Origin of the sequence: Pseudohongiella sp. O18, assembly GCF_021729085.1 — a bacterium.
GTDB lineage: Bacteria > Pseudomonadota > Gammaproteobacteria > Pseudomonadales > Pseudohongiellaceae > Pseudohongiella.
This window is the reverse complement of record NZ_JAJSAR010000002.1, coordinates 346029-403699: the sequence shown is the minus strand read 5'-3', so window position 1 is coordinate 403699 and position 57671 is coordinate 346029. Positions and strand designations below refer to the sequence as shown.

The 57671-nt window shown below is 56.5% G+C and carries 51 protein-coding genes and 2 tRNA genes (1 of these 53 only partly in view); 17 read left to right on the top strand and 36 right to left on the bottom strand.

What is annotated here, in order from left to right; all coding sequences use genetic code 11:
• Positions 1–69 precede the first annotated feature (69 nt).
• A complete protein-coding gene (locus LVD14_RS09020; protein ID WP_237133756.1) occupies positions 70–1212 on the top strand; it encodes a tyrosine-type recombinase/integrase in 1143 nt (380 codons plus the stop codon).
• A 31-nt stretch (positions 1213–1243) separates the two neighbouring features.
• On the opposite strand, the gene LVD14_RS09015 is transcribed toward LVD14_RS09020, so the two are convergent.
• A tRNA-Arg gene (locus tag LVD14_RS09015) sits at positions 1244–1320 on the bottom strand.
• Positions 1321–1462: 142 nt separating this feature from the next.
• Here LVD14_RS09015 and LVD14_RS09010 point away from each other — a divergent pair.
• The 3 genes from LVD14_RS09010 (at position 1463) to LVD14_RS09000 (ending at position 3249) form a co-directional block, all read left to right on the top strand.
• On the top strand, positions 1463–1891 hold the full coding sequence (locus LVD14_RS09010; protein ID WP_237133755.1) for a hypothetical protein: 429 nt from the start codon (positions 1463–1465) through the stop codon (positions 1889–1891).
• A gap of 88 nt (positions 1892–1979) precedes the next feature.
• Positions 1980–2525 (top strand): tetratricopeptide repeat protein, encoded by a 546-nt coding sequence (locus LVD14_RS09005; protein ID WP_237133754.1) that lies wholly within the window; start codon positions 1980–1982, stop codon positions 2523–2525.
• 37 nt (positions 2526–2562) lie between these two features.
• Positions 2563–3249: a tetratricopeptide repeat protein gene (locus LVD14_RS09000; protein ID WP_237133753.1), complete on the top strand. Its 687-nt coding sequence runs from the start codon at positions 2563–2565 to the stop codon at positions 3247–3249.
• A 39-nt stretch (positions 3250–3288) separates the two neighbouring features.
• Here LVD14_RS09000 and LVD14_RS08995 read toward each other — a convergent pair whose 3' ends face one another.
• The 8 genes from LVD14_RS08995 to ppnN form a co-directional block, all read right to left on the bottom strand.
• Positions 3289–3729: a SufE family protein gene (locus LVD14_RS08995; protein WP_237133752.1), complete on the bottom strand. Its 441-nt coding sequence runs from the start codon at positions 3727–3729 to the stop codon at positions 3289–3291.
• The gene (gene sufT, locus LVD14_RS08990; RefSeq protein ID WP_237133751.1) at positions 3729–4262 is read right to left on the bottom strand and encodes a putative Fe-S cluster assembly protein SufT; all 534 of its coding nucleotides are present in this window, start codon (positions 4260–4262) and stop codon (positions 3729–3731) included. Before sufT ends, LVD14_RS08995 begins: the two co-directional genes overlap by 1 nt.
• Before the next feature lie 38 nt (positions 4263–4300).
• Positions 4301–4672, bottom strand: a complete 372-nt coding sequence (locus LVD14_RS08985) for a HesB/IscA family protein (RefSeq protein ID WP_237133750.1) — start codon at positions 4670–4672, stop codon at positions 4301–4303.
• A 10-nt stretch (positions 4673–4682) separates the two neighbouring features.
• Positions 4683–5939: a cysteine desulfurase gene (locus tag LVD14_RS08980; protein ID WP_317622709.1), complete on the bottom strand. Its 1257-nt coding sequence runs from the start codon at positions 5937–5939 to the stop codon at positions 4683–4685.
• A gap of 1 nt (position 5940) precedes the next feature.
• Positions 5941–7254: a Fe-S cluster assembly protein SufD gene (gene sufD, locus LVD14_RS08975; RefSeq protein ID WP_237133749.1), complete on the bottom strand. Its 1314-nt coding sequence runs from the start codon at positions 7252–7254 to the stop codon at positions 5941–5943.
• Between the two features lie 2 nt (positions 7255–7256).
• Positions 7257–8006 carry a Fe-S cluster assembly ATPase SufC gene (gene sufC / locus LVD14_RS08970; RefSeq protein WP_237133748.1) on the bottom strand — a complete coding sequence of 250 codons (750 nt, stop codon included), beginning with the start codon at positions 8004–8006 and terminating at the stop codon, positions 7257–7259.
• Positions 8007–8055: 49 nt separating this feature from the next.
• On the bottom strand, positions 8056–9492 hold the full coding sequence (sufB, locus tag LVD14_RS08965; RefSeq protein ID WP_237133747.1) for a Fe-S cluster assembly protein SufB: 1437 nt from the start codon (positions 9490–9492) through the stop codon (positions 8056–8058).
• Between the two features lie 81 nt (positions 9493–9573).
• Positions 9574–11025, bottom strand: a complete 1452-nt coding sequence (gene ppnN, locus LVD14_RS08960) for a nucleotide 5'-monophosphate nucleosidase PpnN (RefSeq protein ID WP_237133746.1) — start codon at positions 11023–11025, stop codon at positions 9574–9576.
• A 110-nt stretch (positions 11026–11135) separates the two neighbouring features.
• Between ppnN and LVD14_RS08955 the strand changes: the two genes are divergently transcribed.
• The gene (locus tag LVD14_RS08955) at positions 11136–11501 is read left to right on the top strand and encodes a DUF2750 domain-containing protein (RefSeq protein ID WP_237133745.1); all 366 of its coding nucleotides are present in this window, start codon (positions 11136–11138) and stop codon (positions 11499–11501) included.
• A gap of 15 nt (positions 11502–11516) precedes the next feature.
• On the opposite strand, the gene LVD14_RS08950 is transcribed toward LVD14_RS08955, so the two are convergent.
• Positions 11517–12392, bottom strand: coding sequence for a 3-hydroxyacyl-CoA dehydrogenase family protein (locus LVD14_RS08950; RefSeq protein ID WP_237133744.1), 876 nt, complete (start codon positions 12390–12392; stop codon positions 11517–11519).
• A gap of 138 nt (positions 12393–12530) precedes the next feature.
• Positions 12531–14894 (bottom strand): DUF6351 family protein, encoded by a 2364-nt coding sequence (locus LVD14_RS08945; protein ID WP_237133743.1) that lies wholly within the window; start codon positions 14892–14894, stop codon positions 12531–12533.
• Positions 14895–15257: 363 nt separating this feature from the next.
• Here LVD14_RS08945 and LVD14_RS08940 point away from each other — a divergent pair, with 363 nt between their 5' ends.
• Positions 15258–15638 (top strand): energy transducer TonB, encoded by a 381-nt coding sequence (locus LVD14_RS08940; protein WP_237133742.1) that lies wholly within the window; start codon positions 15258–15260, stop codon positions 15636–15638.
• Positions 15639–15947: 309 nt separating this feature from the next.
• Here the strand turns inward: LVD14_RS08940 and LVD14_RS08935 are convergent, their stop codons facing one another.
• The 17 genes from LVD14_RS08935 to ffh all read right to left on the bottom strand — a co-directional run bounded on the left by LVD14_RS08935 (position 15948) and on the right by ffh (position 36438).
• Positions 15948–16667: an SDR family NAD(P)-dependent oxidoreductase gene (locus LVD14_RS08935; protein ID WP_237133741.1), complete on the bottom strand. Its 720-nt coding sequence runs from the start codon at positions 16665–16667 to the stop codon at positions 15948–15950.
• A 71-nt stretch (positions 16668–16738) separates the two neighbouring features.
• Entirely contained in the window at positions 16739–18874 is a 2136-nt protein-coding gene (locus LVD14_RS08930) for a TonB-dependent siderophore receptor (RefSeq protein ID WP_317622708.1), read from the bottom strand.
• Positions 18875–19347: 473 nt separating this feature from the next.
• Positions 19348–19438 (bottom strand) — tRNA-Ser (locus tag LVD14_RS08925).
• Positions 19439–19497: 59 nt separating this feature from the next.
• Positions 19498–19701, bottom strand: coding sequence for a carbon storage regulator CsrA (csrA, locus tag LVD14_RS08920; RefSeq protein ID WP_237133740.1), 204 nt, complete (start codon positions 19699–19701; stop codon positions 19498–19500).
• 188 nt (positions 19702–19889) lie between these two features.
• Positions 19890–21125: an aspartate kinase gene (locus tag LVD14_RS08915; RefSeq protein ID WP_237133739.1), complete on the bottom strand. Its 1236-nt coding sequence runs from the start codon at positions 21123–21125 to the stop codon at positions 19890–19892.
• Positions 21126–21201: 76 nt separating this feature from the next.
• The gene (gene alaS, locus LVD14_RS08910; RefSeq protein WP_237133738.1) at positions 21202–23811 is read right to left on the bottom strand and encodes an alanine--tRNA ligase; all 2610 of its coding nucleotides are present in this window, start codon (positions 23809–23811) and stop codon (positions 21202–21204) included.
• Positions 23812–23891: 80 nt separating this feature from the next.
• Positions 23892–24980 carry an AI-2E family transporter gene (locus tag LVD14_RS08905; RefSeq protein ID WP_237133737.1) on the bottom strand — a complete coding sequence of 363 codons (1089 nt, stop codon included), beginning with the start codon at positions 24978–24980 and terminating at the stop codon, positions 23892–23894.
• Positions 24981–25049: 69 nt separating this feature from the next.
• Positions 25050–27224: a protein-disulfide reductase DsbD family protein gene (locus tag LVD14_RS08900; RefSeq protein WP_237133736.1), complete on the bottom strand. Its 2175-nt coding sequence runs from the start codon at positions 27222–27224 to the stop codon at positions 25050–25052.
• A 127-nt stretch (positions 27225–27351) separates the two neighbouring features.
• Positions 27352–29079, bottom strand: coding sequence for a single-stranded-DNA-specific exonuclease RecJ (recJ, locus tag LVD14_RS08895; protein ID WP_237133735.1), 1728 nt, complete (start codon positions 29077–29079; stop codon positions 27352–27354).
• Positions 29080–29128: 49 nt separating this feature from the next.
• Positions 29129–30520: a threonine synthase gene (gene thrC, locus LVD14_RS08890; RefSeq protein ID WP_237133734.1), complete on the bottom strand. Its 1392-nt coding sequence runs from the start codon at positions 30518–30520 to the stop codon at positions 29129–29131.
• Position 30521: 1 nt separating this feature from the next.
• Positions 30522–31838 carry a homoserine dehydrogenase gene (locus LVD14_RS08885; RefSeq protein ID WP_272907300.1) on the bottom strand — a complete coding sequence of 439 codons (1317 nt, stop codon included), beginning with the start codon at positions 31836–31838 and terminating at the stop codon, positions 30522–30524.
• 121 nt (positions 31839–31959) lie between these two features.
• A complete protein-coding gene (locus tag LVD14_RS08880) occupies positions 31960–32736 on the bottom strand; it encodes a DsbC family protein (RefSeq protein WP_237133732.1) in 777 nt (258 codons plus the stop codon).
• A 170-nt stretch (positions 32737–32906) separates the two neighbouring features.
• Complete coding sequence (gene rplS / locus LVD14_RS08875) at positions 32907–33272, bottom strand: 50S ribosomal protein L19 (RefSeq protein WP_237133731.1); 366 nt, start codon at positions 33270–33272, stop codon at positions 32907–32909.
• 42 nt (positions 33273–33314) lie between these two features.
• Positions 33315–34070: a tRNA (guanosine(37)-N1)-methyltransferase TrmD gene (gene trmD / locus LVD14_RS08870; RefSeq protein ID WP_237133730.1), complete on the bottom strand. Its 756-nt coding sequence runs from the start codon at positions 34068–34070 to the stop codon at positions 33315–33317.
• Positions 34071–34094: 24 nt separating this feature from the next.
• Complete coding sequence (gene rimM, locus LVD14_RS08865) at positions 34095–34631, bottom strand: ribosome maturation factor RimM (RefSeq protein WP_237133729.1); 537 nt, start codon at positions 34629–34631, stop codon at positions 34095–34097.
• Between the two features lie 14 nt (positions 34632–34645).
• Positions 34646–34906 carry a 30S ribosomal protein S16 gene (gene rpsP, locus LVD14_RS08860; RefSeq protein WP_237133728.1) on the bottom strand — a complete coding sequence of 87 codons (261 nt, stop codon included), beginning with the start codon at positions 34904–34906 and terminating at the stop codon, positions 34646–34648.
• Positions 34907–35055: 149 nt separating this feature from the next.
• Positions 35056–36438, bottom strand: coding sequence for a signal recognition particle protein (gene ffh, locus LVD14_RS08855; RefSeq protein WP_237133727.1), 1383 nt, complete (start codon positions 36436–36438; stop codon positions 35056–35058).
• 228 nt (positions 36439–36666) lie between these two features.
• On the opposite strand from ffh, the gene LVD14_RS08850 reads away from it, so the two are divergent.
• Both LVD14_RS08850 and LVD14_RS08845 read left to right on the top strand, forming a co-directional pair.
• Positions 36667–37473, top strand: coding sequence for an inner membrane protein YpjD (locus LVD14_RS08850; protein ID WP_237133726.1), 807 nt, complete (start codon positions 36667–36669; stop codon positions 37471–37473).
• A 6-nt stretch (positions 37474–37479) separates the two neighbouring features.
• Positions 37480–38769 carry an HlyC/CorC family transporter gene (locus LVD14_RS08845; protein ID WP_237133725.1) on the top strand — a complete coding sequence of 430 codons (1290 nt, stop codon included), beginning with the start codon at positions 37480–37482 and terminating at the stop codon, positions 38767–38769.
• A gap of 11 nt (positions 38770–38780) precedes the next feature.
• Here the strand turns inward: LVD14_RS08845 and LVD14_RS08840 are convergent, their stop codons facing one another.
• Complete coding sequence (locus LVD14_RS08840; protein WP_237133724.1) at positions 38781–39563, bottom strand: 4'-phosphopantetheinyl transferase family protein; 783 nt, start codon at positions 39561–39563, stop codon at positions 38781–38783.
• 50 nt (positions 39564–39613) lie between these two features.
• Complete coding sequence (pspF, locus tag LVD14_RS08835; protein ID WP_317622707.1) at positions 39614–40669, bottom strand: phage shock protein operon transcriptional activator; 1056 nt, start codon at positions 40667–40669, stop codon at positions 39614–39616.
• Between the two features lie 249 nt (positions 40670–40918).
• On the opposite strand from pspF, the gene pspA reads away from it, so the two are divergent.
• From pspA to LVD14_RS08810, 5 genes are read left to right on the top strand one after another with little or no spacing between them, the layout of a single operon-like run.
• Positions 40919–41578, top strand: coding sequence for a phage shock protein PspA (gene pspA / locus LVD14_RS08830; protein WP_237133723.1), 660 nt, complete (start codon positions 40919–40921; stop codon positions 41576–41578).
• 12 nt (positions 41579–41590) lie between these two features.
• Entirely contained in the window at positions 41591–41827 is a 237-nt protein-coding gene (gene pspB / locus LVD14_RS08825) for an envelope stress response membrane protein PspB (RefSeq protein ID WP_237133722.1), read from the top strand.
• Entirely contained in the window at positions 41811–42557 is a 747-nt protein-coding gene (locus LVD14_RS08820) for a PspC domain-containing protein (protein WP_237133721.1), read from the top strand. The genes pspB and LVD14_RS08820 overlap by 17 nt, the downstream gene beginning before the upstream one ends.
• A gap of 6 nt (positions 42558–42563) precedes the next feature.
• A complete protein-coding gene (locus LVD14_RS08815) occupies positions 42564–42929 on the top strand; it encodes a DUF3135 domain-containing protein (protein ID WP_237133720.1) in 366 nt (121 codons plus the stop codon).
• Between the two features lie 43 nt (positions 42930–42972).
• Positions 42973–43551 (top strand): NUDIX hydrolase, encoded by a 579-nt coding sequence (locus LVD14_RS08810; RefSeq protein WP_237133719.1) that lies wholly within the window; start codon positions 42973–42975, stop codon positions 43549–43551.
• 306 nt (positions 43552–43857) lie between these two features.
• On the opposite strand, the gene LVD14_RS08805 is transcribed toward LVD14_RS08810, so the two are convergent.
• From LVD14_RS08805 to LVD14_RS08790, 4 genes are all read right to left on the bottom strand, one after another.
• Positions 43858–44169, bottom strand: coding sequence for a YqfO family protein (locus LVD14_RS08805; RefSeq protein WP_237133718.1), 312 nt, complete (start codon positions 44167–44169; stop codon positions 43858–43860).
• Positions 44169–48089, bottom strand: coding sequence for a phosphoribosylformylglycinamidine synthase (purL, locus tag LVD14_RS08800; RefSeq protein WP_237133717.1), 3921 nt, complete (start codon positions 48087–48089; stop codon positions 44169–44171). The genes LVD14_RS08805 and purL overlap by 1 nt, the downstream gene beginning before the upstream one ends.
• A gap of 153 nt (positions 48090–48242) precedes the next feature.
• The gene (gene tadA, locus LVD14_RS08795; RefSeq protein WP_272907267.1) at positions 48243–48752 is read right to left on the bottom strand and encodes a tRNA adenosine(34) deaminase TadA; all 510 of its coding nucleotides are present in this window, start codon (positions 48750–48752) and stop codon (positions 48243–48245) included.
• 30 nt (positions 48753–48782) lie between these two features.
• Positions 48783–50102, bottom strand: a complete 1320-nt coding sequence (locus tag LVD14_RS08790) for a DUF2254 domain-containing protein (RefSeq protein WP_237133716.1) — start codon at positions 50100–50102, stop codon at positions 48783–48785.
• A gap of 130 nt (positions 50103–50232) precedes the next feature.
• On the opposite strand from LVD14_RS08790, the gene LVD14_RS08785 reads away from it, so the two are divergent.
• On the top strand, positions 50233–51000 hold the full coding sequence (locus tag LVD14_RS08785) for a MauE/DoxX family redox-associated membrane protein (protein ID WP_237133715.1): 768 nt from the start codon (positions 50233–50235) through the stop codon (positions 50998–51000).
• Between the two features lie 87 nt (positions 51001–51087).
• Here the strand turns inward: LVD14_RS08785 and LVD14_RS08780 are convergent, their stop codons facing one another.
• Both LVD14_RS08780 and ilvD read right to left on the bottom strand, forming a co-directional pair.
• Complete coding sequence (locus LVD14_RS08780) at positions 51088–51906, bottom strand: class I SAM-dependent methyltransferase (RefSeq protein WP_237133714.1); 819 nt, start codon at positions 51904–51906, stop codon at positions 51088–51090.
• Positions 51907–51982: 76 nt separating this feature from the next.
• A complete protein-coding gene (ilvD, locus tag LVD14_RS08775) occupies positions 51983–53839 on the bottom strand; it encodes a dihydroxy-acid dehydratase (protein WP_237133713.1) in 1857 nt (618 codons plus the stop codon).
• A gap of 184 nt (positions 53840–54023) precedes the next feature.
• Here ilvD and LVD14_RS08770 point away from each other — a divergent pair, with 184 nt between their 5' ends.
• The 3 genes from LVD14_RS08770 to LVD14_RS08760 form a co-directional block, all read left to right on the top strand.
• Positions 54024–54341: a DUF3817 domain-containing protein gene (locus LVD14_RS08770; RefSeq protein WP_237133712.1), complete on the top strand. Its 318-nt coding sequence runs from the start codon at positions 54024–54026 to the stop codon at positions 54339–54341.
• A 149-nt stretch (positions 54342–54490) separates the two neighbouring features.
• Entirely contained in the window at positions 54491–55714 is a 1224-nt protein-coding gene (locus LVD14_RS08765) for a carboxylate--amine ligase (protein ID WP_237133711.1), read from the top strand.
• Positions 55715–55756: 42 nt separating this feature from the next.
• Positions 55757–57671, top strand: the 5' portion of a protein-coding gene (locus LVD14_RS08760) for a hypothetical protein (RefSeq protein WP_237134635.1). Its footprint extends 65 nt past the window's final position; the window shows 1915 of its 1980 coding nt (coding positions 1–1915); its start codon is at positions 55757–55759; its stop codon lies beyond the right edge, outside the window.

Here is a 57671-nt window from a genome sequence, read left to right as displayed (position 1 = left end):
CGACGCCATTGCCGACGATATTAAGCGTCGCAACGGGCGTCCTCCTGCAACACTTAGTGGGGATTCTCTATGGGTACGAAAAGAATGCCAGGACTCACCTTCCGGAAGGGTACCTGGCACATCGATAAGAAAGTCAAAGACTACGGACGCCTTTGTGAAAGCACTGGCTACAGTAGCATCGAAGCGGCAAACCAGTACCTCGCGGACCGGTTAGCTGAGATCAGGCAGGCGCAACTATCTGGGCGGCCACCCGTCATCTGGCGGCAAGCTGCAACGAAATACCTGCTTGATTACCAGGACAAGGCATCGATCTCGGATGATGCAAGGCATTTGGCGGCACTGGATTCCTATATTGGAGACTTGCGGCTAGAGCACATCCATGACGACGCGCTGCGTTCTTTCATTGATGCCAGACGCACGGATGGCATCAGAACAGCCTCTATCAACCGTGCACTGGCTGTCGTTCGACGGGTGCTCAATCTGTGTGCTCGATCATGGCGGCATCCATCGGGCAAGACCTGGTTGGAAACTGCACCACTGATCACGATGCAGAAGCCACCCCAAGGGCGCAGTGATTCAAGAAAGCCCTACCCTCTGGACTGGGACGAACAGGAACGGCTCATCAAGGCCCAGCACCCGAAGCTGGCCCGCATGACGCTCTATGCTGTGAACACCGGCTGCCGGGAGGCTGAGGTTTGCGGACTGCGCTGGAGGTGGGAATGGAAAACCGACAATGAAGCGCTGAAAGGTCGGGTTTTCATCATCCCGGGTGATGCGGATCTGGTGGATGGTACCGGCGTTAAGAATCGCCAGGACAAACTGGTGGTGCTCAATGACGTCGCTCACTCGGTAGTTGAAAGCTGCCGCGGCGAGCATCCTGAATTCGTGTTTACGAACCAGGCAGGCAACCCGGTTAAAAAGATGCACACGACCGCATGGAAGTTTTCATGGATTCGTGCGGGACTGCCAGATGATGGTGTGTATCTGAAGGGAGTGCACAACCTGCGTCATACGTGCGGCCAGAGGCTTCGCGCTGCAGGTGTATCAAACGAGACGCGCAAGACGATCCTTGGCCATAAGAACGGCGACATCACGAGTCACTATTCTGAAGCAGGGATTTTGGAGCTACTGGAAGCGGTAAACCGGCTCTGCAACGCGTCCCGCAAAACTCCCGCACTGACGTTGGTGAAGCTAAGTGCGGGGGGATCGTAACAGGTAAAAGGCTGAATGTACTGCGAAAAAATGGCGCACCCGGCATGATTCGAACATGCGACCACCTGATTCGTAGTCAGGTACTCTATCCAGCTGAGCTACGGGTGCGTTGAGGGTGCGTATTATATATAACTGGCAGTATTTTCAAAGCCCTTTTTGATATTTTCTGTAGAAATTTCCAGGGTCGGGGTGGTCGTGCTAAGATCGGGAATCTTTTGTTTCGCTCTACATATTGTCTAAGGGTCGCATTATGCCTATATCAATAAAACAAACGCTGGGCGCCGTTGGAATGGCTGGCCTGTTGATGGTCTCTGGGGCCGTGCTGGCTGATTTTGAGGCTGGGGTTCGGGCTTATGAGTCGGGGAATTACCGGGCTGCGATGATGGAGTTCACGCAGGAGGCCAATCAGGGGCATGTGCAGGCTCAGCGCCGCCTGGGGGAGATGTATCGTACGGGTCAGGGGGCTTCGGCGCCGGATCTGGTGCAGGCGGTTAAGTGGTTGACGCTGGCCTATGTGAATGGGGAGCGGGATCTGGCGCCTACGCTGGAGATGATTCGGGAGAGTCTGAGTGAGTCGGATGTGGTTCGGGGTGAGCAACTGGCGCTGGAGTGGCTGGAGGATGCCAACCGTGTGGTGTTTGCTGACGATGATACGGACAGTCTGTACGAGCAGTTCTGAGCGGTTTCGTTTGAATTCTTTTCGCTGGATGAGTTCTGCCCTGCCGGTGCGTGCCTTTAGGCGCGTGGCCTGCGGGGCAGTTTGCGTTTTGGGGTTGTGCTTTTGGGCGGCCGGGGCATTCGCTCAGTCGTCGGATGGGCTGGCTGCATTACAGGCTCGCGCAGAGGCTGGTGAGTCGGCGGCGCAGTTTGCGCTGGGCACTCGGTATCTGAATGGCGAGGGCGTGGCGGCGGATAATTTTGAGGCGCTGCGGTGGTTTACGCTGGCGGCGGATCAGGATAATGCCAATGCGCAGTACAACATTGCCGTGATGTATCTGAATGGCCTGGGTGTGATTCGGGATGAGGCTGAGGCGCTGGAGTGGTTTTTGAAGGCCGCGAATAATGGTGACCGGCAGTCGCAGTTCACGCTGGGTGTGGTGATGTTTAATGGCCGGATGGGTGCGCCGCAGAATACGGCGGAGGCCTATCGCTGGTTTACGCTGGCCGGTGCCGGTGGGCATCAGAGTGCGGCGGCCAATGCGGTGCTGATCCAGGAATTGCTGCCCCCTGCCGAGGTGGAGCGTGTTCAGCGGGAAGTGCAGCAGTGGATTGAAGAGTTCAACAGCCAGCAGGCGGGCTCGCCCCCATCTTAAGAAAGGTCTTGAGTACGGTCTTGAGGAAGGTTTTTTGGTGATTTTTTCCTGTCGTTTTGTCTCGTGTCTGATGCTGGCCGCAGCCCTGCTCTGGCCGGCTGCTGCGCTGCAGGCGCAGGTTCAGGTGGTGGATGAGGATACCGAGCTGCCGGACTACAGCGTCTATTACGAGGGCGTTGAGGCGCGGGATGCGGGAGACATGGCCACGGCGGTCGCGCTTTTTACCGAGGCGGCGGAGAATGGGCTGGCGATTGCGCAGCACAATCTGGGGGTGCTGTATTTCAGTGGTGAGGGTGTGCCGCAGGACTATGAGCAGGCCTTTTTGTGGACGCAGCGGGCGGCTGAGCAGGGTTATGTGCGGTCGATGGTGAATCTGGGCGTGCTGTATTACAACCAGTTGGGGGTACAGCCGTCGTGGATGAGTGTCTGGCCGCTGTCGCTGATCAATCGTGGCGCGCACTACGAACAGGCGGCGCGCTGGTACGGTGAGGCAGCGGGCTATGATGATGGCGAGGCGCAGTACTACCTGGCGACCATGTACCATCAGGGCCTCGGCGTGGACCGGGATCTGGCGCAGGCCTATATGTGGGCGCGGCTGGCACAGGATAATGAGGTGGCGCTGGCTACCCAGTTTCTGAACACGCTGGAGACTGAGATGAGTGCCGCGCAGCGTTCGCAGGGGCAGCGTGATTATGCCAACTGGGTGCTGGAGAATCGCAGCTGACGCGCGGGCCTCAGCTTATACTAAGGCCTGGACTCAGGATCAGGCTGCCTGTGAGGCGATCTGCTGGATGCGGGCCACCATGGCCTGCAGGCCACTGCCCCGTGTGGGGCTGAGGTGGCGCATCAGGTCGATGGATTCGAAGTAGGCCTGGATATTAAAGGCCAGAATCTCGTCGGCGGTTTTGCCGTTGTAGGCGGCCATGACGATGGCCAGCAGGCCTTTCACAATAAACGCGTCGCTGTCGACGTCGAAATACAGTTTGCCGTCCTGGCTGCCCTGCTGCTCCTCACGCGTGACCAGCCAGACCTGGCTCTGACAGCCGCGGATCAGGTTGTCTTCCACCTTGTGTTCGTCGGCCATGGGTGGCAGTTCGCGGCCCAGGTCGATGATGTATTTGTAGCGATCGTCCCAGCTGTCAAAAAATGCCAGGGTGTCGACGATGTCGTCGCTGGTGATGTCGACGCCGAATTGCTTAGCCATCAGAAAAACATCCCCGTTTCCAGTTGGGCTTCCTCGCTCATCATCTCGCGGCTCCAGGGCGGATCAAACACCAGATCGACGTTGACCTTTTTGACGTTGGGCACCTTGCGCACGCGGTATTCCACATCACCGACCAGCACCGGACCCATGCCGCAGCCGGGAGCCGTCAGGGTCATGTCGATATCAACGGTTTTGGCGTCCTGGTCCACGTCCACTTTATAGATCAGCCCGAGGTTCACCAGATCGACCGGGATCTCCGGATCAAACACGGTACCCAGCGCTTCCCAGACCTGCGACTCCTGAATCTGGTCGTCAGTGGCAGGCGGAAACGTCAGCGTCTCCGGCTTCAGACCGAGCGCGCCCGCATCCGTGCCATCCACCCGCAGCATCTGCCCCTGGTGCACCACTGTGTAGTTGCCACCCAGCGCCTGCGTAATGCTGACAAAACTGTCCCTGGGAATGGTGACAGGCGTCCCATCCGGCACCCGCCGCGCCGGACAATCCTGCTGCGCCACCACCATCTTGCGTTCCATATCCGATTCCTAAATCAAATAATCCAATCGAGGCTCAGTCAGTCCTTCGCAATCGAAAAACTCTCACCACAACCGCATTGGTCGACAACGTTTGGGTTCTGGAAACGAAGTTGTCTGTTTACTCCTTCCGTAACCAGATCAATCTTCGTCCCCTTAACAACCCCCAGACTGCCACTGTCAATCAGCAGCTCCAGGCCGTCTTCCAGCTGCTGGTGCAGGTCTTCGGCCTGGCCTTCCTGGACCAGGTCGACCACATACATAAAACCGGTGCAGCCGCTTTCCTTGACGCTCAGGCGCACGGCCCTGGCGTTAGTGTCTTTTTGCAGCTGCCTGCGAAAATGCGCCACCGCCGCCGGAGTGACCGACACCGGGGTGGAGGCAGCTTGCGGATCGAATGTCTCTACCGTCATTTCTGTTACCTCACGTTAATAACTGCCGCGCCTTGTCCAGGGCGGCGAATAATCTGTCTACATCGTCAAATGTATTATAAAAGCTGAAGCTGGCCCGCACCGTACCAGGTATCCCGTACTGCTGCATCAGTGGCTGCGCGCAGTGGTGGCCGGTTCGCACGGCCACACCCTGCTGGTCGAGTAGCATGCCCAGATCCGAGGGATGCACCCCTTCCAGCACAAAACTCAAGACCGCGCATTTGTCGGTGGCAGTGCCAATCAGTTTCAGACCCGGCACCTGCGTCGCTTTCTCCGTCGCGTAGGCCAGCAGCGCATGTTCATGTTCGGCAGCTGCTGCGCGATCCAGACTGTCGACGTAATCGATGGCCGCGGCCAGGCCAATGGCGCCAGCAATGTCTGGCGTGCCGGCTTCGAACTTGTAGGGCAGCTGATTATAGGTCGTGCCATCAAAGCTGACCGTTTCAATCATCTCACCACCGCCCTGATATGGCGGCATGGCGTTGAGCAGTTCTTCGCGGCCATACAACACACCGATACCGGTAGGGCCAAACAGTTTGTGGCCGGAGAACACATAAAAATCGCAGTCCATGGCCTGCACATCAACCGGCCAGTGCGCGATGGCCTGGGCACCGTCGATCAGCACCAGCGCACCGTGCTGGTGAGCCAGGCGGATGATGTCAGCAATCGGATTGATGCTGCCCAGGGCATTGGAGACCTGGTTGACCGACACCATACGCACGCGGTCATCCAGCATGTCCGTAAATGCCTGCAGATCCAGCGTGCCAGTGTCATCCACCGGAATGGCTTCAACTTGTGCACCGGTTTTTTCGGCGACCATCTGCCAGGGCACGATATTGGAGTGGTGCTCCATGGCCGAGACCAGCACGCGGTCACCCTGCTTCAGATTCGCGCCGCCCCAGCTGGAGGCGACCAGGTTGATACCTTCGGTAGTGCCGCGGGTCCACAGCACCTGTTTGGCGGCCGGGGCATTGATAAACTGTGTGACGCGCTGCCGTGCCTGTTCAAACTTGGCGGTGGCGCGATCGGCCAGCGTATGGGCACCGCGGTGCACATTGCTGTTGTCGAACTGATAATAGTGGCTGATGGCGTCGATGACGGCCTGTGGCTTTTGGGTGGTCGCGGCATTATCCAGGTAGACCAGTGGCTGGCCGTTCACCTGCTGATTCAGGATCGGAAAGTCCTGCTTGACGCGCCCGGCATCAAAGCCGTGCGCCTGCACTACTGTCTCCGCTGCCACGTCGGCCACCTTAAATCTCCTCAACAAACCGCTGTCGCAGGCGCTTCTGCAGCGCGGTACGGATACCCTCGTGCGGCAGGGTTTCCAGCACCTCATTGATGAAGCCGTAGCTGAGCATCATGCGCGCCTGGGGCAGTTCAATGCCGCGGCTTTGCAGATAGTACAGCGCCGTCTCGTCCAGCTGACTGATGGTTGCACCGTGTGCACAGCGCACATCATCGGCGTAAATTTCCAGTTCCGGCTTGGTGTCCACCTCGGCAGTATTGGAGGTGAGCAGATTGCGGTTGTTCAGTTCCGCCAGGGTTTTCTGCGCATCCTGATGGATATGGATGCGGCCATTAAACACAGCTTTGGCCTTGTCACCCACAATGCCGCGGAAGACTTCCTGGCTGGTGCAGTTGGGCACGCGATGTTCGATGGTGGTGTGGTAATCAACGTGCTGCTGATGCCGGCCCAGATACAGGCCATTGAGGTTCAGCTCGGCACCTTCGCCACAGTGGTTAATCTGGTAGTCCAGGCGCTTGAGCTCGCCGCCTTCAGCCAGTGTGAAACCATTGGCCACCGCGCTGCGCTGCAGGTTGATATGCACCGCGCCGACATGACTGCTGGCTTCGTGTTCCAGGTTAAGACGGGTATGGCTCAGTCTCGCGTTATCGCCGACGTGTATTTCAGTCAGCGTGTTCACAAAGCTGGCACTCGCATCGTCGGCGCTCAGGTAGTGCTCGATCAGATCGGCACTGGCGCCCTGCTCCAGCACTACCAGCAGTCGCTGATTGGCGACGCGCTCGGCCGCTTGCGCAGTCGACAGGTGCACCACATACAGGGGCTTTTCCAGTGTGGCATTTTTCGGCACATAGACCAGCACGCCGTCGGTCAGCCAGGCATCATTGAGAGCTGCAAACAGATTGCGACGTGACGGATCAATATCCTTGGCGATCTTGACCAGGTACTGGTCAAGCACCACACGTGCCGCCTCGTCGGCCTGACTGAACAGGCGCACACCGTCAGGCAGTTCATCCGACGCGGCACCATCAAACAGACCATCGACAAATACCAGACGTGTGGCATCCAGCTCGGGCAGCGACGCCAGCTGCTTGCCGTCGGCGGCGACATCGTCGGCCGGCCATCCGGCATTGGCAAAGGCTTCGACCGGACGCAAAGTGGTGTACTTCCACATTTCGGTCTTGCGACCGGGCCACTGAATCTGGCCGAATTCATCCAGGCCCTGCTGTCGCACCGTCTGCAGGAACGCTGGCGCACTGCGCTGCTGTGCCAGCGTCAGGGCGCGTTTCTGAAAATCGCTTGGCTGAACGGGCTGTGTCATGTTCAGGCGACCTCACCTTCCAGCCAGCCATAACCTTTGGCTTCCAGTTCTTTGGCGAGTTCTTTGTCACCGGATTTGACGATTTTGCCACCGGCAAGCACGTGCACGTGATCAGGCACGATGTAGTCCAGCAGTCGCTGGTAGTGAGTCACGACGATAAAGCTGCGCTTGCCGTCACGCATGGCGTTGACGCCATTGGCAACCACCTGCAGGGCATCAATGTCCAGACCGGAGTCGGTTTCATCCAGAATGCACAGCTGCGGTTCCAGCAGCATCATCTGCAGAATCTCGTTGCGCTTTTTCTCACCACCGGAGAAGCCTTCATTGACGCCGCGCTTCAGGAAAGCGGCATCCAGGCTGACCTTGGCGCTGGTCTCGCGCGCCAGCTTCATGAAGTCGAAGGAGGACAGCTCTTCCAGGCCCTGGTGTTTGCGCCGGGCATCCAGCGAGGCTTTGAGGAATTCCATATTGCTGACGCCGGGGATTTCCACCGGATACTGGAAGGCCAGGAACATGCCTTCACGGGCACGCTCTTCGATCTCCAGATCAAACAGGTTTTTGCCGTTGAACAGTACTTCGCCGGATTTGACCTCGTAGCCATCGCGGCCGGTCAGTACATTGCCCAGCGTACTTTTGCCTGCCCCGTTAGGGCCCATGATGGCGTGGACTTCGCCGTCGCCAATGGTCAGATTCAGGCCATTGAGAATCTGCTTGCCGTCGATTTCAGCAACCAGTTCTTTGATCTGTAACATAATGAAGTTCCGTTTGATAAAAAAAGAATCAGGTTCAGACTGCGGTGGTTTAACCGACCGAGCCTTCCAGGCTGACTTCCAGCAGCTTGCCGGCTTCCACCGCAAACTCCATGGGCAGCTCCTTGAACACCTCACGGCAGAAGCCGTTGACGATCATCGACACCGCTTTCTCCGCATCCAGGCCGCGCTGCTGACACAGGAACATCTGGTCATCACTGACCTTGGAGGTGGTCGCCTCGTGCTCGATGACGGCAGAGGCATTGCGGTTTTCGATATACGGGAAGGTGTGCGCACCGCAGCGATCACCGATCAGCAGTGAATCGCACTGGGTGAAGTTACGTGCGCCCTCGGCAGCCGGATTGATACGCACCAGCCCGCGATAGGAGCTGTTGCTGCGACCGGCCGAGATACCCTTGGCAATAATCGTCGAGCTGGTGTTCTTGCCCAGGTGAATCATCTTGGTGCCGGTATCGGCCTGCTGGAAATTATTGGTCAGCGCGACCGAGTAGAATTCGCCGACGCTGTTGTCACCCTTGAGTATGCAGCTGGGGTACTTCCAGGTGACGGCCGAACCGGTCTCGACCTGGGTCCAGGAGATACGGGCATTGGTGTGCGCGATACCGCGCTTGGTCACAAAGTTGTAGATACCACCCTTGCCTTCTTTATCGCCGGGATACCAGTTCTGCACGGTCGAGTATTTGATCTGGGCATTGTCCAGCGCCACCAGCTCAACCACAGCCGCGTGCAACTGGTTCTCGTCGCGCATTGGCGCGGTGCAACCTTCCAGGTAGCTGACGTGGGAGCCTTCATCGGCCACGATCAGGGTCCGTTCGAACTGTCCGGTGTTGAGCTCATTGATACGGAAATAGGTGGACAGCTCCATAGGGCAGCGCACGCCCTTGGGGATGTACACAAAGGAACCATCGGAGAACACCGCGGAATTGAGCGCGGCATAGTAGTTATCTTTTTGCGGGACCACAGAACCCAGGTACTTTTGAACCAGTTCTGGATACTCGCGAATTGCCTCGCTGATCGGGCAGAAAATCACGCCAGCTTCTGAGAGCTTTTTGCGGAAGGTAGTGACCACCGATACCGAGTCGAATACCGCATCCACCGCCACACCTGCCAGCGCTTCCTGCTCGTGCAGCGGGATACCCAGCTTTTTGTAGGTCTCCAGCAGCTCCGGATCCACCTCATCGAGGCTTTTCGGGCGGTTTTTCATGCTCTTGGGCGAGCTGTAGTAGGAGATCGACTGAAAATCGATCTGCGGGTAGTGCACGTGCGCCCAGGTCGGTTCGCTCATCTGCTGCCAGGCCTCGAAGGCCTTCAGGCGCCAGTCCAGCATCCACTGCGGCTCTTCTTTCTGGGCCGAGATGTGGCGGATGACGTCTTCATTCAGGCCTGGCGGCAGCGTGTCGGACTCGATTGCTGAATGAAATCCGGCAGCATAGTCCTTACGGATCAGGCTTTCGACTTGTTCACTCATGGGCAACCTCGGCTCTAACGACGATTAAAAAAGCTTTCAGGAGCCGCAAATTATCGAGTATCCGACTATTTTAGTCAACTATTAGACCGGTTCTGACTGGGCTGGCTCGGGCTCGATAGTATAACAGGGGTTGTAGCGTTCCCTGGCCAGTTTCATGCGTCCATGTGCCACAAAATCACGCAATAAACCGTCCATCGCCGCCATTATGCTGACATCGCCGCGCAGCACAAAGGGCCCTTTCTCACGCACCAGCCTTACCCCATGGTCCTTCACATTGCCGGCTACAATGCCGGAGAACGCCCGGCGCAGGTTGATGGCCAGCTCCTGCGGAGGCAGTGAACGGGTCAGGCGCAGGCTGGCCATGCTGTCATGATTGACCTCAAAGGGGTGCTTCATCTCTTCCGGGATGTGCAGCAGCCAGTTGTAGTAATAGGCGTCACGCGAGACGCGGCGGCCCTTGCCCACCTGCTGCATGCCTTCGCGCATCACATGCGCCACCTCCACCGGATCGTCCTCAATGATTCGATAGTGGCGGCGCACTTGTTCTCCCAGCGTGGCCACCAGGAACTCGTCAATGCGCTTGAAATAGCCATTGCTGCAGGCCGCTTCGGTGAAAATCAGTGGCAGTTGCTGGTCCTTGTTGGCCGGATCCATCAGTGTGCCGATCAGAAACAGAATCTCCTCCAGCGTCCCCACTCCGCCCGGGAACACGATGATGCCATGGGCCACGCGCACAAATGCCTCAAGGCGTTTTTCAATGTCCGGCAGCACAACCAGATGATTCACAATCGGGTTAGGGGACTCAGCGGCGATGATACCGGGTTCGCTGATCCCGATATAACGCCCGCCCTGGATGCGCTGCTTGGCATGCCCGATCGCGGCGCCTTTCATGGGGCCCTTCATGGCCCCTGGTCCACAGCCGGTACAGATGTCCAGATGGCGCAGGCCCAGTTCGTAACCAACCGATTTGGTGTAATCGTACTCGTCGCGGCTGATCGAATGACCGCCCCAGCACACCACCAGATTGGGCAGCATGCGTGGTTTCAGCAGACCGGCATTGCGCAGCAGCAGAAATACCAGATTATTGATGGCGGCCGGGCTGAGCGGGCCACGATGCACCAGACGAATGGCCTCGAAGCCCTCCTCGACACTGGTTTCATCCTGACGATACAGCTCACTGGCCACAAACACGATATCGCGCAGCACGGCAAACAGATGCTCACGCACGCCGCTCATGATCTTGCCATCCACAAAGGCACAGGCCGGCGCATTTTTTAACTTCAGCTTGACGCCGCGGGTACGCTGCACAATCTCGACATCAAAGTCCGGGTAGCGCGCAAACACCTCTTCGGCACTGTCGGAGCTATCGTCGCAGTTAAGCACTGCCAGTGCGCAACGGCGGAACAGCTCGTGAATTTCCCCATGCCCTACCCGGCTAAGGCGTTCCACCTCCTGCTGGGAGAGCAGCTCGAGGCTGCCCGTAGGACTGATGGCGGCATTTACGGTCTGGTAACGGCAGTTTTCCTGAGTCATGCAAGGTCATCCTTTTTGCTGCAATAATATCGGTGGATACGATATCCTGACGTGGATAGAATACGCGACTTTCTTTGACCGGTCAGCCAGCCTGCGGAGCCTCGACGCCTATGAACACCCACACCGATGATGACAGCAACATTGAGACATTCGTAGAACAGGCGCTGCAGCAGGGCCAGGTCTGGGGCCTGTATGGCGAGGATGGCTGGGCGCTGTGCGACTCCATCGAGTATGAAGATACCGATGTATTTCCGTTCTGGTCCAGCGAACAGGCCGCAGCGGCCATGTGTACGGATGAGTGGTCAGTGTATAAGCCGCGCGCCATCAGCCTGGATGATTTCCTGACCGAGTGGCTGCCGGGCATGCATGAAGACAATGCCATGGTGGGGACCGACTGGGATGCCGAGCTGACCGGTGGCGAAGTGGAACCGGCGGAACTGGCCAAAGCACTGGCGCCGTCAGACTTCGAAGCCTGACGGCGACCGCCGCACTTACTTCTTGCCGGAGTAGTCGTACCAGCCCTTGCCGGTTTTTTCGCCGTATTCGCCTTTCATGTAGTGTTCTACCAGGCGAGGGTTGGGCAAATCGGCAGGGTTGCCGGTCTCACGGAATTTTTCCATACGCATGATGTAGCTCAGATCCAGTCCGGTCAGGTCGTTCAGGCGGAACGGCCCCATCGGGTGACCAGCGCCGTAGACGCAGGCGTTATCAATATCTTCCACTTCGGCCACACCCATCTCCAGCAGCCAGCTGGCTTCGCGTGAAATCGCTGCAAAGATACGGTTGAGCAAAAAGCCATCCACTTCTTTTTTCAGCAGTACCGGCACTTTCTGGAAGACGCGGCACAGCTCCATGGTCAGATCAGCGCTTTCATCCGAGACATGTGGCCCCTTAACAACTTCCACCAGCTTCATCACCAGTGCCGGATTGAAGAAGTGCATGTTCAGCACTTTATCCTGACGCTGGGTGGCATCAGCAATTTTGGAGCTGACGATGGCAGACGAGTTGGTGGCCAGAATCGCGTGCTTGGGTGCGATGCGATCCAGGTCGGCAAAAATCTTGCGCTTCAGCGAAAGCACTTCGGTGGCTGCCTCAATGACAAAGTCGGCATCACCCGCCGCAGATTCCAGCGAGTCGACAAACTGAATATTGCCGCGCGCAGCCTGCGCCTGCTCGGTGGTCAGGCGGCCTTTCTCAACGCGGCCCGGCAGATAGGAATCAACGAAGGCATCGGCCTTTTTCAGGGTTTCCTGATTGACGTCAAAACACTTGACCTTGTATCCGCAAATGGCAGCCTGCAGGGCAATCTGATGACCCATGTTGCCGGCGCCCACTACACATATATTCTTGATGTCTTCAAAGTTCATTGTTGCGTCCTGTGTTGTGTTTTCCTGTTTTGAGAATTTACTACTGCTCTACATCAAATCGTTTGTCGACGGGTTGATACGGTGCCCGATTGTAACCGTATCACCCGCATGCAGACAAAGTGTTCCATAAACCCTGCCTTATTGTGGACGTGCACTGTCAGGCTCACTGTAATCACACACGCCCTGCGGGAATATGTTGCGCAGGCGTTGCTGTTGCGTCTGGTCCGGCTGCCAGCTGCCGTAGGTGCCATCGGCCAGCGCCTGATCAAGCGACTTCAGCTCGCATTTGAAGATACTGCCTTCAATTGGGCCACCTGCCACCATCCGTGAGGTCGAGTAAACCGGAAACTGCTGCGTACAGGCACCCTCTGGCTGCTCGTTGAGAATGCCGTTCCAGACATCGTCTCCCTGCGCGATCAGTTCGCCCTGGGTATTGAAGCAGGCATCCTGGGCGCTGTCCGGACGCGCCGCGGCGACACTGGCATCCGGATTGGCTTTGATATTGCTCACCCACTCGTGCAGCACTTCCAGCGCCTGCAGGGTCTGGTCGAAGGCAGGTTCGGGCCGTGCATCGGTGAACCAGATCAGCTGGTTGTTACTGTGGCCCATCTGGTTCTCGATGCGCTGGCGCGCAGAGAAGGACTGATGTGAGTTGTGCATATCCAGCACGTGCTCCAGATAATGCCGCCAGTCAATGATGGGAATGTTCAGCTGGCCATCAAACACCATGCCGGACTCATACAGTGCGCTGATGGCCTGCGGATCGCCACTGGTGCGCGGCGCTGGCTCACCATTGGTGGACAGGTTCATATTGCGACTGCTCCAGGGATCAAAGTTCTCCGGGGTCATTTCACCCAGAAACGGGGCGCCTTCCTGCACCATGTCAGACGGATGTTTCCAGCCGCCGACTTTTTCGTTCAGGTCGAGGAATTCTTCAGGTGTGATGGCACCTTCTGTCAGCGCCTGCAGACCGTACTGCACACCAACATTGTCCCAGGGCGTGCGCGCCCAGCCATTTTCGTCGACGCCGTAGATGTTCTTCAGATCGTCGTAGTGGGTCCACACCACGTCATCCATGATACCGGGCGGGTGCATCTTGTCCTGCTCCCGTACCCGCCCATAGTGCGGATTCATGCTCAGCGGGGTCAAGCCGCGCCAGGCAGGGATGCATTCGTTGGCACCCGGGGCGGAGGCATAACCCAGCTGACGTTTGATGTCGGCCAGCGGATCCGGCACAGCATCAGTGGAGTTGAAACCCATAAGCAGGCTGCGGTTCCCGGTGACCTGCCAGCGCGGGTTATTGCGATCAGTGACATCCATATAGTGTTCCAGCAGTTCACAGTCACCCACATGGATGGTCTGTGTGACCATGTCAGGATAGGAGTACTGGGCCACACCGGCGTCAATCAGACCAGGATGATTCTGTTGATACACATACTGCTGGATGGCACCACCTGATCCACCCACCGCGACGGTGTAATCGGGCACTCCAAAACGCTTGATAAAGTGCTCTTTGACCATCAGCGCGGTTTCGCCACCGACCTGCAGGTTGTAATGCTCACCGGTGCGATTGCCGGACGAGTAGATGACGGCGTAGCCCTGCCCCAGCGTCTCTGGCAAACGTGCACGGCTGGCACTGACGCGCCCCTGACTGTGACCGACACCCACACCACCTTCAAAGTGGTATAACAGGCGACCATTCCAGTTGGCGGGCCCAGGATCGATGACACTGCCGGTCATTGCATCTGGCTGTACCAGAGTGGCAAAGCTGTAAAGGAAGCGGTTAAGGGTGCCGCGTTCCCAGCGCACCACAAAGTCCACCTCAGTGCCGTCTGTCAGCGTGGTTGTTGCCAGGTCAGCCGGGCGCATGCCATCGGCTGGCCAGGGTTTGTAGCCGCCCTCTGTACTCATATAGTGGTATTCAACAAAGGGTTCGATCATGCAGTCCTTGCTGTATCCGATGGGCTCTGCATTCTCGGCAGTTGCGCCGGGGGCGTAAACAGGGAACCCCCACTCTTCATTGTGATCAATCAGTGGCTGCACACCCCACTCCAGCACACTGGTACAGACAAAGGGATATTGCTGCGGGCCGGAGAATATGGGACCACTGAGAGGATGGCTGGTCACCGGAATCGAGGCCAGCACCTGACCCTGGCTGTTCTGCACCGACAGCGCCTGACTCCCCTGCTCCAGCCCTGCCAGCAGCACATTAAATGAATTCCCGGCAGACATTGCGGTCTCTCTGACGGTTGCCAATGGCCGGTCATCAGCGAGGAAGGTCAGCCCCTGCAGCGAGTCAATCCCATTAATGGTCACCAGCACCGAGCTACCACTGATCTGGTCTGGTGCGCTGGAAGCAACAGCCAGGTCTACGGCTGCGCGAGCCGCGGCCAGGTCAGCCGCCGGATTGACGGAGTTGGTGTCGGTATCTGGTTCACTGCAGGCCGCCAGCGCGGCGAGCAGGCTAACGGTCAGGGCTAGCTGGGGTACCTTGCGAATCATGATCTGCCTCTTCTCTTATTGTTTTGCTGCTGTTCTGCTTTTATTGGACATCGATCGGTGTTCCGGCACTCATTGGCTGATGCGCCAATGACCTACCGCCGGACATTATCATGAATGCGTTCAGAAATGGAGTGTCACGAAAGATTCAGAAATATGACACAACATTGTCAATGCCTAATGGCAACATGCTGTCATTCGTGAAGCAAGTTGGTGCAGCCTGCATTAAAACAGCGCACCAGAAAATTGCTCGCGAATCGGCCTGTTCTGCTATGTTGTTGTTTTTATTATATATAAAAAACTGGCACAGGCTTTGCTTTATCCCAAGTGCAAGTTAATCCAACCCCAAAATTCGAGGTGAAATAAATGAGTAAGTCAGCAGTAGTAAAAATCGCAGTTCTGGCCGGTGTTATTGGCAGCGCAGTTTCTGTAAGCGCCAACGCACAGACTCCTGAAGCAATGGGCATGTACAGCAGCAAGGATCTGCGCGTTGTTGAGTCTTCACTGCCAGAGTACCCACGTCGTGCCGAACTGTCTGGCATCGAAGGCTACACCGTTGTTGAGTTCACTGTAATGCCCGACGGCAGTGTTTCTTCTCCCGCAGTGGCTGAGTCAAACTCTCGTCTGTTCACTCGCGCCGCTCTGAGCGCTATTGAATCCTGGAAGTTTGAGCCGGTAGTTGCTGACGCTGGTGAAGCTGTTCCTGTTCGTACGCTGATGAAGTTCAGCTTCGTTGGTAAGCAGTAAGTTACTGTAGTTACACGTACCTTGATTCATAGTTGAATAGTTAGACAGTACGCTTGTTGTTTCAAACCCGTAAGCAACAAGGCGTTTCACGGCCACAAGCCAGTGAAGAACAGACATAATCACAAAAAACGATATACGGGATAAAACATGAAAACAATCAAAGCAACAGGTTTGAGATGAGTCGGTCGTTTGTGAATGCAGGCGCCGACTCGCTTTCCTTTAACGCTTAATAATGAACTGAATCTCTACGACAAGAAGCCCTCCCCCATTGCCGGCCCCCTGACTAACGCATTCCCCTGATCGACTGTCCTAAGGTAGAACCTCATTACCATCCCACGCAAACACCTTGCCGCTGTCTTCAGTTTTCAGTGAACCAATGACCTGCAACAACTGACACGCTGAATATTCGGCGGTAAACAGCTTGCCCTCTGGTACGTTTTTCTGGAAAGGTTCTGACAACGGGCTATCAACAGTCCCCGGGTGCAGGGCGCAGATGATCGCTTGTTTATTGGTGCGACGCGCCTCGATGGCGACGTTTCGGATGATCATGTTCAGCGCGGCCTTTGAGGCGCGGTATGAGTACCAGCCACCTAGGTGGTTGTCGGAAATACTGCCGACACGTGCTGATAGAGCCGCGAAAACCGAAAGCTGCTTTTTGTTTAAAACGGGCACAAAATATTTGGCAATCAGCGCAGGCACGATGGTATTGGCCTGATAGATCTGCATGAATTTGTCTGCAGATAAATCACGCAGGGATTTCTCCGGCATGATGTCGTCAGTGTGCAGGATGCCTGTCGCTACGATGACGAGGTCGACGGGGGCGTTTGCAGATACCTCTGTAGCGGCATATTTCAGGGCGGCTTCGTCGAGGTAGTCGAGCTGGTGAGTGGTGACGTTTTGGGCGGCACTGTCTTCGGGCCTACGAGAGAAGGCGTGGATGGTTGCTTCGGGATAGTGTGAGGACAGCGCTCTTGTGAATTCGCTGCCGAGGGTGCCATTGGCGCCGAAGATGGTGATGTTGTTGGGCATGAGGGCCTCCGGGTATTCGTCTTTACCTTGAATACGCCGGAAGGCCCGAATCGGAGCTGTCTTGCCGTCGCTTAAAAGTTCCGAATCAAAGACACACGAGTATTCAACGGGCTGCCTACGGTAGCCTGATGAGTGCTGTGTGCATTGGGGTAGTACAGCTCATCTGTCAGGTTTTCAATATTCACCTGAATACGGAAATCCGCGGAAACATCGTAGTATGCCGCAGCATCCACTCGTGTATAGCCTGGCAGTACTGCAAAGTTGCCATTGTCGATGTAACTGTCACTCTGATGTGTCATACCCAGACCCATGCCAAACTGTTCGGTCAACTGATAAGTGTTCCAGAGTGAGAACATATGTTCCGGCAGCTCCCGCGGACGCAAGCCGGTCGGGCCTGAGCGGTCCACCTGCTCCCCATCCAGATTGCTGTACCCGGCAGACAGATACCAGCGGTCATTTACCTGGCCAAGCAGTTGCAGTTCGAAGCCACTGATCTCAGAGTCGATAACATCGAGTGTTTCCGGATTATTATCGGCCACCTGAGGCGAGCTCTGTTCGATTTCGAAGACCGCTGCGGTCAGGCTGAGACCTCTGCCGAAGTCCCATTTCAGACCCGCTTCCTGATTACTGAATGTATCCGGATCCAGCTGACCGCTGCTGCCGCTGATATTCGCGAATTGCTCGCCGCTGCGTGGCAGAAACGATTCGCTGTAGCTGGCATACAGGGAAATATTCTCCAGCGGTTTGAACACCAGGCCGGCCCGCGGTGAAACTTCCTCATCCTGGCGGGTACGCACCTGGTTGGCCGGGACATCAAAAACCTCGATGTCGAAGCTGTCAAAACGCGCACCAATTACAACATCCAACATCTCTGACAGCTCAATCTCGTCCTGAATGTAGATTGAACGAACATCAATGCCTACCCGTGTATCGTCATTCAGATCCGATGCGAAAGAATTGACGGTCCTGGCACCCGCAGCATTGACGCCGACACCGTTGTTCAGACTAAGGGGTCGGGTCACCGCAAACACTTCGTTATCATCGTTGGTAGTGCTCCAAAGCGCATTGAAGCGGTACTGATCCGAAGAAGTATCGATGTATTCACCGCCTGCGATAATGGTATGACCAATGCCACCGATACTGGATTCCCAGATAAAGTTACCGGAAAGGATCATATTTTCGCGCAGGGTTTCATCTGCGTAGCCATCAAGCGTCACTTCCAGGGGCGCTACGGCCTGGTTGTATCCTGAGACATAAAAGTTCTGGTAGAACTTGTCGTAGTCACCATAAAAAGCACTGAAATTAGCCTTCAGGTTTTCAGAGAACCGATGTTGCAGAGCGCCTCGGAACAGATGTGCCTGAAGATCAGAAGTATTCAATTCCGGATCCGCGAACACAATGTCCTCAAACGCATCCATCGGACGACCGTCACTGCCAGTGGGGACACCGCGATCAATAAACCGCTGGTGATCGACGTACTCATAGGACAGATCCAGGGTAGTGTCCGGACTCAGAGCAATCCTGGCGGTCGGGTTGAGGCCAATGCGCTCGCCGTCAAAAAAGTCGCGATGGCTGTCCAGGCTTTCATAGAAGGCATTAACGCGAACAGCGGAGTTGTCGCCAGTCGCAAAATTGCTGTCGAGCTGAAGATCAAAGCCGCCAAAGGAATTCATGCCGGCCTGAGCGCTGGTGAATGCCTCACCGATAACACCCTTCTTGGTGACCCGGTTGAGAATACCACCGGTACCCCCGCGACCGAACAGCAGCGCGTTAGGACCGCGCAGGATTTCGACCTGCTGCAGATTGTAGAGAGGCCGGTAATACTGCACATCATCCCGGGCGCCGTCGATGAAGAAGTCCGCAGTAGACCGCACACCACGGAACACCACCGAGTCTCGATGGCCTTCACCCTGGGAGGTGTTTACTCCTGGCGTGTAATCGACAATGCCACCGATGCTGGTAATACCCTGCTGGGTAATCTGTTCGGCCGTGACAATTGACAGACTTTGCGGCACATCAATGATTGGGGTTGGTGTGCGCAGCGCATTGACCTGGTCCTGGCTCAGATAGCGGCCTGTTATCACCAGTTCTTCAACCACGCCTCCCTCGGCACCCTGCGCAAGCGCTGGCGCTGATAGTATGGACAGGGTAAGCGGCGTAGCGCCGAACAAAATGCCAAGAGCACGAGAGGTATGTCGATCGATCACGTAAAAATCTCCAGAAATGGGTGTTACTCAAATTTGGGAACGGTGATGATACTAAGAATAGTAATGATTATCAATTGTGATATCGAAAATTGTAGAACAGTGATTACAGATAAGTGTGAGACCGGGAACGGTATGTTAGAAAACGGCCAGAGGTTTGGTTCGGGGTAACGCTGGAGTGACGAGAGAGGGATTGATTGGCTCTAGTGCAGGGTTGACGAGAGAGGGATTGATTGGCGTTAGTGCAGGATTGACGAGAGAGGGATTGATTGGCGTTAGTGCAGGTTTGACGAGAGAGGGATTGATTGAACAGCCTTGGGGGCTGTTCAACCCTTCGGGCTTCGCGCTGACGCGCTCGTCTTGGATTGCTTCGCAATCCATCGAACCCTCTGATTGGGTTCGCATCCCTCTCCGTGTTCAGGTCGCAGGACTCTGTTCAGTGGGAGTGCCGCGAACGGCTGCAGATAAATAGCGTATGGCGGAGAGAGAGGGATTCGAACCCTCGATAGGGGATTAACCTATACGCCCTTAGCAGGGGCGCGCCTTCAGCCACTCGGCCATCTCTCCAAAACGGGCGCCATCATAGCATAACTTTGGAGAAATGGCAGGCTTGAATGCCAAGAAATTCACTGATCGGAATGGTTGCCTGTATCAGTGCCGCCATCCTTTTCTTTTTGGATACGTTGATATATTTCTTCGCGATGTACTGCAACGTCCTTTGGGGCATTGACGCCGATTCGTACCTGATTGCCTTTTACACCGAGGACGGTGACTGTTACATCATCGCCTACCATCAGAGTCTCACCAATCCGGCGAGTTAAGATCAACATGATGTATCTCCTTTCCCATTCATGAAATCCATGCAACATCCCTTTCAGCGGCCTGAAAAGTATTCACGGAATTGTTCCAGACTGCGCGGTTACTCAGTAGACCGGATAACAAACCAAATGCAGTCACGTCTCCCCAAAACAAATCACGGCCAGGTCTACGCCTGACTTTTCGAGCTCGCTCCCCCTGATCATCCAGCCAGTGCGGTCTCTTCCCCTAACCCGAATGCGGAGTGCAGCGATCGCACAGCCAGCTCCAGGTATTTCTCTTCTATAACCACCGATATCTTGATTTCGGAGGTCGTTATTATCTGAATATTGATTGACTCGTCGGCCAGTGTTTTGAACATCTGGCTGGCGATACCGGCGTGAGATCGCATGCCGACCCCCACCAGAGACACCTTGGCAATCCTGTTGTCAACGCTGACATCACGAGCGCCTACCTGCTGCGCCACTGCAGTGACCAGTTTGCGGGTCTGCTCGCTGTCCTGGCGCTTGACGGTAAACGTTATGTCAGTTGTACCATCAGCGGACACGTTCTGCACGATCACGTCGACTTCGATACCCGCATCGCTGACCGGGCCCAGCACCTGATAGGCAACCCCTGGCACATCCGGTACACCGGAGACAGTCACTTTTGCCTCGTCACGGGTGAATGCAATGCCAGAGATGATCGGTGCTTCCATTTCAGTGTTGTCCTCAAGTGTAATCAGTGTGCCGGGATCATCTTCAAAGCTGGACAGGACGCGCAATGGCACCTTGTACTTGCCGGCAAACTCCACGGAGCGTATTTGTAGTACCTTTGCCCCCAGGCTTGCAAGCTCCAGCATTTCCTCGAATGTAATCGTTCGTAACAACCGGGCGTCTTCAACGACGCGCGGGTCGGTGGTGTAGACGCCTTTTACGTCGGTATAGATCTGACATTCGTCAGCATCCAGCGCCGCCGCCAGTGCCACCGCCGAGGTATCCGAGCCGCCCCGACCCAGTGTGGTGATGTTGCCATCACCATCAACACCCTGGAATCCTGCCACCACTACTACGTGGCCCTGATCCAGTTCGTCTTTTATACGCTGGGAATCGATCTCCTGGATTCGTGCCCGCGTATGCGCGCTGTCAGTCAGGATACGGACCTGAGATCCGGTAAACGATCGGGCGCCGCAACCGCGCTTGTGCAGGGCCATGGCCAGTAATGCCACTGTCACCTGCTCGCCGGTCGACACCAGTACGTCCAGTTCCCGCGGACTTGGCTGTTCCTGTATTTTTTCGGCCAGTGCAATGAGCCTGTTGGTTTCGCCGCTCATCGCAGAAACCACAACAACGATGTCATCGCCGTTGCTGCGGCTGGCAATAATCTTGTCGGCGACCGCTTCTATGCGCTCAACACTACCTACCGAGGTACCACCAAACTTCTTGACTATTAACGCCATATAATTGCTTCACCGACATTGACTGTGATTAAAACAGACTTATTAAGACCTTGGCAAGTCAATAACTTACGCAGCTTCATGTGATCTGCTTCACAGTTTCAATCACAGATGCCAGTGCCGCAGGCAGGGCTGCTGCATCGCTGCCGCCAGCCATCGCCATGTCCGCTCTACCACCACCTTTACCGCCCACCTGCTGCGCTACCGAATTAACAATATCGCCTGCCTTGATGCGGTCGGTCAGGTCCTGCGTAACACCGGCGACCAGCGCCACTTTGCCACCATCCGCACAGCCCAGCACAACAACCGCGCTGCCCAGCTTGTTCTTGAGCTTGTCGACGGTCTCACGCAGCGCCTTGCTGTCAAAACCTTCCACCTGCTGAGCCAGCACCTTGATACCATTGACCTCAACGGCACTGGATGCGATATCGCTGCCAGCCGCACTGGCCAGTTTGCCTTTGAGCTGTTCCAGTTCTTTCTCGGTGCTGCGCAGATTGGCAACGACCTGCTGCACCCGCTCGGCCACGCCATCGGCGCTGCTGCGAAGGGTTTCACAGACCTGCCGCAATACCTGCTCTTCACGCTCGACGTATTGCAGCGCGCCAAGCCCCGTGACGGCCTCAACCCGGCGTACGCCGGCGGCGATACCGCTTTCGGCAACCAGTTTGAACAGACCGATGTCACCTGTGCGATCTACGTGCGTCCCGCCACACAGTTCAGTCGAAAAATCACCCATGGTGACCACTCTGACCTTGTCGCCGTATTTTTCACCAAACAGGGCCAGCGCACCTTTTTCCATCGCCTGGTCCATGCTCATGACCTCTTTGTGGACCGGTTCGTTGCGCAGTATTTCCACATTGACCAGTCGTTCAATCTTCGACACTTCCTCTGCCGTCAGCGGGCTATTGTGGGAAAAGTCGAAGCGCAGGCGATCTGCTGTCACCAGCGAGCCCTTCTGAGTCACATGCTCACCCAGCACTGTGCGCAGCGCGGCGTGTAACAGGTGCGTCGCCGAATGGTTGAGCATGGTGGCGTGTCGATTCTGTTCTTCAACGGCTGCGGTCAGACTGTCACCAACAGACAGACGGCCCTGGCGCAGGGTACCTTTGTGCAGTACATGTTCACCCTGCTTCTGGGTGTCCTGCACGTCGAACAGCGCGCTGATGGCACCGTTCTGACGCACTTCCAGCGCACCGCGATCGCCCGCCTGACCACCTGATTCACCGTAGAACGGGCTGATGTCGAGCAATACGACGGCTTCGGTATTTCCGATCAGATTCTGCACCGCTTTGCCATCCTGATAGATGGCCAGCACGCGGGCGTCCTCACGCAGGGTGTCGTAACCCACAAATTCGGTGGCAGCAGCGCCTTCGATGCTCAGTTTTTCCACGGCATTGAACTGGCTGGCGGCACGGGCCTGCTGACGCTGTCCTTCCATGGCCTGCTCGAAGCCTGCCATGTCCAGTGTCAGATTGTGTTCGCGTGCCACATCCGCGGTCAGGTCGACCGGGAACCCGTAGGTATCGTAAAGACGGAATACGGTATCGCCGGGCAGAACCTCGCCTTTTAGCTGGGAGATGGCCTGCTCGAGAATCTGCATGCCGTTCTCCAGAGTACGGGCAAACTGTTGCTCTTCTTCACGCAGGACGCGTTCCACGCGCGCCTGATCTTTTTTCAGTGCCGGGTAGGCGTCGCCCATCTCAGTAACCAGTGCGGCGACCAGGCGGTAGAAAAACACGTCTTTGACACCCAGCTGATAGCCGTGACGAACGGCACGGCGGATGATTCGGCGCAATACATAACCCCGGCCTTCATTGGAAGGCGTCACACCGTCGAGCACCAGGAAGGCACAGGAGCGGATGTGGTCGGCGATCACCCGCAGGGAAGTATTGGTGGTGTCGGCAACACCGGTGATCTCTGCAGCCGCTTTCAGGAGGTTCTGGAACAGATCGATCTCATAGTTGCTGTGTACATGCTGCAGCACGGCCGCCAGGCGCTCCAGACCCATACCTGTATCTACCGAAGGCTTGGGCAGCGGCACCAGTTCGCCACTGGGCTGCCTGTCGAACTGCATGAATACCAGGTTCCAGATTTCAATGTAGCGGTCGCCGTCTTCGTCCGGGCTGCCGGGCGGGCCGCCAGCCACTTCGGGCCCATGGTCATAGAATATTTCGGAACAGGGACCGCAGGGGCCGGTGTCACCCATCTGCCAGAAGTTTGATTTTTCTCCCAGGCGAACCACGCGATCAGCAGGCACACCAATTTTGCTGGTCCAGATTTCGGCGGCCTCGTCGTCATCCTGAAACACGGTCACCCACAATTTGTCGCGCGGCAGCTGCAATGATTCAGTCAAAAATTCCCAGGCATAACGAATCGCGTCTTCCTTGAAGTAGTCACCAAAACTGAAGTTGCCCAGCATCTCAAAAAAGGTGTGGTGACGCGCGGTATAACCCACGTTCTCAAGGTCGTTGTGTTTGCCACCGGCACGCACACAGCGCTGCGAACTGACGGCGCGCGTGTAGCTGCGTACTTCGGAGCCCAGGAACAGATCCTTGAATTGCACCATGCCCGCGTTGGTGAACAACAGTGTCGGGTCGTTGCCCGGCACCAGCGAACTGCTGGGGACAATCTCATGCCCTTTCGACTTGAAATAGTTCAGGAACGACTGGCGAATATCATTACTTTTCATCTAACTGTCCAATATTGAATGGTGGCGCTGTTTGTTGGCGGCAGATTATACGCCGATGTAATTGTCCTGTCGTCAGGACACTAGGATTGTGCAGGAGTGTCCTGATCGACCGGCAGATCTATCTGGCCGTTGCTGGACAACAGGATAGCAATCGGTCGCGTTTTAGGAAAATGCGATAAAACGATTGTTGTGATAATCAGGAACGGAACGCACAGGAACATGCCTGCCACGCCCCAGATGTAACCCCACAGGGCCAGATTAAACAGAATGACTACCGGGCTCAGGTTCAGCGAAGTACCCATCAGGCGGGGCTCAATAATATTGCCGATTGTCACCTGCAAGGCGCCGATCATCATCAGCACCAGCAGTGCCAGGTACAGGCCGTCATCAGTCGACTGCGCCAGAGCAATCATGGCGGGAAAAATTGTGGCGATGATGGAGCCCACGGTGGGAATAAAATTCAGCAGAAAAATCAATGTGCCCCAGACTTCGGGAAAATTCACGCCCAGCAGGCGCAAAATGACGTAGCCCAGCGTGCCTGTTATGGCGCTGGTCAGCATCTTGATGGTCATGTATTTCTGGATGTCACCACGCACCTTGTTGATGATTCGGCGCACGCGCCGCTCTCGCGCAGGGTCACCGATCAGGGCCGACAGTTTATTGTTGAAATTGCCCTGCTCCAGCAGCAGGAAACCCACATAAATCATGATCAGGATGCTATCGGCCGCCAGGCCGGTAAATGTCAGCGCCAGTGCTGTGACCATGGAGGAGATATCCAGCCATTCAGTCACAACCTGGGTGAATCCGCCGGCCGGGAACTGGGCGGTAAATGGCAGTGACTGCCAGTAATCACGCAGATTGGCTTCGTATACGCGCGCCACGCTACCCAGGTCATTAAGACTGCCGCTGACAAACTGGACGATGACAGTTACCACGGTTATCCAGATCAGTATCGCAGCCAGAAAGCACAATGGACGCGGAATGTGCCAGCGGCCCAGAGGAATTCGTGCCACCAGATTGGCGACAAAATTGATGAGAAACCAGAAGACGATAGCGATGACCAGTGGCAGGAAGAGTTGCTGCCCGACCACCAGCAGATAGATGCTCAGCGCCACAATCAGGGCGCTGAGCGCGAAGTTCACCAGCGGTGTTTGTTGCCTGACACTCATTCCGCGCTCCCGGCACGCAGACAAACTATTAAGCTAACCTGCTACGTGTCCGTCGTGCAGGGTGCTGGATCATAAACTGGCAACAGCGTCGATGACAATCGAAGGTGTCAGCAGTTGCGGCAGTATTACCGGCTCCAGAGCCGGGTCGCCAGGATACAGAATATACAACGGGACGCTGGGTCGATTGAAGGCATCCAGGACTTTGGTGATCTCTGGATCCTGATTGGTCCAGTCGCCCTTCATGTAGGTAACACCATTGTCGACCAGTGCCTGTTGAACACGCTCTGTGCCCAGGGTTGTGCGCTCATTGGCCAGACAGGTGATACACCATGCGGCCGTCATGTTCAGCAAAACCGGCTTGCCCTGCGCACGCAGCTCGTCGATGCGGGCGCTGGCAAAGGGCTCGAACTCGGCCATGTAGTCATCGCCTGTCATGTCGATGCCGGTGTCACCACCTGCGCCGTTGCCCGGGACCAGCATGGGCGTCCACAGGAAGGACAAACCGCCGATGATCAGGGCCACACCGGCAACGCGACCGACCCATGTTTTCGCTCCGCTGTGACCTGCCGATTTCTGCAACAGCCAGACGGCCAGAGCAACCATCAGACCGGCGGAAGCGACGGCGGTCATACCATCTACACCTACCTGCAGACCCAGCACCCACAGCAGCCACAGTGCAGCGGCGTACATCGGGAAGGCCATGAACTGCTTGAATGTTTCCATCCAGGGACCGGGTTTGGGCATGCGTTTCATCAGGCCCGGCACAAAGGTCAGGATCAGGAATGGCAGCGCCATACCAAGACCCAGGAAGCCGAATACCAGCATCGCGACGACCCATGACTGCGACAGGGCAAAACCCAGTGCCGCGCCCATGAATGGCGCTGTGCAGGGGCTGGCGACGACAGTGGCCAGCACACCGGTCAGGAAAGAAGAGCGATAACCGTTACCCGTGCCCAGGTTGCTGCCCAGCCCCATCAGCCGTGTACCAAACTCAAATACACCTGACAGATTGAGACCGATGACAAAAAACAGCAGTGACAGCGCCCCCACAAACCATGGCGACTGCAGCTGGAAGGCCCAGCCAACTGCCTGCCCGCCGGCCCGCAGTGCCAGCAGTATGGTTGCCAGAATCATGAATGACACGATGATGCCGGCGGCGTACACAACACCGTGCATGCGATGCGTTCCCGTTGACGCTCCCGCCTTTGAGGTCAGATTGACCACCTTCAGGGACAGTACCGGGAACACACAGGGCATCAGGTTAAGAATGACACCACCCATCAGCGCGAACGCCAGAATCAACAGCAGACTCTGATCCCCTGCCATCGACCCGGGACCTGAATTGTCCATGGACTGCTCGGCAGCCACAGTAGCCAGCGCAGCCAGGCCTTCGGGCGTCGATTCGGTGGCATTGATGACAAAACCATCAATCTCGCCGTTGCTGCGCTGCACGGCCAGCATGCCACCAATTTCTGTCAGGTCGGTCAGCATGCGACGCGGCTGCCCGTGGGTGATCTGCACCAGACCGGGGTAGACCGTCACGTCACGCAGGGGACCCGGTGACAGGATTCGGCGCTGCTCCGGGAAGAACCAGGCCTCTTCGACGTCGTCAAACTCGCGCTCATTGGAAGATACGGAGAAGCTGACACGGTCACCGGCAATGGCAAACATACTGTCCAGCTTGTGTTCTTCGACCGGCAGCAGCTCGCGGGTCTCGGCAAAGGCGTCTGCCCATTGTGGGTTCGGCTGCAGCTCACCAGCGCGATCGACCGGCAGTGTCAGACTGACTTCGGCATCGCCGATCAGACAGATCAGGTCGCACACCTGCCACTCAACATGGGCAGTAGCATTGAACTGTTCGCCGCTCAGGTCGGCAGGTACCTGAATGGGCACCATCAACAGCACTTCTTCTTTATAGGAGAATGTGACCAGGTCGGTGCCGGGGAATGGCAGCCAGCTGGGTACCGGCCAGTGGATATCGCCCGCCGAGGCGCCTTCCGGCAGCTGCCACTCATGAATCATGGTGGCGTCGCCGCTGTCACCCGGCCATTTAGAATAGGTATGCCAGCCCTCTGTGGGCTTCAGGCGGACAGCAGTCCAAAGAGTCTCACCGGGCACTACATTGGCAGACTCGGAGACCAGTTCGACTTCGATCTCTTCACCGACGAATACTTCCGCGCTCGCTACTGTGGAAAAGACCGCCAGCATCAGCAGCAATAACTTCTGTACCAACCCCTGTCGCATCACAGCTCCCCGTCTCAAGTGCTTGAATATAGCAATATTTTCTTTTATATCAATTTCTTGAATGGCCCGATTGTAGCGTCTAAGTCAGGCGGATGGCAGTCCCCTTTGTGATAAAAAGTAACATTTTTCACACGGGTTCCAGATGCAGCACAAGAAGCTGCGCCTGACTGACGCCCCGAAACTCATTTACATCCAGCCGGTAGACGACAGACACCTCTCGAATCGAGGCATCGGGCCACGTATCTCTATCCACATTAAAGGCAATGGCGTCTATCAGGGTGACACCACCATCGGCCGACAGCACCATTTTTAAATGCTTTTCGCCAACCAGACGTTGCTGGATCACTCGAAACCGGCCATCGAACACCGGCTCCGGGAAACCCTGACCCCAGGGCCCGGCATCGCGCAGCATACGGGCTGATTCCAGGCTGTGCGCCTCGATCGGCAGTTCGCCGTCGGTCAGCAGGCGGCGCTGCAGGGAATCACTTTTCAGCACCGATTCGGCACAGCGCTGCAGGGCATCCTGAAAGGCCGGCAACTGCTCTGGCGGCAGGCTGAGTCCCGCTGCCATAGCGTGACCGCCAAAGCGGGTAATGACGCCGGGATAGCGTGTAGCAATATCCGCCAGCAGGTCACGAATATGCAGCCCCTCTATCGAACGGGCAGAGCCTTTCAGCTCCTGTTCATCAGCTTTGGCAAAAATGAAGACCGGTCGGTGTAATTGTTCTTTCAGTCGCGAGGCTAGAATACCGACCACACCCGGGTGCCAGCCTGCATCGTACAGACAAAGCGCGGCTGGCAACTCGCGATGCTCCAGCTCGCCCAGCATTTCCTGCAGCGCCTGGTCGGCCTGCTCGCGCATTTCATCCTCGATACGTCGACGTTCCTGGTTAAGGCGATCCAGTTCGCGGGCGTGGCGTTCCGCACTCGCGGAATCGTCAGTAAGCAGACAGGCAATACCGATTGACATGTCTTCCAGGCGCCCTGCTGCATTCAGGCGTGGTGCCACGGCAAAGCCCATGTCGGAGGCTGTCAATGAATGCGTGGCGCGACCGGCAACCGACAGCAAGGCATAAATGCCGGGACAGCCTCGCCCCTGGCGCATGCGACGCAGGCCTTCGTTGACCAGAATTCGATTGTTACGATCCAGTGGCACCAGGTCTGCCACAGTGCCCAATGCCACCAGATCCAGCAGTTCTCCCAGATTGGGCTCCTGAATACCCGCACGGTCAAACCAGCCCTGCTGGCGCAGCAGGGCACGCAGGCCCAGCATTACATAGAACGCCACACCGACGCCTGCCAGCGCCTTGCTGGCAAACCCACAGTCAGGCTGATTGGGATTGACGATGGCATCAGCATCGGGGAGTTGATCTCCGGGCAGGTGATGATCGGTAATCAGTACGGCAATGCCCTCGGCCTTCAGGCGCTCAACGCCTTCGAGACTGGAGATGCCGTTGTCCACGGTGATCACCAGATCCGGTCGACGCTCAAGAGCCAGTTCGGCAATCTCGGGACTCAGCCCGTAACCGTAGGCAAAGCGATCTGGGACAATGTAATCGACGTGCTGAAAACCCATTTTTCCCAGCGCGCGCACGACCAGTGCGCAACTGGTGGCGCCATCGGCATCAAAATCTGAAACAATCAGCACCCGGCCCTGGCGCTGCAGTACCTGGTACAGCAGATGGCTCGCTTCGGGCATGCCTTTTAACGTGTCTGGCGGCAGCAACCGGGAGAGTTTTAACTCCAGCTCTTCAGCATCGGTAATCTGACGCGCCGCGTAGATTCGCTCGAGCAAAGGCGGCACCCTGCCATGCAGGGCTGCCACCGATGGTACCTGACGCCTTTCTATAATCATGAAATCCTTACATGCATGGAACGGGGATCAGGGGGCTGAGCAGGAGTGCTCAGCCCAGGTGCTGCTGCATGAACTGTGTGACCGCGTTGATATCGTTATCCAGCACAGAGTAACGCTCATCACGCTCAAACAGATCCTGCATGTGCGCAGGCAGTTGCGGCGTCTGCAGGCCTGCCTTTTCCACTGCCTCGGCAAACTTCACCGGGTGTGCGGTGGCCAGTGTAACCATTGGAACGGACGTATCCTTGTTGCACTCGCGCGCCGCGTGAACACCGATGGCGGTATGCGGGTCGATGAGGAATTCTGTCTCCTCAAACACCTGGGCAATTACCTGGCAGGTGGTCTGGTCATCAACACCAAGACTGGAGAACAGTTCGCGGGCCTTCTGCCATTTTGCCTGGTCCAGATGCTGTGGCTTTTTCCCCAGACTGGTGACAAATTCGCTGACAGCCTCGGCATCCCGATCGAACAGGTCAAACAGATAACGTTCGAAGTTGCTGGAGACCATGATGTCCATGCTCGGCGACAGCGTATGTTCGAGCTCGCCCAGCGAGTATTCGTTGTCACTGATCAGGCGGTGCAGGATGTCATTGCGGTTGGTGGCAATGATCAGCTGATTGACCGGCAGCCCCATCTGGCGTGCCAGGTAGCCCGCATAAATGTCACCAAAGTTGCCGGTTGGTACCGAGAACGAAACCGGACGCAGTGGACCACCCAGATTCAGCGAGGCATAGAAGTAATAGACAATCTGCGCCATGATGCGCGCCCAGTTGATGGAGTTCACCGCCACCAGCTGTCGGCCATCGGGCAGGAAGGACTGGTTACCAAAGGCCGCCTTGACGATGCGCTGGCAGTCATCAAAATTACCTTTGACGGCTATATTGTGCACATTCTCGCCAGGGATGGTGGTCATCTGTCGGCGCTGCACCTCTGACACGCGCTGATGCGGGTGCAGAATAAACAGGTCGATATTGGCGCAGTGACGGCAGCCTTCCAGCGCAGCAGAGCCGGTATCACCCGAGGTCGCACCCAGTACGGCCACTTTTTTGTTATCGCGGGTCAGCACATGATCCAGCAGTCTGCCCAGCAATTGCAGGGCAAAGTCCTTGAAGGCCAGCGTCGGGCCGCAGTAGAGTTCCAGGACCCACTCATTGACGCCCAGCATACGCAGTGGCGCAATCGCCTTGTGGGAAAAACCGGCATAGCTCTGCTCGATGATATCCTGCAGCACATCGTCCGGTATCTCGCCATTAACAAACGGTTTGATGACCTTAAAAGCCAGTTTGTCGTAGCTCAGACCAGCCCAGGAGGCGATTTCCTCATGACTGAATACTGGCAGTGTTTCCGGCACATAAAGTCCACCATCAGGTGCCAGACCGGTCAGCAGCACTTGTTCAAAAGTGCAGGCGGGAGACTTGCCGCGGGTGCTGATGTATTTCATGTCAGTTGTTCTCGCCATCAAATTGTTCTACGCGGATGCGGATAATTTTTGCACCCACTTCATCAAGCCCTTCGATAACACCCTGGGCGACGTCCATCACTTCTTCCTTGATGCGGCTGGTCAGAATGACAACCGGCACTATTCCTTTATCGGCATCCTCGCCATGTGGCTCTTTCTGGATGACGGCCTCAATGTTGATGCCGTAATTGGTCAGCACCTGGGATATCTTGGCCATGACACCCACCTTGTCACGCGCAGGAATGCGCAGGTAGTACTCGGACTCAATCTCGCTGATGTCGAGTATGCGCAGATCATTGCGCAGATTGTTGAAGGCCAGCGGTGGCACCACTGAGCTCGAACGTTCCTCGCGCCATGCGCGTGCAATATCAATGATGTCGGCCACTACCGATGAGGCAGTGGCTTCGGCGCCGGCGCCGGCACCGTAATAGAGCGTGCTGCCGGAGGAATCGCCCTTGACCACAACAGCGTTCATGACGCCGTTTACATTGGCGATCAGCGTATCCTGGGAGATCAGCGTTGGATGGACGCGCAGCTCTACGCCACTCTCTGTAATACGTGTTATGCCCAGGTGCTTGATGCGGTAACCCAGCTCATCGGCGTACTCAATGTCTGCGGTCGTGATGTGACTGATGCCCTCAGTGAAAACACGATCGAACTCAAGGGCGATACCAAAGGCATTGGAGGCCAGAATGGCCAGCTTGTGTGCGGCGTCGATACCTTCGATGTCGAAGGTCGGATCGGCTTCGGCGTAGCCAAGCTGCTGTGCTTCTTTCAACACCTCAGGGAAGTCGCGCTTGCGCTCCCCCATCTCGGTGAGAATAAAGTTGCTGGTGCCGTTGATGATACCGGCCAGCCACTGGATGGAATTCGCGGCGAGACCTTCACGCAGCGCCTTGATGATGGGAATGCCACCGGCGACAGCGCTTTCGTAGGCAACAACCACGCCCTTCTTCCGGGCTGCCTCAAAAATGGTGTTGCCGTGCACTGCGATCAGTGCCTTGTTGGCTGTCACTACATGTTTGCCATTCTCGATGGCGTAAAGCACCAGTTCCAGCGCTGGATCGAAACCACCGATCAACTCCACAACGATGTCGACGTCGGGGTTTTTGGCAACGTCGAACACATCCTTACTGACTTTGATGTTGTCTTTTTTTAATGCCGGATCAGGATTGCGAGTTGCAACGTGGATGATATCCAGGTCCATGCCAACACGGCGCGTGATTTCCTTTCTCTTGGCCTGCAACAAGTGGTACGTGCCACCACCGACAGTACCCAGTCCGCAGATACCGATTCGCAACTGTTGATTCTTCGTATCCTGACTCACAATTTCCTCACATCAAAAAAAAGACACGAATCCAGTTCGTGTCGGGTAAAACAAATGTATCTGTATAAATGATACGTCGATTGTAAGTGACGTATTACTGGCCCAGAACGGTAGCCGCGAGGCGGTCAACTTCCATATAACCGGGGATCACGGTGCCATCCTGCAGCACAATCGCGGGCGTTCCGGAGATACCTATCTGATTGCCAATCGTGTGCTGGCTGATCACCGGATTCTGACATTCCAGCGCCGGCAGATTCTGTCCGTTTTTGGCCTGCGTCAGCGCACGCTTGCGATCACTGGCACACCACACCGAAATCATCTTGGGATAGGCTTCCGACTGCCGTCCGCCACGCGGATAGGCTACATAGCGCACCTCAATGCCACGCTCATTGATCGCCTCGATATCACCATGCAGGCGTCGGCAGAAAGTGCAATCAACATCAGTGAACACGGTAATGGTCGCGAGCGGGTCACTCTCCGGGCTGAAGATGATCATGTCCTCTTCAGCCATATTGGCGATCAGGTCCGCGGTTTGGCCTTTGCGTGTCTCTGCAGTCAGATTGACCAGCCCCTCGGGCCGGGTCATATACAGCTCACCGGTCATCAGGAACTGCCCGGAGCGGTTGGTATGCAGAATCTCGCCCGAACTCATGATGACTTCGTAGATGCCTTCCATTGGCGTCTCATTGACCTGGCGCACCTGCAACTGGCCCTGGCTGACAGCGCCCAGGCTGGTATTGAGGGTGTTGGTCAACTCGACGGCCCAGTCCGGGGTTTCCGCAGCCGTGGCGCTGCCAGCGACAAAGGTCAAAGACACAGCCGCCAGCTGTGCCCAACGCAATGCGCCATTCAGCTTAGATGACAACTTCATAGAGATTCTCCACAGCCATTTAGAGCGAGTAACAGATACACAAGACTTTACCATGAGCGGCACTACGGGCCAAAAAAAAGGGGCTCGAAAGCCCCTTTTTTCTGCATTTTTCTGCATCTTTGTGCCACAGGCTGTGACACCCGGCAGATCGGCGCGCTGGCCGGCAGAGATCAGCTGACTTTTTTGTCCAGCTTTTCTGTAATACGGGCAGCACGACCAGACAGTTCGCGCAAGTAGTACAGTTTGGCCTGACGAACGTCACCACGACGCTTGACGGCAATGCTGTCTACCAGCGGGCTGTAGGTCTGGAATGTACGCTCAACGCCCACGCCGTGAGAGATCTTGCGGACAGTGAAGGCAGAGTTCAGACCACGGTTACGGATACCGATGACAACGCCTTCAAAAGCCTGCAGACGCTCACGATCGCCTTCCTTGATCTTTACCTGAACAACAACGGTATCACCCGGGCTGAATTCCGGGATTTCCTTGTTCATTTGCTCTTTTTCGATCATTTCAATGTATTTGCTGTTGCTCATTGCCGCACTCCCATTATTGATACCTTGCTACCGTCACGGCAGTCAGGCACCAGATTCACTGATAAATTCGTTTAACAAAACCCGCTGCTCGTCGGTCAATTGCCGCGATTCGAGCAGATCAGGCCGCTTCAACCATGTTCTTCCCAGACGCTGTTTTAACTGCCAGCGTCGAATTTCCTGGTGATTGCCGCCGGTAAGTACCGCCGGAACATCCATCCCGGCAAAGGCCTGAGGCCTGGTGTAGCGCGGACAGTCCAGCAATCCGGCACCACCCTCAACCGCAGCAAATGAATCCAGACCTGCAGAGTCCTCGTTGCCAAGGGCTCCCGGCAGATACCGGATCACTGCATCCAGCATCACCATGGCGGGTAATTCACCGCCACTGAGGACGTAGTCGCCTACCGACCATTCCTCGTCAATCCGGGTTTGCAGTACTCGCTCATCGATGCCCTGATAGCGCCCGCAAACCAATATCAAATTCGTCCGACCAGCCAGTGATTCAACACCTGCCTGGTCCAGCCTGCGCCCCTGAGGCGACAGGTAGATCACCGTCGGCCGACTGTCATGCCAGGCCGTGGCTGCGTCGATGGCCTGACACAGCGGCTCGGTCTTCATCAACATGCCGGCGCCGCCGCCAAACGGCTTGTCATCAACTGTGCGGTGCCTGTCGGTGGTGAAATCACGTGGATTCCAGCACTTCAGGTCCAGCAGCCCGTTGCGACACGCGCGGCCGGTGATGCCGTAGTCGGTCACCGCGGTGAACATGTCCGGAAACAGTGTCACGATTGCAACTTTCATGGCGACGCCTTCCCGGTGGCACTCTTAAAGCAGGTAGTCAGCGCCCCAGTCCACCACAATGACGCCAGCCGTTCGATCCACCTTGACCACAACGTTGTCGGGCAGCCAGGGAATCAGCCGCTGCACATCATCAATGCTGTCAGCGCTGGCATCTACCACCAGCACGTCGTTGGCGCCGGTCTCCAGCAGGTTGCTGACTTTGCCGAGGCACTGCCTCGCCGTATTCTCAACCCGCAGGCCTATCAATTCGTGCCAGTAATAATCGTCTTCTGACAGATCCGGCAAGGCATCGGCCTGCACATAGAGCTCCACATTGGTCAGTTCACGCGCCGCTTCCGGCGTGTCGTAACCAACAAAGTGCCCTACCAGCCCTTTGCCGTGCGGTTTACCAGCATCCATGTCGAGCTGTTTCTCAAGCCCCTGACATGTTACGTAAAACGTTTTGTACTCAAGCAGGTTATCGCGTGGCTGAGTAAATGAAATCAGCTTGACCCAACCCTTGATGCCGTAGGGCGCACCTATGCGCCCCAGACAGATCCGGTCTGCAGATAACGCTGCCAATGCAACTCCGGCTATCAGGCCTGAGTGCTGGCGGCCGCGCTCGCCTGCTTGATCAGCTCAGCTACACGCTCGCTGGCCTGTGCGCCCTGGCCTTCCCAGTGCTTTACACGGTCCAGATCGATACGCAGACGCTCCTCGTTACCACGCGCTACCGGGTTGAAGAACCCAACGCGCTCGATGAAACGGCCGTCACGCGCATTACGCGAATCAGTTACCGTGATGTGATAGAAAGGCTTTTTCTTGGCGCCGCCGCGAGCCAGTCGGATTGTGACCATAGACTACATTTCCTAATGTTAGCTTCGTACGAAAACAGAGTATTCCCGACACAGTGCCGGAAAAAGTGCGGTATTCTAAGCGAATTGGCCGCCAGAGGGAAGAAAACTTTGGTTTTTTTCACACTGCGGCCAGACTGTTGGATCAGTTGTCAGAATCGCGGTGGACCACCAGCACCCGGGAAGCCTCCTGGCCCCCGCATACCGCCCAGGCCACGCATCATATTGGCCAGCGCGCCGCTCTTCATTTTCTTCATCATTTTCTGCATTTGTTTGTGCTGCTTCAGCAGACGGTTCAGATCCTGAATCTGTGTGCCAGAGCCCTGACAGATACGCCGCTTGCGCGATCCATTGAGGGCATCCGGGTTGCGCCGCTCCTTGGGCGTCATGGAGTTGATGATGGCCTCCATGCGACTGAACTGCTTTTCATCCACCTTGGCGGCTGCGCCAGGCGGCAAGGCGCCCATGCCAGGCATCTTGTCCATGATGCTGGCCATACCACCCATATTCTTCATCTGCTGCAGCTGTTCGCGAAAATCCTCAAGGTCAAAGCCCTTGCCCTTCTGGAATTTGCCAGCCAGCTTCTCTGCCTTGCTGCGGTCGACCTTACGTTCAGCTTCTTCGATCAGCGACAGCAGGTCACCCATGCCCAGTATTCGAGAGGCGATACGGTCTGGATAGAACGGCTCCAGCGCGTCAATCTTCTCGCCCATACCAATAAACTTGATCGGCTTGCCGGTGACCTGGCGTACGGACAGCGCGGCACCACCGCGGGAATCACCGTCTGCCTTGGTCAGCACCACACCAGTCAGTGGCAGAGCGTCGCTGAAGGCCTTGGCTGTGACTGCCGCGTCCTGACCAGTCATGGCATCAACCACAAACAGGGTTTCAATCGGGTTCAGTGTGCGGTGCAGACGGCTGATCTCGTCCATCATCTCGCCATCGATGGCGAGGCGACCAGCGGTATCCACCAGCAGCACATCAACAAATGCCTTGCGCGCTTCCTTGACCGCTGCCTGGGCAATGTCTTCCGGCTTCTGTGAGATATCTGACGGGAAGAACTTGACGCCAACTTCTTTGGCCAGGGTCTCCAGCTGTGCGATCGCGGCGGGACGATAAACGTCGGCGCTGACCACCATTACCGATTTTTTCTGATCGTTTTTCAGAAGGCGCGCCAGTTTGGCGACAGTAGTGGTTTTACCCGCACCCTGCAGACCTGCCATCAGGACGATGGCGGGCGGCTGGGCAGACAGGTCCAGTTTTTCGTTGGCCACGCCCATGACCGCTTCCAGCTCGGCCTGCACGATCTTGATGAAGGCCTGACCCGGACTCAGGCTCTTGGAGACCTCCTGTCCGACAGCGCGCAGCTTGACCCGCTCGATGAAGTCCTTGACCACAGGCAGCGCAACATCCGCCTCAAGCAGCGCACGTCTTACCTCACGCAGCGCCTCTTCAATGTTGTTTTCCGTCAGCGTCGCCTTGCCACTGATCTTGCGCAGGGCACCGGAGAGCCGTTCGGTTAAGCTGTCAAACATAGTCAATAGACCTCGGAAACTGGTATATCGTAAATAATGGCGCGTATTATCCCCTTGATGCGCGCCCGCTACAATAGCCGTCAGGCAGAGCTCCGGGCTCACGTGGCAAGCCAAAAAATGCTTCAACGCCTTGGACAGTTATGCGACACTCTGCCGACAACATGCGGGCTGAGCCCTTCAGACCCGCCCGCTTGAGCGATTACCAATAACAAGGATTTGTCTGCTTTCATGCCCATTTCGACGCTGTCAGGCATTGCTGCCATCGTGCTGTACATTGCCAGCCTGAGCTTTCAGAGTCACGCCATCCGGACCCAGAACGCCCGCATCAAGGCCGGTCCAGCTGTGGCCGCTACCGGGCTCGCTGCAATAGCGCTGCATGGCATAAGTGCCTGGCTGCTGGTTGTGCGTCCAGACGGTTACCATTTTGGCATTGTGCAGGTGAGCACTCTGATTCTGGCTGCCATCGCCCTGCTTGCCATGATCACCAACCTGCGCAGACCACTGGCCATCATTGTGCTGTGGGTCTTCCCGCTGGCAGCAGTGACGCTAATGCTGTCCCTGCTGATCGACAGCGACTACCCAGCACAGCAACTGACCTCCGGTCTGGCCGCGCATGTCCTGCTATCGATACTGGCTTACAGCCTGTTTGCACTGGCGTCGCTGCAGGCCGCTTTTCTGGCCTTCCAGAACTACAATCTGAGACATCAGCATGCATCAGCCGTGATCCGACGCTTCCCGCCACTGCAGGATATGGAAAAACTGCTGTTTGAACTGTTGTGGATTGCCCAGGTACTGTTGACGCTGGCCATTGCCGCAGGCTTCATGTTTGTTGATGACCTGATGGCTCAGGGACTGCCGCACAAGACAGTCTTCTCGGTGCTGGCCTGGACGGTGTTCTCGGTGCTGTTGTGGGGCCGGTATCGTCTTGGCTGGCGCGGGAACACGGCCATCAAGGGCACCCTGGCCGGGTTTGCCCTGTTGCTGCTGGGTTTTTATGGCTCAAAGATTGTCATCGAATTCATCCTCGGAGGTTAGGCACTGATGGACGGAGACTCATCGGTTCCCATTCTCACTGGTCTGCTGGTTTTTCTGATTTTCGCTTCAGCTTACTTCTCAAGCTCGGAAACGAGCATGATGTCGCTGAACCGTTATCGACTGAAGCACCTGGTGCGGCAAAAACACGCTGGCGCGCAGCGGGTCAGCCGCCTGCTGGAGGCGCCTGACAAACTGCTGGGAGTGATCCTGATCGGCAACAATTTCGTCAATCTGCTGTCTGCGTCGATCGCCACGTCCATTGCCATTCAATTGTTCGGCAATCCGGAAACCGTGCTGACCACGATTGTCATGACACTGCTGATCCTGATTTTTGCTGAAATCACACCAAAAACCATCGCCGCCCTGCATCCGGAGCGCATTGCCTATCCGTCCAGTCTGCTGCTGGTGCTGCTTCTGAAGTTACTGTATCCGCTGGTGTGGATGGCCAACCGCGTCTCTCACCTGTTGATTCGCGCCTTTGGCATCAAAGCCGAATCTTCTGCAGATCACCAGCTCAGTCCTGAAGAGCTGCGCACCGTGGTGCACGAATCAGCACAGCTGATTCCGGCCCAGGGCCAGGGCATGCTACTGAATGTGCTGGACCTGGAGAAGGTCACAGTGAACGACATTCTGGTGCCCCGCAGTGAGATCACCGGCATCAACATGGATGATGACCTGGACGACATTCTGCTGCTGATTGGCACCGCACAGCACACCCGTCTGCCGGTGTACAGCAAGGAAATCGACAATGTCATTGGCGTGCTGCATATGCGCAGCATTGCCCGACTGGCGCAGTCCAATGAAATTACCAAGGACGATATCAGCAACGAACTTGACCCGGCCTACTTCATTCCGGAAAGCACGCCGCTGCATACACAGCTGTTCAACTTTCAGCGTCATCGCAAACGCATGGCCTTTGTTGTTGATGAGTATGGTGACGTCAAAGGCATCATTACCCTGGAAGATATTCTGGAAGAAATTGTGGGTGAATTCACGACTGATGTGGCCGACAGCAGCCAGGACGTTCACCCGCAGGACGACGGCACCTATCTGATAGACGGCACGGCCACGCTGCGCGATATCAATCGCATTCTTGGCTGGGAACTGGATACCACCAATGCCAAGACGCTGAACGGCCTGTTGATGGAAACGCTGGAGTCCATCCCGGATTCAGCCATCGGCATCCAGATTGGTGAGTATTTTGCGGAGATCGTTCAGGTCAAGGACAACGTGATCAAGACGGTACGCATGTGGCGAGCCGAACCGGCCGAACAGGCCAACGAGACAGACGGCTGAGCTGCCTGACTTCAGATACTGGCGCGGCGCTGCTGCTGCCATTGCGCCGTCTGTACACCGGAGACAATATCGAAACCCTGCACGGTCAGCGACTGCGCACTGATGTCAGCCGCGCTCATCTGGCACGCCAGACCCAGACGAAAAGCGCCATGTATCCCAGACCATACCTGCCAGTGATCCACGCCTGATTCAGGTGCCGACTGTATCGGCTTGTGCAAAGTCATGGCCAGACCTTCCGCCGCGAGCGGGTCAAAAGAAAAGTGTCGCAGCGCATGTGCCAGCCCCATGCCACAGGCTTTCACGCAGGCCTCCTTGAGTGTCCAGATTTCCAGGAAAAGTGACTGCCTGATGTCGGCCGCACAGCTGTTGAGCAGCTGAAATTCTTCATTGGTAAAGAAGCGCTTTGCCAATGCCAGCGCATCCACCTCGCGTGTTTGCGGCTCGATATCGACCCCCACTTCGCCACTGTCGCACACCGCAATGGCCAGCATGCCGTCGGCGTGGGTCAGATTGTAGGAGCCGGAGGTCGGAACAACACCGGGCGGTGCGGATACAAAGGGTTTACCGTGATGTGAGCGCCTGAATCGCCAGGCACCCGGCTCAACAGCGGGCCAGTAGTGACTCAGTAATTTGCGTAATGCCACCCGCGTATGCAGAAAGGTGAACTGTCCTTTGGGTAGCCGCTGACTGTCAAAACGCTTTTGCTCATCTTCGCTGAGCAGCCCGGCAGACATCTCCTGCAACTGCTGCAGTGTCATGTCCGGCTCAGGAACAAGCCACAGATCAATAGACATTCCGCAATCCGGCCAGCAACTGAACCCTCATGTTTTTCCCGCCTTAACTTTCAGGAAATCAGATCGTACTTCCTGAGATAACCGCGCAACTGGTGATAGCTCAGGTTAAGAAACTCTGCTGTCTTGCGCTGATTAAACTGGCAGTGTTCCAGCGCTTTTTTCAGCATGTCTGTCTCGTAGTCCTGCATGTGCTGCCTGAAATCCAGCGGCTCAGCATTCCAGCCGGCAATGTTTGCTGCTGGTGCAGGCGCTGACGCGGTGTCCGTCACAGCCGGCATGGGTTCATCACCACTGGATTGTGCCGCACGCACTGGCGACACCGTGGGTCGGTAGGGAGATTCAAAGGGGTTAAATACCAGACGGCTGACCGTTTTCCCGGGATGCTGATAGACCGCACGCTCAACAACATTCTTAAGCTCGCGGATATTGCCGGGCCAGCTGTATTTGAGCATCTGCTGAATGACGCTGTCAGTGAAACCGGCAAAGTAGTCCAGCCCCAGCTCTTTTACCATGGCTACCGCAAAGTGCTCGGCCAGCACGATGATATCGTCGGATCGGGCACGCAGCGGCGGCAAGGTGATGACATCGAATGACAGACGATCGATCAGGTCTTCACGGAATTTGCCGGCCCTTCCCAGTGCCGGCAGGTCCTCATTGGTGGCTGCTATAAGCCGTACGTCCACGGTCAGGGTCTGATTGCCACCGAGGCGCTCAAACTCACCATATTCGATCACGCGCAGGATCTTCTCCTGTACCATCATCGAGGTATTGGCCAGCTCGTCGAGGAACAGTGTACCGCCATCAGCACGCTCGAAAAAACCTTTGCGCTGACCGGTGGCACCCGTAAAGGCGCCACTTTCGTGACCAAACAGCTGCGCCTCAAGCAAAGACTCACTGAGGGCCGCACAATTGATTTTAAGGAAGTTGTTTTGCCAACGGCTGGAGAGATAGTGCAGACGCGCTGCAATCAACTCCTTACCTGTGCCCCGCTCACCCACGATCAAAACCGGCTTATTAAGCGGCGCAACCTGCGAGACGTGCTCCTGCATTTCCAGAAAACAGGCAGATTCGCCTATCATACGCGGAAGGGAAATATCGTCAGACACCGAAACTCTCCTGTTTCTTATGGCCTGAAATCAAGCTCAGACCAACATGTCGCGAAAAATACCACTTATTGACTCAAACAACCAATAGAGCAAACAACTTAGTACCCGTAGAAAATATTTATATTCTTATATTTCAATGAGATATTGTTATTTTCAAAAACTGGCACAGAACCTGCTCACCACAGTATGGAACACAGTCGCACCCAAGGATGCACTGAAACACCAACACTATTTCAGAGGTAAGACAATATGGGTATCTTCTCACGCTTGAGCGACATCATTAACTCCAACATCAGCGCCATTCTGGATAAAGCTGAGAATCCGGAGAAAATGATCCGCATGATGATTCAGGAAATGGAAGAGACCTTGGTGGAGGTGCGCAGCAACACCGCCAAAGTGATCGCCGAAAAGAAAACCGTCAATCGTCGTATTGAGCAGTTGCGTCGTCAGGCCGCCGACTGGGAAGCCAAGGCCGAATTGGCACTGGGCAAGGATCGTGAAGATCTGGCCCGGGCGGCACTGGTCGAAAAGTCCTCTGTTCACACAACCATCACAATGCTGGAAAGCGAACTGGTCAAGCTGGATGACACGCTGGATAAGCTCAGCACCGAGATTGAACAGCTGCAGGCCAAACTGACTGATGCCCGCGCGCGTCAGAAGACTCTGCTGATGCGTACTAGTGCCGCTCAGTCACGCGTTGATATCAATCAAAAGCTGCACAGCACCAGTATTGACAGCGCCATGAACAAGTTCGAGTATTACGAGCGCAAGATCGACCTGATGGAAGGCCAGGTAGACAGCATGAACATCAAACAACGTGGCCTTGCCGATGAGTTTGAAGAGCTGGCAAATCGGGAAAAGATCGATCAGGAGCTGGAAAGCATCAAAGCCAAACTGAACAAACAGTAAAGGACCCCGGTCATGGAATTCTTTGAATTTGTCATAGCGCTCGTCTCCATTGGCGGCACATTCGTGACAATCTGGGTGGTTCTGCTGTACCGGCGCAAGGAGAAGCAATTGCCGGCTGCCGCTCAGACCTACACACTGAATGAGCTGAGTAAGTTGGCGGATACGATGAATCAGCGTATCGACACGCTGGAAGCGATACTCGACGCTGAGGTGCCGGGCTGGAGGGAACAGCATGAGCAATCCAAATGATCAAGGCGCTTTCACCCGCCCTCGCCCGAAACTGGCGCTGGACCGGGAAAACCGAAAACTGCTGGGTGTCTGCGCGGGATTTGCACGATACCTGGAAGTACCGGCGGCGCTGGTTCGTGTTATCTACCTGATTGCCTGTCTGGTCTCTCCGATTCTGCTGATCGCCTACTTCCTGCTGTACTGGCTGATCGAAGATGAGGAGCGACCTGCCCGCCTGAAGGCGGCAATCTCCCGCAAGCGCGATGACACGGAATCAGTCATGCGCGAAGCTGAACGCGAAGCGGGCTACCGGCCCGCTGACGACTCGGTAGAAAGCGAGCCCGCAGAGGAGGCTCCAGGGACAGGTCGATTCAACCTTAAGCGCCCTTTCTACCGCAGCAGACGCAATGTGCGCATTGCCGGTGTCTGCGCAGGAGTTGCAGATTACCTGGGTATCAGTACCTTTCTGGTACGTCTGATCACCTTCCTGTCGCTGTTTATCGTGGGGGGGCTGACGCTCTGGGCCTATGTGATCCTCTGGATTGTGCTTGACAAGGAGCCCAAAGTAAGTAAAAAAGGAACTCAGGGCACCCAGAGAACTCAGGATAGAGCCGCAGAAGCTGCGCGACACAAAGCCAGTGTTGATGATTGCGTCAACAATCTGCGAGCCACAGAGCAGCGCTTACAGGAAGTTGAAGCGTTTATCACATCCAAGCAGTTCCGGTTGCATTGTGAAATCAACAGGATCTGATCGACCATGGCAAAACTGCCGGACTTCGATACCTTGCTTGCCATGCATCGGGACGACCCCGATGCACTGGACCGGCTGCGCAACAAGCTGACCTCGGAACTGGTCGCTTCGGCCTCTTCCGACACTCAGCGCCGCCTGGCCGGACTGCAGTTCAGAATCAACATGGAGCTGCGCCGCGCAGGCAACCCGACTGCCGCCTTCCTGAAACTTTCCAACATGATGCAGGACTCGTTCTCCGAACTTAACTTCTGCCTCAACAACCCGATCGACGCTGTCAAAGCGAGACAAAACGGTCCGAAAGCTGATATTCTGCCCCTCGATTCTGCTGCCAGAAGGCAAAGCGATACACCCGGCACGCCTACCAGACACTGAGCGTGCCGCCAATTCAGCGTCAACGGTTACTGCCTGATATTTCATGAAATTTTGCCCTCAATGCGCCGGCCCGATAACTCATCACATACCGCCCGGCGATGACAAGCTGCGTTATTGCTGCATCCCCTGTGACAAAGTTTATTATCAGAACCCCAACAATGTAGTGGGCACCCTGCCAGTGTGGCAGGATCAGGTGCTGCTTTGCCGACGGGCCATAGAACCCCGCAAAGGCTATTGGACGCTGCCTGCGGGCTTTCTGGAGAATGGTGAGACGACTCTGGAAGGCGCCATCCGGGAAACCCACGAGGAAGCTGGTGCCGCGCTGCAACTGCCCTCAGACAGCCTGTATGCCCTGTTTAATCTGCCGGTCATCAATCAGGTGTATGTGTTTTTCCGCGCGGACCTCGCCAGCCTGGACTTCGACCCCGGTGAGGAAAGCCTGGAAGTTAAACTGTTCAGAGAGCACGAAGTGCCCTGGGACAACATAGCCTTTGCCGTCGTTCGAAAGACGCTGGAGCTGTACTTCGAGGATAGACGCAAACAGCACTATCCAGTGAGAATGTTTGATGTGAGGTATTCGCCAGAAAGAAAGGCGGATATTCAGTTGATCAGCCAGGGCTGAAAGGTTGTATTCCAGGCAGTTGGCCTTTGCGTCCCTGCGCGGCCGTTTGCGTCCTGCTCGCATCCTGCGTGTAATTTCCATTTACCCAGCGGCCGGAAGAACCGCTCTTTATCCTTGAGCTCCCTGCATGGCGGGCTTTGCCTAGCTTGGCGCATTATGTACATGGCTCGGCTTGCGTTCCCTTGATGGTAGTCTTGTCGCTACTCGGGGCCGATCTTACGTCACCTGACTTAGAATCTGCAACAAATTGTGTCGCAACTGCGACAAAGCGTCATAAGATGGGGATGAATGTATTCAGCTAATCCGTCAGTATGGCAACAGCGCCACGACATCGTAGGCGGGCTCTTCGTAGGGGTGCGACGCTTTCAGTGCCTGGATGACCGCCTCAATACAGGTTTCCGTACAAATCATCTCCACACGATACTCACTGACCGTCTCCAGCGCACCCTGCGAACCGATAAAGGGATTGGCACCATCCAGTGGCCGGAACTGGCCCTGACCGGCGACCTGCCAGCAACAGCTGTCATAATCGCCAATACGGCCCGCACCCGCCTCGAACACAGCCTGCTTGACCGTTTCAAGATGGGACTCGGGCACGTAAAAAGTCAGTTTCAGCATTACTTCAACCAGGCTCGGGCGTTGCGGAACATTCTCAGCGTCGGGGCGTCTTCCTGCCACTCCGCCGGATGCCATGAGTTCTGTACGGCACGGAACACACGCTCCGGGTGCGGCATCATGATTGTCACACGTCCATCGCGGCTGCAGACTCCGGCAATGCCGGCTGGCGAACCGTTAGGGTTCTCTGGGTAATGCTCCGTCACTTCACCATAATTGTCCACGTAGGCAGCGGCGATGCCTGATGCGGCCTTCAGCTGCGCGCGCTGGGTGGCGTCAGCGAACTGCGCCCGCCCTTCTCCATGCGCCACGGCAACCGGGAATACAGAGTCTTTCATGCCGGCGAAAAACACCGAGGGTGAATCGGGAACCTTCAGCAGACTGACACGAGCCTCAAACTGCTCAGAGCGATTGCGTTCGAAGCGCGGCCAGTTCTCTGCGCCCGGGATCAGCTCGTGCAGCAATGACATCATCTGACAGCCGTTACAGATGCCCAGCGACAGTGTGTTGTCTCGTTTGAAGAAGGCCTCAAACTGGCGTCGCAGTGGTTCATTAAACAGCACAGACTTGGCCCAGCCACCGCCGGCTCCCAGCACGTCGCCGTATGAGAAGCCGCCGCAGGCGGCCAATACGTTGAACGCATCCAGAGCAACGGCGCCGCTGAGCAGATCGCTCATGTGCACATCAACTGCCTTGAGGCCGGCACGATCAAACGCCGCTGCCATTTCAACATGACCGTTGACGCCCTGCTCACGCAGGACCGCTACGGCAGGACGTACGCCGGTATTGATAAATGGCGCAGAAATATTCTCGTTCACATCAAAGCTGAGGCGTGCATGCAGGCCCGGGTCTTTTTTGTCAGCAAGGCGTTCGTATTCCTGCTCGGCACACTCCGGATTGTCCCGCAAGGCCTGCATTTCGTAACTGGTGCGGGCCCAGACCTGCTGGCAATGTGTCCGTGTGGTGTCGAGCAGCAGACGACCTGAATTGAAAATGCGGATCTGGTCGCCAGCGACCGGCCGGCCGAGTACGCAGGCACAGTCGGACAGGCCAAACTCTTCGACCAGGCTGATAACCTGATTCAGCTGCGCCGAAGACACCTGCAGTACTGCGCCTGGTTCTTCGTTGAACAGCACGTCTATCTCGGTGGGTTGAACGTCCTGATCCGAGGAGAGCAGCTCCGCCAACTGAATATCCAGACCACAGTGTCCCGCAAACGCCATCTCCAGCAATGTCGTGATCAGACCGCCATCAGAGCGGTCGTGATAGGCCAGCAGCAGGCCGTCGGCGTTAAGCTGCTGGATCAGACCAAAGAAGTTTTTCAGATCGTCAGGACTGTCCAGGTCGGCTGGTGTTTCACCGAGCTCGCGGTAAACCTGCGCCAGTGCCGAGCCGCCCATGCGGTTGCGGCCACGTCCCAGATCCAGCAACAGCAGCTCGGTATCGCCTCGCTCCAGCCGCAGCTGTGGGGTGATGGTCCTGCGTACATCCTGTACTGGCGCAAAGGCCGACACTATCAATGACAACGGCGCGGTGTTGCTCTTTGCCTCGCCGTTTTCCTTCCAGACCGTGCGCATGGACATTGAGTCCTTGCCTACCGGAATACAGATACCCAGCGCCGGGCACAGCTCCATACCGACTGCGCGAACGGTCTCGTACAGGCGCGCATCCTCTCCGGTGTGGCCGGCCGCCACCATCCAGTTCGCCGACAGTTTGATATCACGTATGTCTCTGATGCTGGCCGAGGCGATATTGGTGATGGCCTCAGCAACCGCCATGCGGCCTGATGCGGGCGCATCCAGCAGTGCGATCGGCGTTCGCTCGCCCATGGCCATGGCTTCACCGGCATAGCTGTCGAAAGAGGCGGCTGTCACGGCGGCATCAGCCACCGGTACCTGCCAGGGCCCAACCATCTGGTCGCGTGACACCAGACCGGTTACGGTGCGGTCACCAATGGTAATCAGGAAATTCTTGCTGGCGACTGCTGGAAGACTCAACACCCGCTCAAGCGCATCATCGAGCTCAATCTGGGCCGTATCCAGTCCCACGGTGCGTACCGTCTCGCTGCGCACATCGCGGTGCATACGCGGGGGTTTGCCAAACAGCACCGACATCGGCAGGTCAATCGGACGATTGCCGAAGTGGCTGTCGTCCAGCGCAATATGTTTCTCTTCAGTCGCCTCACCCACTACCGCGAAGGGGCAACGTTCTCGCTTGCAGATGGCTTCGAAGTCGGCCAGACGATCGGGCATCACCGCCAGTACATAACGCTCCTGTGCTTCGTTACACCAGATTTCCAATGGCGACATGCCTGATTCCGCGTTCGGCACCTGACGCAGTTCAAAACGACCACCACGCTCGCCGTCTTTAACCAGCTCGGGCAGCGCATTGGACAGGCCACCGGCACCGACGTCGTGAATGAAGGCAATCGGATTGTTGTCGCCCATCTGCCAGCAGCGATCGATAACTTCCTGGCAGCGACGTTCGATTTCCGGGTTTTCGCGCTGCACTGAGGCAAAATCCAGATCGGCACTGCCGGATCCGGCTGCCATCGACGAGGCCGCACCACCACCGAGTCCGATCAGCATTGCCGGACCGCCCAGCACGATCAGTTTAGCGCCTGGCGCAAAGGGCTGCTTCTGCACATGTGACTCACGAATGTTGCCGATACCACCAGCAATCATGATGGGCTTGTGGTAACCACGGACTTCGTTGCCATCTACCGCAGGCACCGACTCCTCATAGGTACGGAAATAACCGCAGAGATTGGGCCGGCCAAATTCGTTATTGAAGGCTGCCGCACCAATCGGTCCTTCCAGCATGATATCCAGCGCCGAGACGATGTGCGCCGGGCGACCGAAATCTTCCTCCCAGGGCTGTGGCAATGCCGGTATGCGAAGATTGGACACGCTGAACCCGCACAGGCCCGCTTTGGGTTTGGCGCCTGTGCCGGTAGCACCTTCGTCGCGGATTTCACCACCGCTGCCGGTTGCCGCACCCGGGAATGGCGCGATGGCGGTCGGATGATTATGTGTCTCCACTTTCATCAGAATGTGGATGGGTTCCTCTGTGTAGGTGTATTCATGTGTGAGCGGCTGCGGGAAAAAACGCCCCGCAACGCTGCCACTCATGACGGCCGCATTGTCCTTGTAGGCAGACAGAACGTTGTCCGGAGATTTGGCGTGCGTGTTGCGGATCATGGCAAACAGCGACAGATCCTGATCTATGCCATCGATAGTCCAGCTGGCGTTAAATATCTTGTGCCGGCAATGCTCGGAATTGGCCTGCGCAAACATCATCAGCTCTACATCGTTGGGATTTCGGCCAAGCCTGGTGAAGGCATCCACCAGATAATCGATTTCATCATCTGCCAGCGCCAGACCGAGCTCACGATTGGCGTTCACCAGCGCCTGACGGCCCTTGCCCAGCACATCAACCTGCGCCATGGCGGCCGGCTCGGCGTGGGTAAACAGCTGAGCGGCCTGCTCCACTTCATTCAGGACGGCCTGGGTCATCTTGTCGTGCAGGTGGGTATCGAGCAGTTTCAGCTCATCATCGCTAAGCGAGCCTTCGACCGTGACATGCCACTCAATGCCGCGCTCCAGGCGCGCAACGTCTTTCAGACCACAATTGCGGACAATGTCAGTCGCCTTGCTCGACCAGGGTGAAATGGTGCCCGGGCGCGGCACAACCAGCCGGTACACGCCCTGGGCACTGCCCTGCGTTTCTTCTGCCATGTCGCCATAGGCAAGTAACTGCCCCAGAATCTCCAGCTGCTCGCTTGCTATGGGTGCGTCACAGTCAACCAGATGGACAAATCGCGAGTGAATTGCCGTTACTGCTGGCAGGTCCTGCTGAACGCCGCGGAGCAGTTTGCGAAGTCTGAAGTCGGAATGAGCGGTGCTGCCGGGAAGAACTAGCATTGTGTCAGATAGCCTTACAAGTTGGTGGTCAGGGATGCAGGTTACCGGACACAGACGCGCCGGCATTCGGGTGCGACGATTATACAGGAGTCGCCCTGAAAAATCAGACTATTGTCACCATATGGTGGCTTCTGGGCTGGCTAATCGGAGGGCTTAGCGACGGCGCTCGCGGAAAAACCGGCGCATCCGCTCGGCGCTGGGCTCAGCAAGTACCCCTGCTGTCACCGCTAACTTGTGGTTATACTGACCCTGCGCCAGCAGGCGCTGACCACTGACAACGGCGCCATAGCGAGGCTCCTCGGCTCCGTATACAAGCCGCGCTATGCGAGCATGAATAATGGCGCCGAAGCACATGGTACAGGGCTCGATTGTCACATAGAGGCTACAGTCAGGCAGACGATAGTTACCAAGTCTGCGACTGGCTTCACGCAGGGCCATGATCTCCGCATGAGCGGTGGGATCGTGACTGCGCCGGGGCTGGTTGAAGCCGTGCCCTATAATCGCACCCTGATACACCACAACCGCTCCAACCGGCACTTCGTTCACCTGGGCAGCCTGGTCAGCCAGAAGCAGAGCCTGCTCCATCCAGAAATGATCTTCGCGCTGCGCTGGCGCCAGCAACTCTATGGCTGCCTGCTTATCTGGATCGCTGTTTTCTGCCATGGCGCCCCCCTGCTGCCTGCATCGTTTGTTTCACTGTTTATCGTGTGCCGATGGCTGCCCATGCTCGGCGGGTGTTTCAAGCACGGCCAGAACCCGTTCGCGATCAGCCTCCAGAGTGAGTGCCTGCATGGCACGATCACGCGCGAGCAGAGACTGTTTGCTGGCCGCTTCCCGAAACGGGGCATCGCCCAGTTCTCCCAGCGCCCGCAAGGCTTTTTGCAGGCGCAACTGGATCTCGACATGCGCCGCACCGTCGCGGGCAATCAGCATGAACGAATCTTCAAACAGGTCTGCTGTGTCAAGCGTCGGAATGTAGACGCGGGGATATCTTGGTGAGCTGGCACTGGCTGAGCCAGTGTCTGTCGACGAGGACCCTTCGGCCCACCGTGACAGTAGCCGCGTCTGCCGTCCAATTACATCAATCGCGGTGCCAGGGTCGTTGACGCCGGGCGACAGAGCGCGACAGGCAATTTCGCTGAGCACCGCCAGACCAAACCGGGGATCCTGATCAAAGCTGCGATCATCGTCAATAGTTATTGCATCACAGATGGCAGCGCTCAGCGCAGCGGAGTCAACTTCGCTGCTGTTGTCACACTCAAACCAGCCCAGCACAGCACCTTTGTAAACGAAGGCACCTGGAACAACGGACAGGAAAATTCTGACGGACATTTTTTCGCAGCATTCGGTTAACGCAGACATGTCGATATGCTGGACATATCCAATGCGTGAAGCGCACACCTGCGCAGCCGTATCGACGTCGGCGAGATCTGCATCAATGCGCGGCTGTCCTCCCAGGCAGGGCTCGCGCAGATACTCATCCATGGCACGTCGCGTTGCCTGCTCGACCTGCGCAGTAGTTTCGCCAACACGCCCGAACCTTGTCAGGTGATCGATCCAGCGCAACAGCGAAATGACGACCAGTGCCAGCACACCCAGCGTGACGGCAAACAGCAGAATACGGCCCTGATCGCCGTAGGCGCCAACCTGCAGCGCAATAATGCCCACAACACTGAAAAGGAATGAGCCTACAAACGCAGACAGGACATTCTGCGTGGTATGGTCCTCAGTCAGCAGTTTTATGGCCCGTGGTGTGACATTGGTGGATGCGGCTCCATAGGCGCTCACCATGACACTCAGTGAAAATGTCGTAACCGCCAGCATGCTTGTCGCAAGGATATTAAGTATGCGATCAATCGATTCCGCCTCGATGGTGAACGGAAAACTGAAGGGGATGAGCGTATCAGCTGTGGTGGCAATCATCGCCGCTGCCACACCCAGCCCGCCAAGCAGAGTAGCCCGCACCCAAAGCCGCCTGATAAGGTGCATCAGCACCCATTGCCAACGTGGCATAAGCTATCAGCCTGAATTTTTGTGAATAATGCTGAAGGTATGTCAAAAAGAGTGAAGGAGCAAGAAACCTGGTGGAACTCATTGACTGTATGACAGTCACAAGAGTACCCAATTAGTTTTATGAGGTGCCATGACAAACGAAACGACTGCCAATAGAAATGCAACACTGTATCGCATGGACATGCCCGGGCACCTGTGCCCATTTGGATTGAAATCCCGTTATCTGTTACGACGCCAGGGTTACCAGGTAGAGGATCACAAACTGCGATCACGACAGGAAGTTGAATCGTTTAAAAAGAAACACGATGTGGATACCACACCACAGACCTTCATCGATGGAGAACGCATCGGCGGTTATGAATCCCTGCGCCAGTATTTTGGCAAAGCATCTGCCGAAGACGAGGGGCTCAGCTACCGGCCAGTCATCGCGCTCTTTCTCGTCGCCGCACTGATGGCACTATCCATCAGCTGGGCCACAGCAGGTTCTGTGATTACCGGACGAACACTTGAATGGTTTGTGGCAGGCGCAATGACGCTGCTGGGACTCCAAAAACTCAAGGATGTCGAAGCCTTCTCCAGCATGTTTCTCAATTATGATTTATTGGCGCAGCGTTATGTTGGATACGCCTACCTCTACCCTTTTGGGGAAACGCTGGCTGGTTTGCTGATGATTGCAGGGGCGCTGGTCTGGATTTCAGCACCGGTCGCGCTGTTTATCGGTAGTGTTGGCGCCGCCTCAGTTTTTAAAGCCGTGTATATCGACAAGCGGTCCCTTAAGTGCGCCTGCGTTGGCGGGGACAGCAAGGTGCCACTTGGCTTTGTTTCATTGACCGAAAATCTCATGATGATGGGCATGGGTATCTGGATGATTGCCCGCGCTGCTTTGCACAATGTTTAATGACTAAAGCTGCTGTGTTAGTGCTGCCTACAATTTCAGGTGGCAAAAAAAAGCCCGCCAGATTGGCGGGCTTTTTCAATTTCGGTATTACTCCGGCTTTCTGAATTTCAGCGTCATACGATCGCTTTCGCCAATCGCCAGGTAAGTATCACGGTTCTCATCGCCCAGCCGCAGCGTTGGCGGCAGCGTCCAGACGCCAGACGGATGGTCTGCAGTATCAAGCGGGTTGGCATTGATTTCCGATTTTTCTTCCAGATAGAAACCCGCTGCCTGTGCCAGCTCGATGGTATACGCCTCGGTCACATAACCGGTGGTTTCCATCACATCCATGCCACTGCCTTCTGGCGCGCGGTGCTCGACCACACCCAGAACACCGCCCGGTTTGAGGGCCCGATAAAAGGCTTCGAAGTGCTCTTCCTGCGTCCCGGCCATGATCCAGTTGTGCACATTGCGGAAGGTCAGCACCATGTCTGCCGAGCCCGCCGGAGCGATTTCGGTATCAGCTGGTGGATGCAGCCGGGTCACAATAACTTCATCGTAGATCTCATTGTGATTGGCCAGTTTCTGGCGGTAGCGCTCCAGCATGGGTGGCTGATAGGAAATTCCCGAGGTCGGTGAGAAATGGGCTGCGTAGTAAGTACCGTTCTCTTTCAGAAACGGTGCCAGAATTTCTGTGTACCAGCCGCCGCCCGGCAATACCTCAACAACTGTCATGTCGGATTCGATGCCGAAGAACTGCAGCGTCTCAACCGGGTTTCGGTACTGATTGCGCTCGATATTCGCCGGGTCGCGATGATCTGCGGTAATCAGTTCCTGCAGCCGCTGTGCGTCATCGGCCTGAACGGCTGATACCGAAAACAGTGCCAGCGAAACAGCGGCGGTCAAATTCAATGTCTGCAAACGCATAATCCACTCCTGATACATCAAGTATGGGCCTGACACCTTAGCGCAGCCAGGCATGTCTGTCACCAATACGGCCTGCTCAGTCGAGCAGCTCCAGATTACGGACAGCCCCACGGTCAGCACTGGTCGCCAGCATGGCGTAGGCCTTCAGCGCCGCCGAGACCTTGCGCGGCCGCGGCTCGGCGGGTTTCCAGCCCAGCGTGTCCTGTTCGGCACGGCGTGCCGCCAGATCCTCATCACTGACCAGCATGTCGATGCGCCGGTTGGGGATGTCAATGCGGATACGATCACCGTTGCGCACCAGACCGATATTGCCGCCGGCCGCAGCCTCAGGCGAACAGTGGCCTATAGACAGACCGGATGTACCCCCGGAGAAGCGCCCATCGGTCAGCAGCGCGCAGGCTTTGCCGAGGCCCTTGGACTTGATGTAGCTGGTCGGGTACAGCATTTCCTGCATGCCAGGCCCGCCTTTTGGACCCTCGTAGCGAACCACAACCACGTCACCGGCTTTGACCTTGTCATCGAGGATGTTGCGTACCGCCTCATCCTGGCTTTCCACCACATGAGCCGGCCCTTCGAATACCATCAGGCTGTCATCGACGCCAGCCGTTTTGACCACACAGCCGTTCTCTGCCAGGTTGCCAAAAAGAACCGCCAGTCCCCCTTCTTTGCTGAAGGCATTCTCGTAGGAACGGATACAGCCCTGGGCTCTGTCAGTGTCCAGACTCTCCCAGCGCGCGTCCTGACTGAAGGCGACCTGGGTCGGAATGCCACCCGGTCCTGCCATATAAAAGGTTTTCACTTCTTCACTGGGGTTGCGGGCGATATCCCACTGATCCAGCGCATCCTTCATGGTAGGCGCATGGACAGTTGGCACATCGGTGTGCAGCTTACCTGCACGGTCAAGCTCGCCCAGGATGGCCATGATACCACCGGCACGGTGAACATCCTCAATGTGGTACTTGTTGGTATTCGGCGCCACTTTGCACAGTTGCGGCAGATCACGCGACATGCGATCGATATCCGCCATGGTGAAATCAATTTCGGCTTCCTGCGCAATCGCCAGCAGGTGCAGAATGGTATTGGTGGAACCGCCCATGGCAATATCCAGCGCGATGGCATTTTCGAAGGCCTTGAAACCAACAGAGCGCGGCAGCACAGAGGCGTCCTCCTGCTCGTAGTACTTGCGGCACAGTTCCACAACCTGGCGACCTGCCTGGCGGAACAGTTTTTCACGGTCAGCATGCGTAGCCACCACTGTGCCATTGCCAGGCAGGGACAAGCCCAGTGCTTCAGTCAGACAGTTCATGGAATTGGCAGTGAACATGCCGGAACAGGAGCCGCAGGTCGGACAGGCAGAGCGTTCGACTTCTGCCAGTTCGGCATCCGACACTTTGTCGTCGGCGGCCATGACCATGGCGTCAATCAGGTCCAGTTTACGAATCTCGATGGTCTGGGTTTCCGGACGTGCCAGCTGCACCTTGCCGGCCTCCATCGGTCCACCGGATACAAAGATCACTGGGATATTCAGACGCATGGCGGCCATCAGCATGCCGGGGGTGATCTTGTCGCAGTTCGAGATACATACCAGAGCATCGGCGCAGTGGGCGTTGACCATGTACTCCACCGAATCGGCAATGATGTCGCGACTGGGCAGTGAATACAGCATGCCATCGTGCCCCATGGCGATGCCATCGTCGACCGCGATTGTATTGAATTCTTTCGCGACACCACCCGCCGCTTCGATCTCACGCGCCACCAGCTGGCCCAGATCCTTCAGATGCACGTGCCCCGGTACAAACTGCGTAAAGGAGTTCGCAATCGCAATAATGGGTTTGCTGAAATCCTCGTCTTTCATGCCAGTGGCACGCCAGAGCGAACGGGCACCAGCCATGTTGCGGCCGGCGGTTGAGGTCTTGGAACGGTAAGCGGGCATGACTGAACTCCTGGCTGATATCTCGTCCGTGCTTAAAAGCCGGCGATTATACCGTCAGGAGCGGCCTGTGTGCAGTAGTTACGGGTGCCGGCCAGTTCGTTGCCTGCTGTCAGGCGGCGTTGATCCGGCAAGCACGCACCGGCATAATGGCGCGCTTGTTTCCGCATTCTGAGTATCAGCCCTCATGACCCATCTTCCATTGTCCCCGGCAGGCAGACTGTTTTCAGTCGTCGCACTTTTTGAGGCCCTCACCTGGGCCGGTCTGCTGGTGGGCATGTTTCTGAAATACGTCACCGAAACCACCGACCTGGGAGTGTGGCTGTTTGGCCGCCTGCATGGCGGTGCGTTCATCATCTATGTGATCGTATGTGTCTACTGCAGCGCGCGCCTGCGCTGGTCCTGGCAGATGAGTCTGCTCGCCCTGCTCGCGGCCATTCCCCCCCTGGTGACACTGCCTTTGGAAATCTGGTTTCGTCGCCGCGGACTGCTGTCAACGCGCTAACTTCTACCCAAGCTTCGCCTGATTCCGGGCTTATCTGTGCCACCAGGCACCGTGCAACTGACTGCCAACTAAGGTACAGTGGTTTCCGAAATCATTGAAATTCAAAGTGAAATGCCGGCAGCTGCTGGCATAAAGGGTAAGGTATTGGCATGAAGAAAGACCCAAACAAAGGGTATATCGCGCTACTGGGTTGGAGCCTGAACGCTGTAGAGGCGGCAGAAACGTTTGATCGCCGCTATGTCGTGGTCGCTCCTGACTGGGCCGAGGAATACTGTGAGAAACACAATATTCCCTATCTGTCCTGGAACTTTGAAAGACTGAATGACCGATCCATGGAGATCGCTGAGACCCTGAAGGAAATGGGTGTCGATATTGCCATCCCCCTGTATGAGGAAACTGTCGAGTGGGCTGGTGCCATAAACTCGGTACTGCTGGACAACCCGCGCCTGTATGGACAGTCTCTGCTGCTACGTGACAAGGCACTGATGAAACGCAGGGCGCAGCTGGGCGGCATTCGCGTCGGCATTTTCGAAGAGGCACACGACAAGGAAGATGTGGTTCGTTTTCTGAAACGCGTCAATCAGACTCTGCTGAAACTGGACGGCGACCCCAACGATCCGATTCACTTAAAAGCTTTCGACAAGGCAGGCTGCCTGGGGCATCGTGTAATTCGTACCCCCGATGAGGTCGACTCCATTCCCGATGAGGAATTTCCGGTGTTGATGGAATCCCATCTGGATGGCTGGGAGTTTGCGGTTGAGGCCTGGATCCACAACGGCAAGATCGTATTCCTGAACATCTCTGAGTATGTAACACTTGGCTACTCGGTATTTGTGCCAGCCTCACCGGAACTCGAGAAATACCGTCCACAGATTCGCGCCCAGATCGAGAAGCTGATCAAGGCCTTCGACATTGAATTTGGCCTGATTCACCCGGAATACTTCGTCACCAGTGATGGCGAAATGTACTTTGGCGAGGTGGCTTACCGCCCACCGGGTTTCAAGGTATTCGAACTGCTTGAACGCGTGTATGGCTTCAACGCCTATCAGGCCAGCATGCTGGTATTCGACCCCAAGACCACCGCAGAAGAAGTTAAGGCGTTTTTCCCGAAAGAAGTCGAGGACGCCGATGGTTACGCCGGCTGTTTTGGTGTCTATCCACGACGACGCGTGGTCAGCCAGCTGGTCATCCCCGAAGAGGTGGACAACAACCCCTACTTTGAGTCTCACGAGCTGACACCACCGTTGGAAGAAACCGTCACCAAGCGCACAGCGTTTGGCACACACTGGGGACTGGTGTACTTTCGGGGTGAGGATGCACAGAAGCTGCATGACACACTGAAGGCTCAGGAAGAGCTGGACTATTACATCTAGCAGGCAGGACCCGCGGGAGATATCGACTTGTCGGACGATTTAATGACAGGTTTGCTGCAAAAACTGGATGCGGCCATCCTACAACTGGCGCGCGCTCCGGATTTTTCCAAACCCACACGGCTACAGCCGGTCATCGACCTTGCGCGTCGCGTGTTGCAGCAACCAGGTGGCTGCGCGGCGATCGAGGAGCGTGCCGAAGCACTGGAAGAGGCTGGTGTGTTTGAAGGCTCGGACTGGGCGCAGCCGGCGATCCTGGTACCTTCACTGAGTGGGCAGTCACTGCGTGGCAGTGATGCCACTCTGCTGGTCATTGAGGCCTTGAGCGAACTGCGCATGCTGGCTGTGGCCAAATCGCGCTACCAGCACTCCTCCTTGAGCGCGGTGGCTGCAAAGCATTTTCTGACCCAGGTCCTGGCTCTGAACCTGCCAATTCTGTTCGGCTCAGTAGGCGAGTCCGAGCGCGAAACACAGGGTCGTCTGGCGCTGATTCCCAGCCTTCTGCTGCAGCATCTGGCGTCTCGCATCGGCTTTGAACACATCATTGATGAGCTGATCAACGAAATCTGGCGCATCCTTCAACAGCGACCTATTCAGGTCGATCCTGTCAAACAGATGATCACACAGATCAGCCTGTGCCAGGCCAACCCCGACATAGATCTGGGCAGCAGCGGCCAGGGTGCCAACCGCCTGGTCAGCGCACTGTTCGGCCCGACGCAGGCCTGTCATGAAGATCCCGGCGTCGAAGTGTATCAGCAACGACTGGAATCCATGGACACCACGGCCTTGCAGTATGAGGCAACCGGTTTTGCCCGTGCCATGCACGACACCGGACTGGTATCGCCCTATCACGCTGTCCTTTTGAAACAGGTGGCCCAGCATGGCGATCAGTTGCTTGCCGAAGCCCTGGGTCTTTCTGCAACCGGGCGCGACTGCCTGCTGTGTTTTCGTGACCTGGTGCACAGCATTATTGACGACTGCCTGTTTCCAGAAACTGCCCAGGGTATCTATGGACTGGCACTGACGCTGGAGCGCGGTATTTTCTATCAGCCACCGGTAGCACCCGCCTTGTGGCGTCAGCTGGGTCTGGAACTCGCGCCATGGTCGAAGGCGCGTCTGTCAGCAGCGTTTGGCGACGCGGTTCCGCATCGGGCCCGGCTAATGGAAGGAGTGCTTTGTATGCTGGGCCTGCCGCTGGGTGTTGGGCAGGGTAACAACCCCACCTGCCAGTCAGCGCGCGCCCTGTCGATGTGGTCATACAACGATCCGGACTATCTACTGCAGATGGTGACCTGGGCTGCCCGCGATGATGAAATTGTCATGCACTTTGAGGGTAAATCCATTTCATCACGAGAGAGCCTGAGTGGTGTCGCGCAGACGCTGCCGCTGGACCTCGATCCTGTTTCTCTGCTTGTGGTACCACACCTGGACAGAATATACGCGGAAATGGGCCGCCACTGCATTGGTCGCGATGGTGATCCGCACCAGTGGATCAATCCCGAGTTCCACGGCTGGTGGACCGGACGCGGTTTCCGAATCAATGTTGATGTCGGCACCGGCCATCTGCATGAGCTGGAAAGTTTCTATCGACACTTTTACGCGCACTACCACCCCGGGTACAACGGCAATCAGCCGCTGATTCATCCGCAACCTGCTGGCATTGCCGTCACCGACAGCGCCGCGCGATTCATTGGCTGGCATGCCATCACCATCATTCGAGCTACCGTGGATCCCCAGGGAACAACGCGGGTGTACTTTTTTAATCCGAATAATGACAGCGGACAGGACTGGGGTAATGGTGTGAAGGTCAGCACGGCCGGCCACGGGGAACGGTTTGGCGAGTCATCGCTGTCGTTTGCCGAGTTTGCGTCACGCCTCTACATCTTCCATTACGATCCACTCGAACACGGGGCGTTGGCAGATGTCAGCGAGCAGGAGCTGAACGATGTGATATCGATGG

Bases quoted from the DNA above. Each gene is read 5' to 3' on its own strand.
- LVD14_RS08905 (WP_237133737.1), bottom strand. From the start codon at position 24,980: ATGAGTGTCAGGCAACAAACACCGCTGGTGAACTTCGCGCTCAGCGCC.
- LVD14_RS08805 (WP_237133718.1), bottom strand. From the start codon at position 44,169: ATGCTGAAACTGACTTTTTACGTGCCCGAGTCCCATCTTGAAACGGTC.
- LVD14_RS08765 (WP_237133711.1), top strand. From the start codon at position 54,491: ATGAAGAAAGACCCAAACAAAGGGTATATCGCGCTACTGGGTTGGAGC.
- recJ (WP_237133735.1), bottom strand. From the start codon at position 29,079: ATGATTATAGAAAGGCGTCAGGTACCATCGGTGGCAGCCCTGCATGGC.
- LVD14_RS08850 (WP_237133726.1), top strand. From the start codon at position 36,667: ATGCCCATTTCGACGCTGTCAGGCATTGCTGCCATCGTGCTGTACATT.
- purL (WP_237133717.1), bottom strand. From the start codon at position 48,089: ATGCTAGTTCTTCCCGGCAGCACCGCTCATTCCGACTTCAGACTTCGC.
- LVD14_RS08810 (WP_237133719.1), top strand. From the start codon at position 42,973: ATGAAATTTTGCCCTCAATGCGCCGGCCCGATAACTCATCACATACCG.
- sufD (WP_237133749.1), bottom strand. From the start codon at position 7,254: ATGACACAGCCCGTTCAGCCAAGCGATTTTCAGAAACGCGCCCTGACG.
- pspA (WP_237133723.1), top strand. From the start codon at position 40,919: ATGGGTATCTTCTCACGCTTGAGCGACATCATTAACTCCAACATCAGC.
- ilvD (WP_237133713.1), bottom strand. From the start codon at position 53,839: ATGCCCGCTTACCGTTCCAAGACCTCAACCGCCGGCCGCAACATGGCT.
- LVD14_RS08995 (WP_237133752.1), bottom strand. From the start codon at position 3,729: ATGGCTAAGCAATTCGGCGTCGACATCACCAGCGACGACATCGTCGAC.
- alaS (WP_237133738.1), bottom strand. From the start codon at position 23,811: ATGAAAAGTAATGATATTCGCCAGTCGTTCCTGAACTATTTCAAGTCG.
- pspB (WP_237133722.1), top strand. From the start codon at position 41,591: ATGGAATTCTTTGAATTTGTCATAGCGCTCGTCTCCATTGGCGGCACA.
- LVD14_RS08815 (WP_237133720.1), top strand. From the start codon at position 42,564: ATGGCAAAACTGCCGGACTTCGATACCTTGCTTGCCATGCATCGGGAC.
- LVD14_RS08985 (WP_237133750.1), bottom strand. From the start codon at position 4,672: ATGACGGTAGAGACATTCGATCCGCAAGCTGCCTCCACCCCGGTGTCG.
- LVD14_RS08780 (WP_237133714.1), bottom strand. From the start codon at position 51,906: ATGCGTTTGCAGACATTGAATTTGACCGCCGCTGTTTCGCTGGCACTG.
- ffh (WP_237133727.1), bottom strand. From the start codon at position 36,438: ATGTTTGACAGCTTAACCGAACGGCTCTCCGGTGCCCTGCGCAAGATC.
- tadA (WP_272907267.1), bottom strand. From the start codon at position 48,752: ATGGCAGAAAACAGCGATCCAGATAAGCAGGCAGCCATAGAGTTGCTG.
- LVD14_RS09020 (WP_237133756.1), top strand. From the start codon at position 70: ATGGGTACGAAAAGAATGCCAGGACTCACCTTCCGGAAGGGTACCTGG.
- ppnN (WP_237133746.1), bottom strand. From the start codon at position 11,025: ATGACTCAGGAAAACTGCCGTTACCAGACCGTAAATGCCGCCATCAGT.
- LVD14_RS08900 (WP_237133736.1), bottom strand. From the start codon at position 27,224: ATGCGACAGGGGTTGGTACAGAAGTTATTGCTGCTGATGCTGGCGGTC.
- LVD14_RS08915 (WP_237133739.1), bottom strand. From the start codon at position 21,125: ATGGCGTTAATAGTCAAGAAGTTTGGTGGTACCTCGGTAGGTAGTGTT.
- LVD14_RS08845 (WP_237133725.1), top strand. From the start codon at position 37,480: ATGGACGGAGACTCATCGGTTCCCATTCTCACTGGTCTGCTGGTTTTT.
- LVD14_RS08820 (WP_237133721.1), top strand. From the start codon at position 41,811: ATGAGCAATCCAAATGATCAAGGCGCTTTCACCCGCCCTCGCCCGAAA.
- LVD14_RS08790 (WP_237133716.1), bottom strand. From the start codon at position 50,102: ATGCCACGTTGGCAATGGGTGCTGATGCACCTTATCAGGCGGCTTTGG.
- LVD14_RS08880 (WP_237133732.1), bottom strand. From the start codon at position 32,736: ATGAAGTTGTCATCTAAGCTGAATGGCGCATTGCGTTGGGCACAGCTG.
- LVD14_RS08785 (WP_237133715.1), top strand. From the start codon at position 50,233: ATGACAAACGAAACGACTGCCAATAGAAATGCAACACTGTATCGCATG.
- LVD14_RS08770 (WP_237133712.1), top strand. From the start codon at position 54,024: ATGACCCATCTTCCATTGTCCCCGGCAGGCAGACTGTTTTCAGTCGTC.
- LVD14_RS08950 (WP_237133744.1), bottom strand. From the start codon at position 12,392: ATGAACTTTGAAGACATCAAGAATATATGTGTAGTGGGCGCCGGCAAC.
- rplS (WP_237133731.1), bottom strand. From the start codon at position 33,272: ATGAGCAACAGCAAATACATTGAAATGATCGAAAAAGAGCAAATGAAC.
- LVD14_RS08840 (WP_237133724.1), bottom strand. From the start codon at position 39,563: ATGTCTATTGATCTGTGGCTTGTTCCTGAGCCGGACATGACACTGCAG.
- csrA (WP_237133740.1), bottom strand. From the start codon at position 19,701: ATGTTGATCTTAACTCGCCGGATTGGTGAGACTCTGATGGTAGGCGAT.
- LVD14_RS08955 (WP_237133745.1), top strand. From the start codon at position 11,136: ATGAACACCCACACCGATGATGACAGCAACATTGAGACATTCGTAGAA.
- LVD14_RS08935 (WP_237133741.1), bottom strand. From the start codon at position 16,667: ATGCCCAACAACATCACCATCTTCGGCGCCAATGGCACCCTCGGCAGC.
- LVD14_RS08945 (WP_237133743.1), bottom strand. From the start codon at position 14,894: ATGATTCGCAAGGTACCCCAGCTAGCCCTGACCGTTAGCCTGCTCGCC.
- sufC (WP_237133748.1), bottom strand. From the start codon at position 8,006: ATGTTACAGATCAAAGAACTGGTTGCTGAAATCGACGGCAAGCAGATT.
- LVD14_RS09010 (WP_237133755.1), top strand. From the start codon at position 1,463: ATGCCTATATCAATAAAACAAACGCTGGGCGCCGTTGGAATGGCTGGC.
- sufT (WP_237133751.1), bottom strand. From the start codon at position 4,262: ATGGAACGCAAGATGGTGGTGGCGCAGCAGGATTGTCCGGCGCGGCGG.
- thrC (WP_237133734.1), bottom strand. From the start codon at position 30,520: ATGAAATACATCAGCACCCGCGGCAAGTCTCCCGCCTGCACTTTTGAA.
- trmD (WP_237133730.1), bottom strand. From the start codon at position 34,070: ATGAAAGTTGCAATCGTGACACTGTTTCCGGACATGTTCACCGCGGTG.
- sufB (WP_237133747.1), bottom strand. From the start codon at position 9,492: ATGAGTGAACAAGTCGAAAGCCTGATCCGTAAGGACTATGCTGCCGGA.
- LVD14_RS08940 (WP_237133742.1), top strand. From the start codon at position 15,258: ATGAGTAAGTCAGCAGTAGTAAAAATCGCAGTTCTGGCCGGTGTTATT.
- rpsP (WP_237133728.1), bottom strand. From the start codon at position 34,906: ATGGTCACAATCCGACTGGCTCGCGGCGGCGCCAAGAAAAAGCCTTTC.